We start from the raw sequence: 56,117 nt of genomic DNA on the forward strand, positions 1-56,117 counted from the left end.
GTGCGCGCGCCGTTCGGCGGGGCCGACGGGCCGGGCATCCCCGGGGCGGGGCGCCGGCGCGAGCGGATGAGGCGGCGTTCCTTCGGGCCGGGCAGGCGGGCGGCGCGCAGGGCCTCGGGCAGCGCGGGCGGGTCGATGCACGCCTTCGGGCGGGTGGCGCGGACGGTGAGCTGGTGACCGAGCAGGAAGAGCCCGGCGGCGAGGGCCCCGGTCTCGAGGCCGATCAGCGCGAGCAGCAGGAAGAGCCCCGCCGCGACGAGCCACGTGGTCCGCCGCTTCGACAGGGGCCAGGGCCGGGTGACCGGCATGCTGCGCCGCCGCTCGACGTCGAGCGCGCCGACGTGCAGGGCCGCGACCGCGAGGGCGAGGAGGACGGCGGCGATCCCCGCCACCACCGCGATCTCCGAGCCCGACGAGGGCGTCGGCAGCCCGGCGTCGTCGAGCGCCCCGACCAGTCCGGTGATCGTCGTCCGGCGCTGGGCGGCACCGAGCCCGGCGTTCGCGACGACGAGGGCCGCGACCAGCGTGACGACGCCCGAGACGACTGCCAGGCCGAGGACGGTGGCCACGGGGTTGCCGGCCTCGCGGTGCAGGTGGCGCACGGCCCGACGACGCTCGGGTCCGGTGAGGCGGGCCACGCGCCCGGTCACCACGCGGTCGACCAGCAGGGCCTGGCGCCGGCGGGTGGCGAGGGCCCGGTGCAGCGGCGACATGAGCAGCGCCACCACCACGCCGACCCCGAGCGGGGCCAGGAACAGCACGCCGAGCAGAGGGTCGAGCGTCACCGCGTCCCCCCTCCGCTCCCGGTCCCACCCTGTTGGTGGGTCCCCGACGTTACCGCCCCGACCGGTCGGGCGGCGGAGCCTCGGGCCCCGCCTGTCGTCCCGGGCGTCGTCGGGACAGGACCCGGCGGGGCGCCTCGGCGGGCAGCGCCCGCAACCGCTCCCACCGCCCGCGCACCGGGTGGCGCAGCACCACGTCGCCGAAGGAGTGCCGTCCGCGCACCGACACGTGCAGGTCGCCCCGCTCGCGCTGGTGGACCGTCTCGTCGCGCACCGACCCGGCGGAGATGCGCAGGTCGTCCACGTCGACCGAGGCGCCCTCGGGCACGACGACGGTGGGGGTGCACATCCCCGTGGCGAGCTCCACCGCCACGACGGCCGTGGCGCACTCGGCCTCGGAGAAGTCGAGCAGGACCCCGCCGACCCAGCTGTGCACCCGCACCGTCGGGGGCACCTTCCAGTAGCCGCGCCGACTGATCGACCCGCCGAGGCCCGCCTCGAGGTCGAGCACGTCGGCGCCGTGCGAGGAGTGCAGCACGAAGCCCGGCAGGTCGGAGAGCAGGCCGTCGAGCTGGTCGCGGTAGCGGGCGGCCTGGGCGATCGCGGCCCGGTCGGAGTACTCGACCGGCGTGAGCCGCCCCGCGACCATCGCGCGCGCCAGCATCGCCGCGACGTCCTCGCGCTCGGAGTCCGACGCCCGTTCCCGGGGGGCCTCCGACGGTTCCTGCGCGCGGTGCGGGGTCTGGCGCGCCATGGGTCGATCATAGGCCGGTGGACGATCGTCGGACTGCCCTCGGCGTCGTCATCGCGCTCGCGATCGCGGTCGTCCTCGGGGTCGTCGTGCTCGCCCGGCCGGGCCCCGGGACGGCGTCCGCGCCCGCCGCGGGGAACGAGCGGGCCGGCTCGCCGCTGACCGGCGAGCCGGGCGACGCGGGACGGGCGGTGCTCGCCGTGAAGGTCGACAACTCGCCCGAGGGCCGGCCGTGGACGGGCGTGGGCGACGCCGACGTCGTCTACGTCGAGCCCGTCGAGGGCGGCCTCACCCGCCTGCTCGCCGTCTTCGCGTCCCGCCTGCCCGCGACCGTGGGGCCGGTGCGCAGCTTCCGCGAGTCGGACCTCGACCTGCTCGCCGCCTACGGCAGACCGGCCTTCGCGTTCTCCGGCAACGCCCCCGAGCTCGACGAGCAGGTGCGCTCGGCGTCGGTGGTCCCGCTCTCGGCGGAGCGGGTGGCCGGGCCCTACCGGCGCGCGCCGGACCGCCCCGTGCCGCACAACCTCTACGGCGACCCGGCCGCCCTCGTCGACGCGGCTCCGGGGGTCGAGGGTCCACGGGACGTCGGGTTCCGCTTCGGGGACCTTCCCGACGACGGCTCGTCCCCGGCCCCGGAGGCGACGGAGCGGGTGGGCCGCACCGAGGTGCAGTTCCGGGCCGCCGACGGCCGCTGGGACGTCACGGTCGGCGGGGCGCCCGCACCCGACGCGCACCCGGCGACGATCGTCGTGCAGCGGGTGCCGGTGCGGACCTCCGCCATCCGCGACGCGGCCGGGTCGCCGTCGCCGACCGCGGTCACCGTCGGCTCCGGTCCGGTGGACGTGTTCCGCGACGGGCGGCGCCTGTCGGGCACCTGGTCGCGGAGCGCGTCCGGCGCGCCGACCGCGTTCACCTCGCCCGACGGCACCCCGCTGCCGTTCGCCGCCGGACCGGTCTGGGTGCTCTTGGTGCCCGCCTGAGCGGGGTACCCGCAGGTATGGCTACCGGAGACAAGATCGACAACAAGACCGACGAGCTCAAGGGCAAGGCCAAGGAGACCGTCGGGAAGGCGCAGGACGACCCGGACCTGCAGGCCGAGGGCAAGAAGGACCAGACCAAGGGCAACATCAAGCAGGCGGGCGAGAAGGTCAAGGACGCCTTCAAGTCCTGACCTCGCGTCCCGACGACGGGTCGGGTCCCGATCCGTCGTCGGGCGTCAGTACCCCCGCGAGTGCCGCTCGCCCGCGAAGCCGTAGACCGGCGTGCCGTCGGGGTCGCGGCGGGCGAGGCGGTGCACCGCGAAGACGTTGACGCCCGGGATCGTGCCGCCGTTGACGCCGTCGGTGGGGGTGCGCGGCCCCTTCTCGACGAGCACGAGGTACTCCTCGGGCGGCGGCGCCGACTCGGTGACCCGCAGGTCGTGGTCGCCGGCGCACGGGCCGTCCTGCAAACGGATCCTCATCGGCTCCTCCTCCTCGCCCGCGGACATCGTGGCATGACGCGGGTTCCCCGGTGGGCGAGCGCACAACGCTCGGACGTCCGAGCACCTTGACGCGGAACGCGCGGGCGGAGGACGCTTCGGGTCGTCGATCATGCCCCCCGTGATCGACGACTGCCCGGTCGGTGTCCCCCCGCCGACCGGGCCCTTTCTTGTCCGGGGCAGCACCGGTCCGCGTGGCGCACGACACCCCCGGTTCACCGATCCGCCACCCTCCCGACGCCATCGGGCGTGTGAACCGCCCGGCGTGGGGCATCCTCGTCGCGGACGGCGACCCGCCCGGCGGACACGAGAGGCGGAGACAGTGGACGACGGCGAGACCGACAGGCTCCGCGACCTCGTCCACCGGGCCCACGAGGCCCTCGCGGAGGTGACCCGGCTGCAGGCCCGGTGCCCTCAGGGCATGGACCGCTTCGACTGGTCGGCCGACGTGCTCGACGAACTCGCCCGGGTCGCGCTGCAGGTCGGCGACGTGGCGGCGGAGATGACCGGCGGCGAGGACGACGACCTCGAGCGCAGCTCCCGCGAACTCGCCACGGCGATCGTCCGGAAGCGCAACGACGCCCTGGTCCCGCTGCGGCTCCCGCACCGCCGGCTGGCCCCGCGCCCCTGACTACCCTGCCGGGCGTGGACACCATCGGCCGGTTGCTCGTGCGCTGCCCCGATCGCCAGGGCATCGTCGCTGCGGTCGCCTCGTTCCTCTCGGCCTCCGGGGCGAACATCCTCTCGCTCGACCAGCACGCCACGGCCCGCGAGGGCGGCACCTACTTCCAGCGGACCGAGTTCGCGCTGCCGTCGGGCCGGCTCGACGGGCTGCGCACGGCCTTCGGGTCCGACGTCGCCCGGACCTTCGGCATGGACTACACGGTCACCGACACCGCGACCCCCAAGCGCGTCGGGATCCTCGTCTCCAAGATCGACCACTGCCTGCTCGACCTGCTCTGGCGGGCGCAGCGCGGCGACCTCGACGTGTCGATCGAGGTGGTGGTCTCCAACCACCCCGACCTCGAGGCCGCGGTCGCCCCGTTCGGCGTCCCCTTCGTGCACGTGCCGGTCACGCCGGACACGAAGGCCGACGCCGAGGCGCGCCAGGCCGAGCTGCTCGCAGGCCGCGTCGACCTCGTCGTGCTCGCGCGCTACATGCAGATCGTGTCCGGGTCGCTGCTGCAGGCCGTGGGCTGCCCGATGATCAACATCCACCACTCGTTCCTGCCGGCCTTCGTCGGCGCGGTGCCCTACCGCCAGGCCAAGGAGCGCGGGGTGAAGCTGGTCGGGGCCACGGCGCACTACGTCACCGAGGAGCTCGACCAGGGCCCGATCATCGAGCAGGACGTGGTGCGCGTCAGTCACCGCAACACCGCCGCCGACCTCACCCGCCTCGGCGCGGACGTCGAGCGCTCGGTCCTGTCGCGGGCCGTGCGCTGGCACTGCGAGGACCGCGTGGTGCGCGACGGGAAGACGACGATCGTCTTCTAGGGAAGCTGGGCACCGCTCGTCGGGCGGGCCCCGATCCGTCGCGCGTCGTCGTCGCGAGCCGAGGTCACCCGCTCGTCGTCACCACCACGGGACCCGCCACGGGAGCGGCCGGGGACGGGTCGGCGAGCCAGAAGGCCCCGACGAGCGCGGCGATCAGGAGCAGGACGACGACGGCCGGGGCGTGGGAACCGGCGGTGGCGGGCGGGGTCGACACGGGGTCCTCCTGGAGCGGTGGGGTCGCCCGTGCATCGCGCACCACCCGCCCTGCGTTGCCCCGGGTCGCCCGATCGGGCGGTTCGGTCCTGTTTCAGGACTGCCTGGTACGGTCCTCGTCATGAGCGAGCACCCGGACCGGTTCGCGGAGGTCGCGGCCGCAGCGGACGTCCCCGGCCTCGTCGCGCTCGCGGCCCGCGGGGACGACGTGCGGGTGGAGGTCCACGGCGACGCCCGCCGCGACACGCAGTTCCGCATCGCCTCGATCACCAAGCCGGTGGTGGCGGCGGTCGTCGGGATGCTGCTCGACGAGGGGGCGCTGGCGCTCGACGAACCCGTCGACCGGCTGCTGCCCGAGCTCGCCGACCGCCGGGTGCTCCGCGCCCCCGACGCCGCGCTCGACGACACCGTGCCCGCCGTCCGCCCGATCTCCGTGCGGGACGTGCTGACCTACACCACCGGCTACGGCATGACGACGGAGATGTTCGCGGCCGACCCGCCGTGGCCGCTGGTGGACGCGATGACCTCCGGGCGCCTGAACATCATCGGGCCGCCCGAGCCCGACGTCCCGCCCGACCCCGACACCTGGGTCGCCGAGTTCGCCCGGCTCCCGCTGCTCGCCCAGCCCGGCGACCGCTGGCTCTACCACGCGTCGGGCCAGCTCCTCGGCGTCCTGGCCGCCCGCGCGGCGGGGACCACGCTGCCCGAGCTCCTGCACCGCCGGGTGTTCGAGCCGCTCGGGATGACCGACACCGGCTTCACCGGCGACCCGGCGCGCCTGGCCACTGCGTACTCCGGCGACGAGGTCTGGGACCCGCCCGCGGGCCGGTGGTCGCGGCCTCCCGCGTTTCCTGACGCCGCCGCCGGCCTCGTCTCCACGGCCGACGACCTCCTCGCGTTCGCCCGCTCGCTCTCCGGTCGCCCGCCCATGACCCGCGACCAGCTCTCCGCGGAGCAGCGGGCGACCGCCCAGGCGTCGGGGTTCCTGGGCGACGAGGCCCTGAGCTGGGGGTACGGCGTGTCGGTCACCGTCGACGGGCCCCGGGCGGGGTCGTTCGGCTGGGCCGGCGGGCTGGGCACCAGCTGGACCGTCGACCCGGTCCGCGACCTCGTGGTCGTCGTCCTGACCCAGAAGCTGTTCGCCGGGCCCACCGACCTCGGGCTGCACACCGCGCTGGTCGAGGCCGCCTACGCGCGCTGACGCGGTGGGAGGATCGGACCCGTGCAGAACGTCGACTGGTCCCCCGACGGCCCCGCCGTCGTGCTGCTCGACCAGCGGGCCCTGCCCGGCGAGACCTCGTGGCTGACCCTGCGCACGGTCGACGAGGTCGTCGACGCGATCCGGTCGCTCGCGGTTCGCGGCGCCCCGAGCCTCGGCATCGCCGGCGCCTACGGGGCGGCGCTCGCCTGCGCCCTCGATGTCCCGGAGCAGGCCGACCGGGTCGCCTCCGCCCGGCCCACCGCGGTGCCGCTCGCGCTCGGGGTGCGCCGCGTGATGACGCGCGTCGACGACGGGCCGGAGGCCGTCCTGGCCGAGGCCCACGCGGTGGCGCGCGAGGCCGTCGTCGTGAACGCCCGGGCCACCGAGCGGGCCGCCGACCTCCTGCAGGAGCTGCACCCCGGCCCGCTGCGGGCCCTGACCCTCTGCAACACCGGCGACCTCGCGTGCGGGCCGGGCGGCTCGGCCCTCGGTGCGCTCCTGCGCCTGCACGAGCGGGGCGCGCTCGCCGAGGTGCTGGCCTGCGAGACGCGCCCGCTGCTGCAGGGATCGCGGCTGACGGTCTGGGAGCTCGCCGCCGCGGGCGCCCCCCACCGGCTGTGCGTCGACTCCGCGGGGCCGGCCGCGATCGCCTCGGGCCTGGTCGACGCCGTGCTCGTGGGCGCCGACCGGATCGCGGCGAACGGCGACACCGCGAACAAGATCGGCACCTACTCCCTGGCCTGCGCGGCGGCCCGGTCCGGCGTCCCGTTCCTGGTGGTCGCCCCCGAGGAGACGATCGACCCGACGACGCCCTCGGGCGCCGACATCGTGGTCGAGGAGCGGGACGGCGACGAGGTCCGCACCCTCGGCGGGGTCCTGACGACGGTCGCGGGCACGCCCGTCTACAACCCGGCCTTCGACGTCACGCCCGCCGACCTGATCACCGCGATCGTCACCGAGAAGCAGGCCTGGCGCCCTGCCTGAGTGTCAGCACTGCGGCCATGCTGACACCCAACGTCACGATCGCCGCCGTCACGGGGAGACCAGGGCCTCCGACACCGTCCAGAGCCGCTCGGCGTTCCCCGGGTCGAGCGCGTAGGGCGCCACGCCGTGCCGGCCGTCGGACTCGCCGCGCCCCGCGAGCACCGGGGCCTCGTGGCAGTCCTCGAAGTATCGGCCACCGACTCCCTCGAGCAGCGGGGAGACCGCGCAGAGCACCGAGGTCGCCGCGCCCTGCTCGACGGTCTTCAGGCTCTCGCTCGCCCCCGCCGCCCGGCGGACCGCGAGCAGCGCCTCCATGTCCACGTGCCGCTGCAGCCCGGTGGCGATCCCGCCCGGCATCAGGGCATTGGCGGTGATCCCGTCGTCGGCCCAGCGGCGGGTGGCCTCGACGGCGAACAGCACGTTGGCGGTCTTGGACTGGGCGTAGGCGATCCAGGGGTCGTAGACGACGAAGTCGAAGGTGAGGTCGTCGAAGAGCACCGGCAGGCGCAGGTGTGCCGAGGACGACACCGCCACGACGCGGGCGCCCCCGGCCGCCGCGAGCGCCCGGTGCAGGCCGGTGGCCAACTGGAAGTGACCGAGGTGGTTCGTCGCGAACTGCGCCTCCTGGCCGTCGACGAGGATGCGCTCGGGCAGGGCCATCACCCCGGCGTTGTTCACCAGCAGGTGCAGCGGCCCCTCCCAGGCGTCGACGAAGGCGGCGACCGAGGCTCGGTCGGCGAGGTCGAGGGGCCGGACGTCGACGCGTCCTCCCCGGGCACGGAGGTCGTCGGCGACCTTCTCGCCGGCGTCGGTGTCCCGCACGGCGAGGGTGACCTCGGCGCCGTGGTCGGCGAGGGTCCGCGCGGTCTCGACGCCGATGCCGGACGAGGCGCCGGTGACGACGGCCCGCTTCCCGGTGAGGTCGGTCCCGGCGGCGACCTCGTCCGCGGTGGAGGACTCGTCGAAGGGGGTCTGGATGGTCATGGTCGTACTCCCTGGAAACGTAGGGTCCCTACGATTGCAGTTCGACCGTACCACCGAAACGTAGTCGCACTACGCTTGTGCCGTGCCCCGTGCCGACGCCCGCGCGAACCGGGCCGCCCTCCTCGCGAGTGCGGCCGGTCGGTTCGCGTCCGACGGCCCGGACGTCGCGCTGGAGAAGGTCGCCCGCGACGCCGGCGTCAGCATCGCGACGCTCTACCGGCACTTCCCGAACCGCGAGGCCCTCGTCGCGGCCACCTACGCGCGGGAGATCGCGGACCTTGCCGAGGTCGCCGACGACTCCTCGGGGTCGGTCGCGCTCGCGCGCTGGCTCCTGCGCTTCGTCGAGTTCGCGCGGACGAAGCGGGCGCTCGGCGACCTGCTGCACGCCCCCGGCGCGGACCACCCACCCGCCCGCACCGTGATGCTCGACGCCCTCGACCGCATCCTCGTCCGGGGCAGGGCCGACGGGTCACTGCGCGACGACCGCGACCCCGCGGACGTGCTCGCCCTGCTCGCGGGCCTCTGGACCCTTCCCGACGACGAGACCTGGCCGGTCCGCGCCGACCGGCTCGCGGGCTTCGTCCTGGACGGGCTGACGACGCGGAACTGACCGGTCAGCCGCGGAACGCCGCGGCCGCCGCGACCCCGGCGTCGGGGTCCCACTCCGGGACGTCCGCGACCGCGCGCAGCTGCTCCGGCGTGATCGCCGCGTCGGCCGCGATGAGGGCGTCGACGGCCTCGGGCCGGACCGGATGGGGCGCCTCGTTCTCGACGAACTCGACGATCATCTGCCGGCACCGCTCGTCGTCGACGAAGACCGGGTGCAGCGAGGCGAACCCGTCGGAGAGCTCGTAGGGCGCCCGCGACCAGCCGGAGCCGTCCCACCCGTAGACGAAGCCGACCCACATCTCGCGCGCCATGCCGTCGACGGCCGGCGGCTCCCACCAGGCCGGGGCGCCCGCGAGCAGGTCGGTCTCCTCCTCCTGGAAGTACGTGGCCGCCTCGCGGAAGTAGGTGTCGGAGTACTCGTGGTCGTTCCCGACGAGCACCGCGCGGCCGTCCCCGAGCAGGTGCAGGTCGGCCCAGTTGCCGCCGCCGTCGTCGTAGTGCCAGCGGCCGGGCTCGGCGTAGGCGCCGCGGCCCCAGCCCCGGGCGCCGAGGATCGCGGCGAACGCGGCCCAGCGGCCGCGCATCGTCGTCGGGGAGGGCAGGTCGACCGGGACGAGAGTCATGCGCGGCATCCTGGCGTCACCCGATCCGGTCGGCGCAGGGGGGAACTACCCGGTTCGGCACAATGCCGCCATGTCGGTCCTCCGGGATCCCCTCACGGTCGCGGTGCCGTTCTTCATCGCCTTCGTCGTGCTCGAGGCGGTGTCGTTCGCCGTGTTCGCCGACGACGACCTCCGCGGCTACGACGGCCGCGACACGGTCACCAGCGTCGTCAGCGGCATGGTGGCGCTGCTGGTCAACACCGTCGCGCGGGGCGTGGCGCTGCTCGGCTACGCCGTCCTGTACGAGCTCACCCCGCTGCGCCTCGACCCGTCGAGCCCGTGGACGTGGGTCGGTGTCCTGCTCGGCGTCGACCTGCTCTGGTACTGCTACCACCGCACCGCGCACCGGGTCCGCCTCGTGTGGGCCGCCCACCAGGCGCACCACAACAGCGAGTACTTCAACTTCTCCACCGCGGCGCGGCAGAAGTGGAACCCCTGGTTCGAGATGCTGTTCTGGGTGCCGCTCCCCCTTCTCGGCGTGCCGCCCTGGATGGTGTTCACGGCCTTCTCGATCACGCTCGTCTACCAGTTCTTCGTCCACACCGAGCGGATCGACCGACTCCCGCGGCCGGTCGAGTTCGTGTTGAACACGCCGTCGCACCACCGCGTGCACCACGCGAGCGACCCCGAGTACCTCGACCGCAACTACGGCGGGATGCTCATCGTCTGGGACCGGCTGTTCGGCACCTACGCCGAGGAGCGGCACCGCCCCCGCTACGGCCTCACCACGCCGCCGCCCACCCGGAACGTGGCCGGCCTGCAGTACCACGAGTTCGCCGCGATCTGGCGCGACGTCCGGGCGGCGACGACGTGGCGGGAACGCCTGGCGCACGTGTTCGCGCCGCCGGGCGGACCCGTCGTCGAGCAGGCCCCCGTCCGTCCCGCGGTCGTGGACCGCTGAGGGTCAGCCGCGGACGGACGTGAGCGCCTCGTCGATGATCGAGACCCCGCGGTCGATCTCCTCCTCGGTCGCCGTCAGCGGGGGTGCGATGCGGAACGTCCCACCCATGCCGGGCAGCTGGACGATGTTGACGTGCAGGCCGAGCCCGGCGCACCGGGCCGTCACGGCCGCCCCGAGCTGATCGGCATCGGCACCCCCGAGCTCGAGGCCAACCATCAGCCCGCGCCCCCGGACGTCGGCCACCACGTCGTGCGGCAGAGCCGCCAGCCCCTCGCGCAGCCGGGTCCCCAGCTCCTGCGCGCGGAGGTCGAGACGGTCGCGGCGCAGCACGTCGAGGACGGTCAGCCCGACGGCGGCCGGGAGCGGGTCGTTGACGTGGGTGGTGAAGAAGAGGAAGCCGCGCTCGTGGGCGCGCTCCTCGATCTCGGCGCTCGTCACGACGGCCGCCAGCGGCAGACCGGCGCCGAGGGTCTTGGAGAGCGTGAGGATGTCGGGGACGACGCCGTCGCGCTCGAAGGCGTACCAGTCGCCGGTGCGGCACAGCCCGGTCTGGGCCTCGTCGACCACCAGCAGCATGCCCCGCTCGTGGCACTTGTCGCGCAGGGCGGCGAGGTAGCCGGGCGGCAGGTCGATCACCCCGCCCGAGCTGAGGATCGGCTCGACGATGCAGGCGGCGAGCGCCCCGACCGACTGCGCGTCGACCATCTCGAACCCGAGGTCGAGCTGGCGGCGCCAGTCGAGGTCGCCGTCGGCGTCGACGATCGAGGGACGGAAGCGGTCGGGCACGGGCAGCGCGTAGTTCCCCGGCGCAGCGGGTCCGTAGCCGACCCGGCCGGCGCTGTAGGTCGCGTTCGCCGCCGCGAGGGTCATGCCGTGCCAGGACCGGGCGAACGACACCACCTCGTGCCCGCCGGTCACCAGCTTCGCCATCCGCAGCGCGGCCTCGTTGGCCTCCGCGCCGGTCGTCAGGAACACCGCCTTCTCCAGCGGCGCGGGCAGCGTGGCGACGAGCTCCGCGGCGAGGTCGAGGACCGGGCGGCTCAGCATCCCGCTGTGCAGGTGGTCGAGGGTCCCGACCTGCTCGCGGACCGTCGCGACGATCTCGGGGTGGGAGTGCCCGAGGATCGCGCTCATCTGGCCCGACGTGAAGTCGAGCAGCTCCCGGCCGTCCTCGGTGAACACCGAGCTGCCCGCCGCGCGGGCGATCACGTCCGGGGCGAAGGAGCCCCGGCCCGAGTACCGGATGAGCTGCTTCTCGTCGGCCACGCCTGCGCATGCTTCCCGACGACGGCCGGTGCGGGCCAGGGCTACCGCCGGGTCCGCCCTTGACCGTGCCGCGACGGCACGGTGTCCGCTGGTGCCATGACACCGCTGATCCCCGTCGAGGACCTCGTCTCCCCGCCCGAGCGCACCGGCGCGACCCTCTCGCCCGACGGCACGCGGATCTCCTTCCTCGCGCCGTGGAAGGAGCGGCTCAACGTGTGGGTCGCCGGGGTCGACGACCTCGACGGGGCCCGCTGCGTGACCGCCGACGACACCCGCAGCATCCTCGACCACCGCTGGGTCGACGACCGGTGGCTGATCTACTCGCAGGACAGCGCGGGGGACGAGCACTTCCACGTGTACCGCGTCGACCTCGCCGACCCGGACGCCCCGGTCGTCGACCTCACCCCGTTCCCCGGCGCCCGGGTCTTCGGCCACGACCTCCCGGTCACCCGCCCGGGCAAGCTCCTCGTGTCGATGAACCACCGGCGGCCCGACCGGATCGACCTGTGCGAGATCGACGTCGCCACCGGGGACCTGACCGTGCTCGTGCCCGGCGACGGGACCTTCGGCGCCACGATGGTCGGGCCCGACGACGACGTGTACGGCATCGGCCAGGACGACGAGGGCAACTGGACGGTCGAGCACCGCGCCCCCTCCGGCGACGTCCGGACGATCGCCGTCCTCGACGCCGCCGATCACCCCACCGGCCCGTTCCCGACGACGCTGACCCCCGACGGCACCGGGCTGTGGATCGCCCGGCACGGCCACACCGACCGGTTGCGGCTGGTGCACCTCGACCTCGCGAGCGGGGTCGAGACCGAGGTCGCGGGCCATCCGGAGCACGACCTGGATACCCGGGGCCAGGTCTTCCCGACGTTCCCGTCGCCGCTCGTCCGCGACCGCGGCGGCGAGCTGCTCGGGGTGCGCTACTCCCGCGAGCGCCAGGTGATCGTGCCGGTCGACGACCGGTTCGCGGCGGTGCTCGAGCGCCTCGGGGCCCTCTCGGACGGCGACCTCGGCGCGATCTCGACCGACACCGACCGCCGGCGCTGGCTGGTGTCGTTCGTCCACGACCGGGAGTGGGGCGCGACCTGGCTCTACGACCACGCCACCGGGGACGCCCGGCTGCTCTTCCGCTCCCACCCGCACCTCGACCCCGACGACCTCGCGCCGACCACCCCGGTGACCGTCCGCGCGCGCGACGGGCGCGACCTGCCGTCGTACCTGACGATGCCCCTCGACGCCGGCGACGGTGCGGTCCCGATGGTGCTGGTGCCCCACGGCGGGCCGTGGACCCGCGACGCCTGGGGGCACGACCCGGTCGCCCAGCTGTTCGCCAACCGCGGCTACGCGGTGCTGCAGGTCAACTTCCGCGGCTCGACCGGCTTCGGACGGGCGCACATGCAGGCCGCGATCGGTGAGTTCGCGGGCGCCATGCAGGACGACCTGGTCGACGCCGTGCAGTGGGCCGTCGCGCAGGGCCACGCCGACCCGGCGCGGGTGGCGATCTTCGGCGGCTCGTACGGGGGCTACGCCGTGCTGACCGGGGTCACGCGCGACCCGACCCTGTTCGCCGCGGCCGTCGACTACGTCGGCATCTCGAACCTCGCGACGTTCATGCTGGCGCTGCCCGAGGCGATCCGGCCGGCCCTGCACGACAACTGGCACGCCTACGTCGGCGACCCGGAGGACCCGGCCGCGTACGCGGACATGATCGAGCGCTCGCCGATCACCCACGCCGACCGGATCGTCACGCCGCTCATGGTGTTCCAGGGCGCGAACGACGTGCGGGTGCCGCAGTCGGAGTCCGACACGATCGTCGAGTCCCTGCGCCGCCGCGGCGTCGAGGTCGCCTACCGGGTCTACGCCGACGAGGGCCACATCTTCAGCCAGACCGAGAACCTCGTCGACATGTTCCGCGCGACCGAGCGCTTCCTCGCCGAGCACCTGGGCGGGCGCACCGCCTGACAGTCCGTCGGTCCCGAGGGAGTCGCCTCGCACCCGGCGAGGGCTCGGCGAGGGCTCGGCGAGGTGCATGACGACTCCCTCGCGGCCGCCCCCGCGACAGAGGACAGCGCGACCGGCGCGGCGCGTGGCGTTGCGCCCCGCACACGGCCGGCGAGGTCGACGCCGGGACGACCCGGCGTTGCGTGCCGCAACGCGGGCAGAGCCACGCGCGTCGTCGGCCGACCGTGTGCGTCGCGCAACGCTCCGGCCGGCCGGACCACCCCGACCTGGGGTGTCCCGGCGCGACCCCCAGACACAGAGAAGGGGCCACCGGACCCCGGTGACCCCTCTGACCCGCTCGTTCGTGTGTGCGCCCGAAGGGATTCGAACCCCTAACCTTCTGATCCGTAGTCAGATGCTCTATCCGTTGAGCTACGGGCGCAGGTACTTCAGTTGTACGGCAGGCTAGTCGCCCGCCGCAGCGGAGGCTCCGGGATTTGAACCCGGGATGGGGGGTTACCCCAAACCGCATTAGCAGTGCGGCGCCATAGACCAGACTAGGCGAAGCCTCCCGTGGCCCTGGGGCCCACCGGGAGAAGACATTACACGGGCCCCGCGACCGCTTTCACGGGCACCCCCACCCCCGGAGACACCTTCCCGGGAGCTTTCGGTTGCGCGCAATGTGACACGTGCACACCTCCGCATGGCCCCGCGGACCGCCCGGGTAGCCGACGGCCAGGCGATACGAGGAGGACACGCAGTGAAGGCCACTCTCATCTACGGCGCAGGCGACATCCGGGTCGAGGAGGTCCCCGACCCGAGGATCGAGAACCCGACCGAGGCGATCGTCCGGATCACGCACTCCTGCATCTGCGGCTCGGACCTCTGGCCCTACAAGAGCGCCGAGGCCGGCGACACGGGCTCGCGCATCGGCCACGAGTTCATCGGCGTGGTCGAGGAGACCGGGTCCGACATCAGCCGCCTGCAGAAGGGCGACCTCGTCGTCGCCCCGTTCTTCTACGCCGACGGCACGTGCGAGTACTGCCGGGCCGGCCTCACCACCGCGTGCCCCAACGGCAGCGCGTGGGGCGCCGAGACCGACGGCGGCCAGGGCGAGGCGGCCCGCGTGCCCTTCGCCGACAACTCCCTGATGAAGCTCGACGTCCCGCAGGACTCCGAGCTCATGCCGAGCCTGCTGACGCTGTCCGACGTGTTCGGCACCGGCCACCACGCCGCGGTCTCCGCGCGGGTCGAGCCGGGCAAGGACGTCGTCGTGGTCGGCGACGGCGCGGTGGGCCTGCTGGGCGTGCTGGCCGCGAAGCGCCTCGGCGCCGAGCGCATCGTCCTGATGGGTCACCACAAGGACCGCACCGACCTCGGTCGCGAGTTCGGCGCCACCGACGTGGTCGCGGAGCGCGGCGAGGAGGGCGAGCAGAAGGTGCGCGACATCCTCGGCACCGACGGCGCCCACTCGACCATCGAGGCCGTGGGCTACGACCAGTCGCTCTCGACCGCGCTGAACGTGACGAAGCCGGGCGGCTTCGTCGGGATCGTCGGCGTCCCGCAGAGCGGCACGATCCCGAACGCCGGGCGCAAGTTCTCGGCCAACATCACCGTGGCCGGCGGCGTCGCCCCGACGCAGGCCAACATGCACGAGCTCCTGCCCGACGTGATGGACGGGAAGATCCAGCCCGGCCGGGTCTTCGACCGGACCATCGGCCTCGACGAGGTGCCCGAGGGCTACCGCGCGATGAACGACCGTGAAGCCCTCAAGGTCCTCGTCCGGCCGTAGAGGTGCGCTCCGCGCTTGTGAGCAGTAATCCGTGCCCTGGCACGGAGTAGTGCTCACAGGTGCTCACCTCCGGAGCAACCTCAGCAGCGCGGGCGGCCTGCCCCCGTAGCCCTCGGCCTCGAAGGCCGCGACGGCGATCCGGGGCAGGTCGCGCACCGCGTCGAACACCAGGAACCGCGGCACCCACGTCGGCGCGAACCGGGCGTTGAACCGGTAGAGCGTCTCGATCTGCCACCAGCGCGACGCGATCCGCAGCAGGCGGGCCCAGAGCCGCGCGACGGGGCCCGCGCCGATCCGCTCCCCCCGCTCCAGGGCCGAGCGGAACACCGCGAAGTTCAGCGACACCCGGTCGACGTCCAGCGCCCGGCAGGCCGCGAGCAGGTCGGTGATCAGCAGCTCGTTGAGCCCGTTCTCGGTCACGGCGGGGTCGCGGATCATGAGGTCGAGCGAGAGCCCCTCGGTGCCCCAGGGCACGAACTGCAGCAGCCCGCGCGGCTGCCCGTCCTCGACGGCCACCACGACGACGGCCTCCGGGTCGGCCCGGGCGTCGCCCACGCGGGAGAGCGCCATGGAGAACCCGCGCTCGTCGGGCCCGCCGCGCCACTGCTCCACCTTGGCGCGCAGCTCGACGAGTTCGTCGGCGGGAACGTCGCGGACGCGGCGCACCGTCGTCTCGTAGCCCGCGCGCTTGATGCGGGACACGGCCTGGCGCACGGTGCGCATCGCGCGGCCCTGCAGGGAGAACGTGGCGACGTCGACGATCGCCTCATCCCCGAGCTCGAGCGCGTCGAGCCCGGCCTCCCGTGACCAGACGCGGGCCCCGGTCTCCGAGCAGCCGAGGACCGCGGGGACCCAGCCGTGGCGCCGGCACACCGTCACGAACCCCTCGATCGCGCCCGGCCACGCCTCGACGTCGCCGACCGGGTCGCCGGAGGCGAGGGCCACGCCCGCCACCACCCGGTAGGCGACGGCCGCCTTGCCCGACGAGGAGAACACCACGGCCTTGTCGCGGCGCAGCGCGAAGTAGCCGAGCGAGTCGGCGCGGCCGTGGCGCTCGAGCAGCCCGCGGATGCCGGCGTCCTCGTCGGGGGTGAGCTCCGGGCGCGGTTCGGCCGAGCGCAGCAGGAAGTATCCGCCCACCAGCACCGTGACGATGCCGAAGGTGAGGCCGACGGCGGAGGTGAGGTCGTCGTACCAGGGGAACCGGAACTCGACCGGCCCCTCGACGCCGATCAGCGACAGCAGCGAGTGCAGCAGCCGCTCCCCGACCGAGGGGCGCCCGACGAGGAACGACGGCCGCACCAGCAGCAGCATCGCGCTGACGATCACCCAGCCCGCGACGATCAGCTGCACCACCAGCCGAATGGCGACCCCCCGACCGACCGGGTCGGGGACCGCGTCGAACTCGCGGCGGGTCACGACCAGGCCGACCAGCAGGACGATCGCGACCACCAGCGGCGCGACCGGATGTCGCCCCAGCAGGTGCGACCCGACGATCACCACGCACAGCAGGACCGCCAGCTGCCAGGCCCGCCGCTTGCGTCGACGCAGGCCCGTGGCGAGCAGGATCAGCCCGACGCCGGCCGTGGCGAGGACGACCGTGCCGACGAGGGAGGCCTCCACCGGCAGGCCGAACCACGCCGCGGGCTCCAGCCGTTTCCGGGCGGACGGCGCGAAGATCGAGATGATGGAGAGCAGCCCGACGATCCGCGCGGACCAGACGACGACGCGGGCGATCCGCGTCCGTCGGCGCCGCTCGCGCCGGACGTGGCCCTCGTTCCGCTCGTCGGACGCCGCCGGCGCCGACCCCGTCTCCCTCGTCACCGCATGTGCGCGTCGAACCAGTTGAGCACCCGGCTGCGGGCCTCCACGCTCGTCCCCTCCTCGGCGGCCTCGTCCATCGGGTCGGACCTGATCGGGGTGTCGGAGTCGTCGAAGCGGTGCTCCGCGGCCGGGTAGACCACGACGTCGACCACCGCGCCCGAGGCGTGGGCGGCCTCGCGCAGCCGGTCGACGTCGGCGGAGTCGACCGGGTCGCCCGACTCGCCGTAGAGGCCGAGCCACGGGCACGTCAGCTCGCCGACCACGTCGAGCAGCGCCGGGAGCCCGTCGGCCAGGGGCCGCTGCACCCCGGCGGCGGCCACGGTCACCGCCGCGCCCAGCGTCCGCTGCGAGGCGACGACGAGGGCGGCGGTCGCCCCCAGGTCGAAGCCCAGGACGCCCATGCGGTCGGCGGACACGCCGTGGTGGGCCAGCCAGCCGAAGGAGGCGTCCGAGTCGGTCAGCACGGACTCGCCGGAGACCACGTCGGCCGAGCCGGTGCCGTGGAACAGGTCGGGGGCGACCGTCAGCCAGCCCTCGCCGGCCAGGCCGGCCACGATGGCCTCGGTGCGCTCGGTGACCCCGCGGGAGGAGTGCAGCACGACGATGCCGCCGCGGACCGGCGCACCCTCCGGCTCGCCGACGGTCACCGCGAGCTCGGTGTCGTCGACCAGCGGGATCATCTCCGTACGGGTCGTCATGGGCAGCAGCCTTCCATGCCGTGACGTCGGCGCACCGTACGGATCTGCCGGGCCGCACGCCGCATTACGGTGGGTGCGTGAGCAGCCCGACGCCCCTGCGTCCCGATCTGTCCGCTCTGCCCGCCTACGTCGCCGGTCGCACCGTCGCCGGGGCGGTCAAGCTCGCGAGCAACGAGGTCGCGCTCCCCCCGCACCCGCACGTGCAGCAGGCCGTCGCCGAGGCCGTGGCGCTCGGCAACCGCTATCCCGACATCACCGTCAGCGCCCTCTCCCACCGGCTCGCCGACCACCTCGGGGTGGCCCCGGAGCGCATCGCGGTGGGGTGCGGGTCGGTGGCGCTGTGCGGGCAGCTCGTGTCGGCGGTCTGCTCGCCGGGCGACGAGGTCGTGTTCGCGTGGCGCTCCTTCGAGGCCTACCCGATCGTCTCGGTGATCGGGCACGCGACGCCCGTGCCGGTCCCGAACACCGCGGCCCACGGGCACGACCTCGAGGCGATGCTGGCGGCGGTCACCGACCGCACGCGCCTGCTCTTCGTCTGCAACCCGAACAACCCCACCGGCACCGCGCTGCGTCGCGCCGAGCTGGTCGACTTCCTCGCGCGGGTCCCCGAGCACGTGCTGGTGGTGCTCGACGAGGCCTACCGCGAGTTCGTCTCCGACCCCGACGTGCCCGACGCCCTCACCCTGCTCGACGCGCACCCGCACGTCGTCGTCCTGCGCACCTTCTCCAAGGCCCACCGGCTCGCGGGGCTGCGCGTCGGCTACGCGGTGGGCCCGGCCGACCTGGTGGCGGCGCTGAGGAGCGTGTCGGTGCCGTTCTCGGTCTCGAGCCCCGCCCAGGCCGCCGCGATCGCCGCCCTCGACGTGCTCGGCGAGCTGGAGGCCGACGCCCGGGCGACCGCGGAGGAGGTGGGCCGGATGGCCGCGGCGCTGCGGTCGGCCGGCTACGAGGTGCCCGAGACGCAGGCCAACTTCGTCTGGCTCCCGCTGGGTGACCGGACGCAGGACTTCGTCGCGCACGCACTCGACCACAAGGTCGTCGTGCGGGGCTTTCACCCCGACGGCGTGCGCGTCTCCGCCGGCGCCCCCGAGGAGAACGACCTGTTCCTGGCGGCCGCGGCCGCCTTCTCCTGACGAACCTTCAACTGGCGACGCCTCGTGAGCACCCGGTGGGCCGGGCGCTCGACGAGGCGGGTCAGCAGCCAGCCGAGCAGGAAGGCCAGCGCGACGACGCCGAGGAGCCGCGCCCAGCCGGTCACGCCCAGGTAGTCCTGCGCGAGCCAGGCGAAGAAGTAGCCGATCTGCTGGTTCAACAGGTAGACGCCGTAGGAGACGCCCGCCGCCCAGCCGATGATCCGCGGCAGCGGGCCGACGCGCAGGAAGTCCCAGTCGGGGCCGAGCGTCGCGGCGGCCACCAGCAGGCAGGCGATCGCGAGGACGATCGCCGAGTCGACGTCGGGGGTGATGATCGCCTCGGCGAGCACGCCGGCCGCGGTGATCGCGGCGAGGTGGGTCAGTGAGATCCGGCGCCGGCTCGCCATCCACATCGCCAGGCCGATCGCGAAGAGCTGCCAGCGCCAGATGACGAAGCCGTCGACGACGACCGCGAGCCAGCCGGTCGCGAAGGTCGAGAGCAGCACCGGGGTGACCACCCCGGCCCACGCGAGCAGCGGCAGGGCGGCCGGGCGGCGCCAGAAGTCCCGGCCGAGGACCCCCACCGTGATCGCGACGAGCGAGAACACCCCGAGCTGCAGCGGCAGCGTCCAGTAGGAGTGGTCCATGTAGGTCACGGCCGGGTCGAAGCTCTGGACGAGCAGCAGGTTCCCGACGAGGTCGCGCACGCCGGGGCGCCAGTAGCCGTAGTCGGCGGCGAGGAGCGTGGCGCCGTAGGTGATCAGCACCGCGACGAGGTAGGCCGGCAGCAGGCGGGCCAGGCGCTGCCACCACCAGCGCCCCGGAGGGCGCCTGGCGACGGTGACGCAGACGAAGAAGGCCGAGACCACCATGAGCGTGTTCGCGCCCGCCTCGACGCCCCAGGTGAACGGGGGCGGCGCCAGCCACGGCATCACGCCCTGGGCGGTGTAGGTCGCGTGCTGCACCACCACCGACACCACCGCGAGCACGCGGATGACGTCCCAGGAGATGCGGCGCTCGCCCGACGAGGCCGGCTGCAGCAGGCGCCCACCGGGGGCGGCACTGCTCCGCGGCGGGGCGGCGGCCGGTCGCTCGTCGAGGATGGTCATCGCGGCCGGACGCTACGGAGGGCTTCTGAGTGGTCGCTGAGAGCTTCCTGCGTGGCGGGTGAGCAGCCGCCCCGGACGGGTGACGTCGGCCGCACCGGCATCGTCGTGAAAGCGGGACGAGTCGGGTACCAGGCTGCCGTGCGGACGATGCGGCTCTCCCCGGTCTCCGATCCGGCGGGCGACCTGGCCGAGATCGCCGGTCTCGACCTGAATTACGACCCCTCCACCACGAGCGGGCGCGGCTGGCACCACGACCGGCTGCGGCACCCCCTCGGGGTCGAGGAGCCGGGCGACCCCGAGCCCGACGGCCCCTGGGCCGTCGCGTGCGCCCTCGTACACGACTACGAGTTCGCCGACCGCCACATCATGTCGGCGCTGTTCCACGCGAACGCGCCGCTCGAGGGACGGAACATGCTGCTCGAGGGACGCTTCCTCGTGCTGCGCTTCCCGATGGGCGTGCGGGTCGACGCGGTGGTCGACGAGACGCGGGCCCGGGCCGACGGCACCTCCGAGCGGGTCTGGGGCTGGAGCTACCGGACGCTGGGGCGCCACCTGGAGCGCGGGCGACTCGTCTACGAGGTCGTGAAGAACACGACGACGGGCCGGGTCGAGTTCGTCATCACGGGCGTGTCGTCGCGGGCGAAGATCCCGAACCCGGTGATCGCGCTCGGGTTCGGCGTCTTCGGGCGGACCACCCAGTGGCGGTTCTACCGCGCGGCGGCCCGCAAGCTCGAGGAGCGCGTGCGCCACGTGCTCGAGGGCGGCGACCGCCCGGTCCCCGACCCCGTCGGCCCCGGCGACGTGGTCCGCGCCCCCTCGCGCTAGACCGGCACCGACTCCTCGTCGGGAACCCAGCGCAGGACGTCGCCGGGCTGGCAGTCCAGGACCGTGCAGATCGCGTCGAGCGTGGTGAACCGCACCGCCTTCGCGCGGCCGTTCTTGAGCACCGCGACGTTCGCCGGCGTGATGCCGACCGCCTCGGCGAACTCGGCGACCGACATCTTCCGCCGGGCGAGCAGCACGTCGAGGTCGACGACGATCGCCATCAGACGACCTCGTCGATCTCGCGCCGCAGCCGCGTCGCCGTGGCGAGCAGCCCCTTCATGACCACCATGAGCAGGACGAACGCCACCCCGGCCAGACCGATGCCGATCCCGATCCCGCCGAGGCCCGGGGCGTCGTCGACCTGGCCCGCGTGGACGCACAGCGCCCCCATCAGCAGCGCGGCCGCGAGCCCGCCCCCGGCGATGACGTCGACCCAGCGGAACGCGCTCTCGTCGAAGATCACGTCGCGCCGCACCCGCGACAGCAGCACCCAGATCGCGACGAGGGCGACCTCGGCGCAGGCGACCGCCGCGACGGCGACGACCGCGTAGGCCGCGGCCAGGGCCGGGACGCCCTGGGTCGCGACCACGACCAGGATCGTCGTCTGCGCAGCGAGGGCACCGAGGACCAGCACGACGAGCAGTGCCCGGAGGCAGGTGATGACCAGCGGTCTCATGTGTCGATAGTCGGTCGATTCCTATCGAAAGTCAATCGATACCACGACGGGTCAGCCTTCCGGGATCCACGAGCCGTGGAAGCCCGTCGGCACCCCGCGCGGCAGCGTCACCGCGGCGACGGTGCGAGTGACGTCGGTGGCGTCGAGGACCAGGAGTCGGGAGCCCGACCCGTCGGCCTGCGTGACGATCGTCAGCAGCCAGCCGTCGTCCTCGGCGCGCCCGGCCTGCTCCGACGGCACGAAGACCGCCTCGCCCGCCTTCACGTCGGGCCCCAGCTCGTGCGCCGCGGTCTCCCCGGTCTGCAGGTCCATCCGGACGACCGCGTTGGCCCGCGCCGTCGAGGTCACGGCGTACCGGTAGCGGGCCGAGCGCCCGACGCGCTCGGCGTCGAGCGTCGGGAACTCGACCGGCCGGTCGTGCAGCGGACCCTCGGTGACGGCGCCGGTGGCCGGGTCGAGGGTCCAGCGGTGCAGGCGTGCGACCCCGAGGTTCGCCGACTCCCCGGCCGGGTCGGCGCCCGAGGCCTTCGGCTTCTTCCCCGACCACGCCACCGCCATGTCGGCCGCGCCGTAGCGGGCGCCGTCGAGCACGATCCGCCCCGCCTCGTCCTCGTGGGCGGTGCCGACGTGGAAGACGTAGCAGGGGTCGATCTCGAACCAGCGGACCGTCGCCGCGGGATCGTCGTGACGCATGATCCCGAGGCGCGCGCCGTAGGACTCGTCCCAGGCGAACGGGAAGCCGGAGAACAGGCGGCGCTTCTGGAAGGTCAGCGGCAGGTCGAGCCAGACGACGTGGTTCTCCGTGATCGCCGCGTCGTGCATCAGCGTCGGCTTCGGCACCTTCACCGTGCGGCTCACGACGAGCTCGCCCGCGGCGGAGAGCCGGTGGTAGGTCAGGTAGGGCGGGACCGGCGAGTAGCCGTAGAAGTGCAGCTCCCCGGTCTCCGGGTCGGCCTTCGGGTGCGCCGTCATCGCGGTCTTGAGGCGCCCGCCGAAGTCGCACGGGCCCACCGTGTCGAGGTCGCGGTCGACCTCGTACGGCAGACCCTGCTCGACGAGGGCCAGCAGCTTGCCGCCGTGCTCGATGACGTGCGTGTTCGCGGGCACCGCGGTGAGGTCGACCCCACGCCAGGTGAGGAACTTCCGGCCGGCCAGCGCTCCGGTGCGCACCCAGCGGTTGCGGTACCAGGAGGCGCGCCCGGCCTGCAGGCGCACGCCGTGGAGCATCCCGTGCCCGCGGAACCAGTGGGCCGGGTCGGCGCCGGGCAGCGGGTTGGGCCCGTTGCGGACGTACCGACCGTCGAGCTCCGGGGGCAGCGTGCCCTCGACGGGGAGGTCGACCGCATCGATCTCGTCGGGTACCGGGGCGTAGTGCCCGGCGAGGTGGGTCGGGCGGGTGTCCTCGACGGCGCTCAGGGCGGTCCTCTCCCACGATCGACGGCTGCCTCCCCAGAGTGCGCCGCCCCCGGCGCTCCCGCCGTCTGGGGTGGTGGTCGGCCCTGCCCCCGGTTGGCAGCGATGGCACATCGCTGACACTGGACGGCAGGGATCCGCCACTGTCGATCGATGGTCTCGACCGGTCAGGGGTGGTCGTCCGGGTCGACGAACGCCCGGACCAGGCCGTGCGGGGCGTCGTCGCCGAACATCAGCCGGTAGAGGCGCTCCCCGTCCGCCGCGGCCTCCGCCCCGCGCGGGAACAGGGCCTGCTCGTACTCGGCGAGCGCGGCCTCGACGTCGTCGCCATGGCGCGTGAGGGCCAGGCCGAGCTCGGCGCCGTCCTGCATCGCGAGGTTCGCGCCCTCGCCGTTCGGCGGCGCGAGGTGCGCGGCGTCCCCGACCAGGGTCACGCCCGGCACCCGCTCCCACCGGTGCCCGACCGGCAGGGTGTTCAGCGGGCGCAGCACCGGCGCGGTGTCGCTGTCGGTGATCAACGACGTGAGCTCCGGGGCCCAGCCGTCGAACTCCGCCACGACCCGCGCAGTGACCTCGGCGCGGTCGGCGAAGTCGATCGCGGCGAACCACTCCTGCGACCGGGCGAGGGCGACGTAGGCGTGCAGCGTGCCGCCCGCCTCCCGGTGCGCCTGGATGCCCTTCCCCGGCGCGGGTGCCAGGAGCGAGCCACCCCCGACGACCGCCGCGGCCGCGGGATGCCGGGCGTCGCCGTCGTGGAGGTAGGTCTCGACGAAGGAGTGGCCGACGTAGGTGGGCGTGGCGTCGGAGAGCAGCGGCCGGACCCGGGACCACGCCCCGTCGGCGCCCACCAGCAGGTCGGTCTCGATCGTGCTGCCGTCCGTGAAGGCGACCTCGTGGCGGCCCTCGCCGAGGGCGCGCACCCCGCTGACCTTGTGCCCCCACCGGACCGTGCCCTCGGGGAGCGACTCGATCAGGAGCCGCCGCAGGTCGCCGCGCTGCACCTCGGGGCGCCCACCCCCGCCCTCGTCCGCCTCCTCGTAGAGGACGGTGCCGTCGGGCCCGACGATGCGCATCGCCTCGCGGCCCTCGAGGACGAGCGCGCGGAACTGCTCGGTCAGGCCGGCCGCCGCGAGCGCCGGCTGCCCGTTCTCCTCGTGGATGTCGAGCATGCCGCCCTGCGCCCGGGCGCCCGGTGAGGGTTCGGCCTCGTAGACCGTGGCCGGGACTCCGTGGACGTGCAGGACGCGGGCGAGGACGAGCCCTCCGAGCCCGGCTCCGACGATCGTGACGTGCATGGCGACTCCTCTGACTGGAATGACGTTCCACCACGATGGAACCGTGTTCCAGCCATGTCAAGATGAGGCATGGCACGCCGCACCGAGGCCCTCTCGCGCGAGCGCATCGTCGACGCCGCCGTCGAGCTGCTCGACACCGTCGGCGAGGGCGGTCTGACGTTCCGGGCGCTCACCGAGCGCCTCGCCACGGGCGCCGGGGCGATCTACTGGCACGTGGCGAACAAGGGCGAGCTGCTCACCGCGGCAACCGACGCCGTCGTCGGGACCGCCCTGGCAGCGGAACCCGACGGGGCATCACCACCCGACCGGGTCCGGGCCGTCGCCCTCGCCCTCTTCGACGCGGTCGACGACCACCCCTGGATCGCGGCGCAGCTCTCCAGAGGGTCCGGGCAGGTGACGACCCCGCGGATCCTCGAGAGCCTCGGCCGCCAGGTCCGGGCGATGGGCGTGCCGCGGTCCGAGTGGTTCTCGGTGTCGACGGCACTGGTGCAGTACGTCGTCGGCGCGGCGACCCAGAACGCCGTGAACGGGACGCTGCCGGGGCCGAGTACGTCGCGGGAGGAGCTGCTCGGCGCCGTGGCGGAGCGGTGGGAGGAGCTCGATCCCGAGGAGTGGCCGTTCACCCGGGCGATCGCCGGGCAGATGCGTGTCCACGACGACCGCGAGCAGTTCCTGGCCGGGCTCGACCTCGTCCTGACGGGCATCGCGGCGCTCCACCCGGGGACATGATCAGAACGTCAGTGGCGACACGCCCGAGCAGAGCTGCGACACGCCCCAGAAGTTCGGGTCGGGCTCGCTCAGACCCAGCTGGCGACCCCGCCGTGACCCGAGCACGTTCCCGACCTGTGCTGGGAGAAGCTCCAGGTCCCGTCCTTGCACTTCGCTGACGCGCCGGCGGGCTGCGCGGCCGCCGCGACGGGGCGCTGGACCTGGTTCCCGTCCACGTTGGTGTAGGTGCTGCCGAGGGCGTTGCCGCCACTGCTCGCGCCGGGCAGGCCCGCGGTCTTCCGAGGCGCTGCCGGGACGGCGTAGGCGGGTCGGGGCGTGGCAGCTCGGACGATCGGTCGTGCCACCGGAGCCGGTGGCAGGGCGGCGACCGCCCGCGGGGCGGGGACGGGGGCAGGAGCAGGAGCAGGGACGACCGGGCTCGAGGACGGGGTCGTCGCGGGAGTCGCGCTCGCGCTCAGAGGAGCAGACGCCGCCACCGTCGCCGCCGGGGGCGCGGCCGCCGGGACCGCGGAGACGAGAACGCCGAAGAGCAGGACGACGCCGGCCGCCGCGTAGCCGATTCCGCGGGCCGCCCCTCGGAGACGCCACGAGGACCAGGCGAAGATCGCGACGGGAAGCAGGAACATCCACCACAGCACGCGGACGACAGGGTGCCAGTGCAGCTGCCGCGCGTGCGTGGTCCCCAGCAGCCCGGGACGGTGCGTTCGAATGACCGTCGTCGGGGCGTCGTCGTGGTCGTTCCCTCGCGCCGCGTTCTGCGACATGTTCCTCCTCGGTCGGTACGCGAGGGAGAGCGCGTCGAGCAGGCTTGTTGTTACGGCAACCAACCATTCGGACCAGCAGGGCGTCCACGCGGCACGGATGATCGGCGCACACCGGAAGAAGACGGACGCCCGCGTTCTCCGTCGGGCGTTGACCGTCGATCAGCGCGAGTGTGAGGGACCGTTCGGTCCGCGCCCAGTTCCTCCACACGGAGGTCGATCATGGTCGGCCATGGCGGAAGCGGGGGGATTCGAACCCCCGGTCCGGTTAGGGACGTCCGCTTTCAAGGCGGGTGCAATCGGCCGCTCTGCCACGCTTCCGCCGGTCAGGCTAGGCGACGGAGGCGGCCCTCGTCAGGACAGCCCCAGCACCTGCGAGTGGCGCCATCCTGACGTCAGATGTCAGCCCTGTGCCATTGCTGGCCAGCCAGGGCACCGCCGGCTCTACGGACGGAGCTTCTCGTTCATCCGCTCGAAGACGTCGCCGAGCACGCGGCGCTCGTCGTCGTCGAGCAGGTCGACGAAGTGCTCGCGCACGCCGCGCAGGTGGTCGGGCGCCGCGCGCTCGAGGCGGGCGAAGCCCTCGGGGGTGAGGACGGCGAACACGCCGCGGCCGTCGGAGTCGCAGACCTCGCGGCGGACCAGGCCCTCGCCCTCGAGGCGCGCGACCTGGTGGGAGAGCCGCGACTTGGACGCGACGACCTCCTCGGCGAGCGAGGTCATCCGCTGACGGTGGTCGGTCTTCTCGGAGAGCCGGACGAGGATCTCGTAGTCGGCGAACGACAGGCCGTGCTGGTCGGACAGCTCACGGCCGAGCCGGCCGAGGAGGAGGGCCTGCGCGGCGATGAAGTTCCGCCAGGCACGCCACTCCTCGGCGTCGAGCCAGCGAGGCTCCTCCGAGGTGGACATCTGCCCATCGTATCGGTAAGCAAGCGCTTGTCATCGCGCCTTGTGCAGGCTGGGAGGTGGAGGTCTAGCGTCCGCCGTCGTGCATGCGATCTCCATCCGGGAGCCCGGTGGCCCCGACGTCCTGACCTGGACCGAGCAGCCCGACCCCGAGCCCGGCTCGGGCGAGGTCGTCCTCGACGTCGTCGCCGCGGGGGTGAACCGCGCCGACGTGATGCAGCGCCAGGGCAACTACCCGCCGCCGAAGGGCGCCTCGGAGCTGCCGGGCCTCGAGTGCTCGGGCCGGGTCAGCGAGGTGGGCCCCGGGGTGAGCGGCTGGAACGTCGGCGACGAGGCCTGCGCGCTGCTCGCGGGCGGCGGCTACGCGGAGAAGGTGGCCGTGCCGGCGGCGCAACTGCTGCCAGTGCCGGCCGGGGTGTCGCTCGCCGACGCGGGCGGGCTGCCCGAGGTGGCGTGCACGGTGTGGTCGAACCTCGTCCTCGCGGCCGGGCTGCGCTCCGGGGAGACGCTGCTGGTGCACGGCGGCAGCGGCGGGATCGGGACGCACGCGATCCAGGTGGGCAAGGCCCTCGGCGTCACCGTGATCGCCACGGCCGGGCACGACGACCGCCTGCAGGTCTGTCGCGACCTCGGCGCCGACGTCGCCCTCGACTACCACGGCGACCTCGTCGAGGCGGTCAAGGAGGCGACCGACGGACGCGGGGTCGACGTCATCCTCGACCACATCGGCGCGCGGAACCTCGACATGAACCTCGACTCGCTCGCCGACGGCGGCCGGATGATGGTCATCGGGCTCATGGGCGGCGCCAAGGGCGAGATCAACCTGGCCAAGATGCTGACCCGACGACTCTCGGTGGCGGCCACCTCGCTGCGGGGCCGCCCGACCGACGGGTCGCACGGCAAGGGCGCGATCGTCTCGGCGGTGCGGACCGACCTGTGGCCGCTGGTGGAGTCGGGCCGGGTGCGCCCGATCGTCCACGAGCGGGTCCCGATGCCGGAGGCCGCGCGGGCGCACCAGCTGATGGACGACGGCGGCGTCGTCGGGAAGGTCGTCCTCGAGGTGCCGTAGGCCCGTGAGCACTAGTCCGTGTCGGGGCACGGATCAGTGCGCACGAGCGCGCAGCGCACCTACAGGCGCGACAGCGCACCTATCAGCGCGTCCACGTCGGCCCGCGACGTGTAGTGGGCGAGCCCGACCTTGACGACCCCGCCGATCTCGGCCCCGCCGATCACCTCGAGCGCGCCCTGGTCGCCGGGGTCGATGAGGACGCAGACGCCCTGGTCGGCGACCCGCTCGGCCACCTCCTGCGCGGTCCGCCCGGCCAGGACGAACGCGACGGTGGGGATCCGGCGGGCGGGGTCGCCGAGCACGCTGACGCCGGGCAGGAACCGCAGCTCCGAGACGAGGTGCGCCATGAGGTCGTCGTGCTGGGCGCGCAGCGAGGACATCGAGGTGAGGATGCGGTCGCGCCGGGAGCCGGTGGCGCGGTCGTCGAGCTCGGCGAGGTGGTCGACCGAGGCGACGAGGCCGGCGAGCAGCGCGACGGGCGCGTCGCCGACCTCGAGGCGCTCGGGCCCGCGGGCGGCGGCGTCGAAGGAGACGGCGGGCAGGCGGTCGAGCAGCTCCGGGGTGCGGAACACCAGGGCCCCGACCGACGGACCGCCCCAGGCGCCGGCGGAGAGCACCATGACGTCGGCGCCCATGGTCTCGAGGTCGAGCGGCAGGTAGGGCGCGGCCGCGCTCGCGTCGACGACCATGAGCGGCTCGATCCCCGTGGCCGGGGCGGGCAGGGCGTGCACCTTGCGGGCGATCGCCGCGATCTCGGTGCGGGTGCCAAGGTGGCTGCACGCCGCGGTCACGGTGACGACGCGGGTGCGCGGGCCGAGGAGGTCGTCGTACTGCCAGCTCGGCAGCTCGCAGGTCTCGATGTCGACCTCGGCGGTGCGCAGCACCCCACCCACCCGCGAGCAGGCCCGGGCCCAGGGGGTGACGTTCGCGCGGTCGTCGAGCCGGGACACCACCACCTCGTCACCGAGGGCCCACGACGACGAGAGCGTGTCGGCCAGGCGCTCGAGCAGCCCGGCCGCCGACGCGCCGAGCACCACGCCCTTGGGCTCGGCACCGACGAGGTCGGCGATCGCGCGGCGCGCCGCGTCGACGATCGCGCCGCCGCGCTGGGAGGCCGGGAAGACCCCGCCGGGCGGGGAGACCGGGGCCCGGAGCGCGGAGGACACGGCGGTCGCCACCTGCTCGGGAACCTGCATGCCGGCCGGGGCGTCGAGGTGGACCCATCCGTCGCCGAGCGCGGGGACCTGGCCCCGTACCCGCGCGACGTCCACCGTCATGCTCCAGTACGGTACGTCGGCTCCGCCGTGTAGCCGAGGGTGGTCCGGAGAGTGCCCGAACGGCCGATCGGGGCATCCGCGAGGATGAGCCCCATGAGCGAGCAGCCCGAGCCGTCGGCCGGGGACCAGGTGATGATCGTCGGACCGGACGGCAAGCCGGTCGGGACCGTGCGGATGCCCGGCGAGACCGCCGCCGAGGAGCCCGACGAGGGCCGGGAGAACATCTCCGGCGCCGTCGAGGAGCCGGCGAAGGTGATGCGGATCGGCACGATGATCAAGCAGCTGCTGGAGGAGGTCCGGGCCACCGAGCTCGACGACGCCAGCCGCCGGCGGCTCAAGGAGATCCACGCGTCGAGCCTCGCCGAGCTCGAGTCGGCGCTCTCACCGGAGCTGCGCGAGGAGCTCGCCCGCATCATCGCCCCGTTCGACGGCGAGGACACCCCCACCGACGGCGAGCTGCGCATCGCCCAGGCCCAGCTCGTCGGCTGGCTGGAGGGCCTCTTCCACGGCATCCAGACCGCGCTGGTCGCCCAGCAGATGGCCGCCCGGGTGCAGCTCGAGCAGATGCGCCGCGGGCTCCCCGCGAGTGGTGGGGCGGCCGCGGGCGGCGCCGGGACCGGGGGGACGACCGGCCAGTACCTCTGAGGCGCCCGAGTACGCTCACGCCCCGTGGCCGTCCCTGCACTCGCGCGCCCTGGCGCCGACGAACCGTCGGACCGGGACGCCACGGCGGCCGAGAAGCTGCACGGGGCCTCGCCCCGGTCGTGGCGGCGGGCCTTCGCCGACATCAACGCGGCGATCGCGCAGCGCGAGCTGTGGGGCCACCTCGGCTGGCAGGACATCAAGCAGCGCTACCGGCGCTCGACGATCGGCCCGCTGTGGATCACCATCAGCATGGCCGTGACGGCGGCGGCGCTGGGCGGGCTGTACTCGCAGCTGTTCGGGCAGCCGATCGGCACGTTCATGCCGTACGTGACCGTCGGCTTCATGATCTGGTACTTCATCAGCGCCTGCGTGCTGGAGGGGACCGAGACCTTCATCGCCAACGAGGGCCTCATCCGGTTCCTGCCCGCCCCGCTGATGATCTACGTGTTCCGCACGGTGTGGCGCCAGATCCTCTTCTTCGCCCACAACGTCGTCGTCTACGTGATCGTGCTGGCGATCTTCTTCGGCCAGCTCGACGAGCCGTACCGGATGATCAATCGGCTGAGCGACGGCACGATGGGGGTCCTGCACCCCGGCCTGTCCTGGACGGCGCTGCTCGCGATCCCGGCCTTCGTCGTGATCGTCGCGAACGGGCTCTGGGTCACGCTGCTGTTCGGCATCATCGCCACCCGGTTCCGGGACATCCCGCCGGTGGTCTCGAGCTTCATGCAGCTCTTCTTCACCATGACGCCGATCATCTGGACGCCCGACCTGCTGCGCGGCGGCGAGCCCGGCAGCGCGAAGGCGATCGTCGAGCAGCTGGCGAAGCTGAACCCCTTCTACCACTTCATCGAGATCTTCCGGGCGCCGCTGGTGGGCCAGGTGCAGAGCTGGACGCACTGGGCCGTCGTCGGCGTGATCACCGTGGTGGGCTGGACGCTCGCCCTGATCGCGCTGCGCAACTACCGTTCCCGCGTCGCGTACTGGGTGTGAGCAACATGGTCTCGATCGACGTCCAGGACGCGAGCGTCGACTTCCCGATCTTCGACGCCAAGAACCGGTCGCTCAAGAAGTCCGTGCTCGGGCGCGCGGGCGGGCGGATCACCGAGTCGAAGGTGCCGGTGGTCGAGGCCCTGCGCGACATCTCGCTCTCGCTCTCCGAGGGCGACCGCGTCGGCCTCGTCGGGCACAACGGCGCGGGCAAGTCGACCCTGCTGCGCCTGCTCGCGGGCATCTACGAGCCGACCCGCGGCCGAGCGCGCATCCGAGGGCGGGTGGCCCCGGTCTTCGACCTCGCCGTCGGCATGGACCCGGAGATCTCCGGGCTCGAGAACATTCTCATCCGCGGGCTCTTCCTGGGGATGTCGCGGCGCGAGATGGAGCGGCGCGTCGACGAGATCGCCGAGTTCACCGAGCTCGGCGACTACCTCTCGATGCCGCTGCGCACCTACTCCACGGGCATGCGGGTCCGGCTCGCGCTGGGCGTCGTCACCTCGATCGACCCCGAGATCCTCATTCTCGACGAGGGCATCGGCGCGGTCGACGCCGCGTTCCTGGAGAAGGCGCGCGACCGGCTCCGCGACCTCGTCGGGCGCTCCGGGATCCTGGTGTTCGCCTCGCACTCCGACGAGTTCCTCGTCGAGCTCTGCGACACCGCGATCTGGATGGACACCGGGGTGATCCGCGAGCAGGGGTCGCTGCGCGACGTGGTCAGCCATTACAAGGGCCGCGACCTGTTCGAGACCCTGAGCCCGGAGACGCTCGAGCGCATCGGCGAGGGCCGGCCGGGCCCGGTGGGCACCCCGTGAGCGCCGAGCTCGTCTACGCGGTCGTCGTCACCCGGCACCGCCCGGAGCTGCTCGCCGACGGGCTCGCCGTGGTGGCCGGGCAGACCCGCCGGCCCGACCACGTCGTCGTCGTGGACAACGGACCCGACGAGAAGACCCGGGAGGTCGTCGGGAACCTGGACGTCCCGACGACCTACCTGCCCTCGCAGCACAACCTGGGCGGCGCCGGCGGCTACGCGCTGGGGATGCTGACCGCGCTGGCCGCGGGCGCCGACTGGCTCTGGCTCGCCGACGACGACGGCCGCCCCGCCGACGAGCACGTGCTCGCGACCCTCATGGAGGTCGCCGTGCGGCGCGGGCTCGCGGAGGTCTCGCCGGTGATCACCGACGCCGCCGACCCCGAGCGCCTCGCCTTCCCGCTGCGCCGCGGCATGACCTGGGTGCGCCGGCGCGCCGACCTCGACGGGTTCGGCGACGGCGAGCTGATGCCGGGCATCGCGCACCTGTTCAACGGCGCGCTGTTCCGCGCCGCGACCCTCGACGTGGTCGGGGTCCCCGACCTGCGCCTGTTCGTCCGCGGCGACGAGGTCGAACTGCACCGGCGCCTCATGCGCTCCGGGCTCCCCTACGGGACGTGCCTGACGACGGCCTACGTCCACCCCGACGGATCCGACGAGTTCAAACCGATGCTCGGCGGCCGTCTGCACGCCCAGGACCCGGGCGACGCGACCAAGCGGTACTACACCTACCGCAACCGCGGCTACCTGCTGGCCCAGCCCGGGCTCCGCAAGCTCGGTGCCATCGAGCACCTGCGCTTCGGCTGGTACTTCCTCGTGGAACGACGGGACCCGGCGGCGCTGCGCGAGTGGCTGCGCCTCGTCCGGCTCGGGCGACGCGAGAGGTTCCAGCGCGCGTGACCCCGGTCCTCTTTCAGGCCCTCGACCTGGAGGTGCTCACCACCATGGCAGGACGCACCACGTGCTGACCTCCGACACGGCCGCCGACCCGTCGGCCGCGCCCGTCACCTCCCCGAACGGGGTCCGCCCCGACCCGACGCCGGCCGAGGAGAAGCGCCTCCTGCGCCGCTGGCGCTGGACGGCGATGGTGCTCGGCGGGCTCGGCACGATCTTCGCGCTGCTCTTCCCGTTCCTGCCGGTGGTGCAGGACACCGCGACGATCCAGTGGCCGAGCCCCACCACGGGCACGCGCTCGGTCGACGCGCCGCTGGTGGCGTTCCGGCCCCAGTCGATGTCGGCGACGATCCCCTGCGCGGCGATCCGCAGCCTCGACGCCCGCGCCGGCCAGCGGGCCACGGTGTTCTCGACGACGCCGCCGCTCTCGCCGGGCGGCACGCAGGTCGGCATGCAGGTCTACGTCGACGCGGGCCAGCTCACCGTGACCGACCGCGGCCAGCAGGCCGCCCAGGAACCGGTCCCCGGCGGTCCCTGCAACATCACGATCACCTCCGACTACGCGCAGACGGTGATCAACCTCGGGGTCGGGGCCGACACGGTCCTCGGCGGGGACTTCCGGCCGCAGGTCGTCGGGATCTACTCCGACCTCGACCAGACGCGCGACCCCACCGGGGGCACCAGCGTCTCGATCACCCCCGACACGCGCTTCCAGACGACCGCGACGGTGCTGAAGACCGCGGCGGGCGTCCTCGCGATCCTGTGCTTCCTCGGCGCGGTGTGGGCGCTGCACGTGCTCGACACCCGGGCCGGGCGCCGGGCGCCCCGGCTCGCCCCACGGCGCTGGTGGGTGCCGAACGCCCGCGACGGCGTGGTGGTCGCCGGGCTCGCGGTGTGGGCCGTCATCGGCTCCCAGACCTCCGACGACGGCTACATCCTCGGGATCGCGCGGGGCCGGGAGAGCGCCGGCTACATCGGCAACTACTACCGCTGGTTCAACGTCCCCGAGGCGCCGTTCGGCTGGTTCTACGAGCTCTACGCGGCGTGGGTGCAGATCAGCGACACCGTCCTCTGGATGCGGCTGCCCTCGGTCTTCATGGGCATCGTCTCGTGGATGCTGATCTCGCGGGAGATGCTGCCGCGCCTGGGTCAGCAGGTCCGCCGCTCGGCGGCCGCCGGCTGGGCCGCCGCGATGGTCTTCCTGATGTTCTGGCTCCCGTTCAACAACGGGCTGCGCCCCGAGCCGGTGGCCGTCATCTCCGCGCTGCTGGCGTTCTGCTCGGTCGAGCGGGCCGTGGCGACCCGCCGCCTCGCGCCGGTCGCGCTCGGTCTGGTGGCCGCGGCATTCGCGCTGGCCGCCACGCCCACCGGCCTCATGGCCGTCGCCCCGTTCCTCGCCGCCGCCCGGCCCCTGTTCCGGCTCGTCCAGGAACGCGTGCGGCGCCTGGGCTGGCTGCCGGTGCTGCTCCCGATCCTGGCCGCGGGCCTCGTCGTGCTGGTGGCGATCTTCGCCGACCAGTCCTACGCCGCGGTGATGGAGGCCAACCGGGTCCGCTTCCTGCTGGGGCCGAACTACACCTGGTACCAGGAGGTCGTCCGCTACGAGTCGCTGTTCTCGGTCTCCGCGGACGGCTCGCTCGAGCGCCGGGCCCCGGTGCTGCTGCTCATCCTCGGTCTCGCGGTCTGCCTCGTGGTGCTGCTGCGCCGCGACCGCATCCGCGGGGCCGCGCTCGGCCCGTCGCAGCGGCTCATCGGGACGACGCTGCTGGGCTTCCTCGTGCTGGCCCTCACCCCGACCAAGTGGACGCACCACTTCGGGGCCTTCGCGGCCCTGGGCTCGGGCATGGCCGCGCTCACGGCGCTGGCCACCTCGTCGGACGTGCTGCGCTCCCGGCGCAACCGCTCGCTCTTCCTCGCCGCCGTGTTCGCCACCCTCGCGCTCGCGTTCACCGGGCCCAACACGTGGTGGTACACGAACAACTGGGGCGTGCCCTGGAACGACAAGCCGCCCTCGTACAACGGCTACCAGGCCTCGACCCTCCTGCTCGTCGTGGCGGGGGTCTTCCTCGTCGTCGCGGCCTTCGAGCACCTGCGGGGCATCCCGGAGGAACGCAAGGGCGTCCCGGTCGAGCAGCAGTCGTCGTTCACCCGCTGGCGCGCCCCGGTGCAGGAGCGGATCGCGAAGGTGCGCGGCTCACGCTCGGGCAGCGCGGTCGAGCGCCGGGCGCGGGCCCTGCGGGTCGGCTCGGCACCGATCGCCGTGATCTGCGGGGCGCTCGTGCTGTTCCAGATGGCGTCGATGGGCAAGGCGATCGACAAGCAGTGGGACAGCTTCTCCCTCGGCGGCGACGTGCTGCGTAACGCGTTCTCCTCGTCGTGCGGCCTCGCCGACCACGTCCGGGTCGAGGGCAGCCCGCTGGCCGGGGTCCTGCCCGCGGCCACCGCGGTGACCGGCGTCGTGCCCTCGGCCCGCGGCGTGCTCCCCGTGATCGCGCCGCAGATCCCGCTCGCCCCCGGCCAGCAGCCGGCGCCGCTGCCGCCGGACACCGTCCCGGCCTCCAGCCCGCTCGCCCAGCTGGTCGACCCGAACCCGGTGAACGAGGGCTTCCACGCCGAGGACGCGGTCCCGCCGACCGGCGGCGGCACGGGCGTCTCGGGCTACGAGTACACGCTGCGCAACGACCTCTCCGACCAGGTGCTGGGGACCTTCGACCGCGAGGGCCGCGGGACCGGGACGCTCCGCACCCCCTGGCAGTCGGTCGACGACCCCCTGCGCACCGGCTCGACCCCGCTGGTCATCAGCGTGGCCGGCCGGCTCGACGGCGGGAACAGCCTGTTCCTGCAGTACGCCAAGCGCTTCCCCGACGGCCGCGTCCAGATCCTCGGGCAGGACCAGCTCACCGGCGGCAGCGGGAACGAGCCGCCGTGGCGGGAGATCAAGGTCAACCTGTCGACCACCGCGGGCGCCGACGCCGACGAGGTCCGCCTCATCGCCCAGGACCGCTCCATCGGCGACGACGGCTGGATCGCCGTCGCCCCCATGCGCGGCCCGAAGCTGGTGCCGTTCACCGAGGCGGTCGGTACGCAGCCGGGCTACCTCGAGTGGCCGGTGCAGTTCGCCTCGCCGTGCCTGCGGCCCTTCGACCTCGCCGACGGGATCGCCGAGGTGCCCACCTACCGGCTCATCGCCGACGCCTCGCAGTTCCGGATCGGGGGCCAGACCTGGTCCCAGCCCTCGGCCGGCGGCCCCATGGGCTGGATCGAGGTGCTGGAGAAGCAGCAGGACGTCCCGGCGTACCTCGAGGGCGAGGCGACCCTCGACTGGGGCCGCATCGAGGCGCTCGAGCCCTACGCGCCGAACACCGTCGCCCCCGACGTGATCCACGGTCAGAAGACGATGTGGGGCACGGAGAGCGACGGCGAGATCGGTGACCCGCCGCCGGGGATCCCGTCGCCCGAGAGGTGAGCACATGTGAGCACTGATCCGTGTCCCGGCACGGATTAGTGCTCACAGGCCTTCGGCACCTGGATCCATCCGACCCCCGGCCACGTCCGAGTCGGCATGGAGAACTCGGATGACTGGCAGCGCCTGCTGGAGGCGCAGGAGAACGTCTTCTCGCGGCGTCAGGCCCTCGAGCACGGGCTGACCGACGAGCGCATCGAGGCGGACGTCGCCGCCCGGCGATCGCGGCCGCTCCTGCACGGGGTGTACGCCGCCGTGACGGGAGACCCGACACCGAGCATGTGGCGCCGGGCCGCCCTGCTCTTCGTCCGCGGACCCGCGGTCCTCAGCCACACCAGTGCCGCGGACCTGTGGAGACTCCCCGGGGCCCGCGACGACGGCCGTGTCCACGTGACCGTGCCCTACGGGTCCTCGGCGCGGGGGTGCGAGCGCGTCACCGTCCACCGCAGCCGGGCGTTCGACCACATCGTCCAGGCGAACTGCGATCCGCCGCTCACGACGAAGGTCCAGACCCTGATCGACATCGCGGTCGACGCGCCGACGGCGAGGCAGGGCATGCGGCGGCTCACCGCCGGCGCGGCCGTGGCGAAGATGGCCGGCACGACGATCCTCGAGGCCCTGGAGTCCCGGCCGCCCCGTCGGTACGGCAAGGCGCTGGGCGCCGCGGCCCGCCGACTGGTCGAGGGCGTCGAGTCGGTCCTCGAGGACGAGTACGCGACCGAGGTCGAACTGGCGCACGGACTGCCCGTCGGGGTGCGCCAGGTCGCCCGCATCGTCGACGGTCGCCGCCGGGCGGAGGACATCGAGTACCGGATGCCCGGCGGAACCTTGACCGTCCGCATCGACGGTTGGCGCTACCACGCGAACCAGCGGACGGCCCACGCCGACCGCGCCCGGGACAACGCCGCCGAACTGGAGGGCCGCTCTCGGCTGACGTTCGGGCACGAGGAGATCCACGGTGATCCGTGCACGGTCGCCCGCACGGTCGCGACCCGGCTGACCCAGCTGGAGTGGGACGGGGCGCTCCACGCCTGTGAGCACTGATCCGTGTCCAGGCACGGACTAGTGCTCACCTGTGCTCACCGGAAGAGGACCCACCGCATCACGACGAAGTTGATCGTCGTCGCGCACGCCTGGGCGACGAACCACGACAGCACCGAGGCGATCAGCGGCGGGTTGACGTTCGGCGCGTCCATGAGGTGCAGCACCAGCGAGGCGACGGCCACGTTCACCGCGAACGTCGAGCCGTAGAGCAGCAGGAACCCGAGGAACTTCCCGCCGCCGCCCTTCGAGGCCGCGAAGGTGAAGCGCCGGTTGAGGACGTAGGCGGTGGTGGTCCCGAGGATGAACGAGATCCCCTTGGCCAGCGGCGCCCAGGTCCCGAGCAGCAGGAGCAGCTGGTAGACCCCGAGGTCGACGCAGGCGGCCACCGCCCCGATGCCGACGAACCGGACGAGCTGGGCGCGCAGACCCAGCGCCACCGGCGCGGCGGGGCTGGTCGCCGCGGTGGCGGCCGTGTGCGGCCCGGTCTCCTCGACACTCACGCTCACCGATGGTAGGAGCCGCCCCCCACCGCTCCGTCACCGCACCGTCGATACCGTTCCTGCTCATGGCCGTCGTCGAGGACACCCCCGTGCGCGTGGGGAACGATCCCCGGAGGACGTCCCGTCGCTCCCACGTCCGGTCGGGGTGGTTCCTGGCCGCGCTGGCGGCCGTGACCGTGCTGCTCGGGATCGCGATCCCGTTCGCCCCGGTCAACGCCGACGACCCGGTGGTCTCCTGGCCGAAGGCCGGCGAGCCCGCCACCTCGACGACGATCCCCCTGGCTCCCTACCGCCCGCTCGCGATGACCGCGGACGTCCCGTGCCGGGCGCTGCGCGGCGGTGGCGACGCCCTGCGCACGCAACCGGTGTCGGCCGGGACCCCCGGCCGCGGGTTCACGGCGAGCAACTCCGGCGGCCGGGTCACGGTCACCAGTGACGGCGCGACCCTGGTCGACGAGGTCCTGCCCCTGACCGACTGCGTCTACCGGTTCAGCGCCGACGGCACGACGACCACGCTGGCCCGCGACGGCGTCGTCCTCTTCTCCGGCCCGGGGCAGGCCCCGCAGGTCGCCGAGCTCGCGACCACGGCCCCCGGCACCCCGGGGCTCGCGGCGACGATCCATCCCGACGACCGCTACTCCTCGGTGCCCTCGGCGCTGAAGCTGACGCTGCTCATCCTTCACGTCCTCGCCCTCGCGGCCACCCTCGTGCTGGCGATGCGCCGCTGGTGGGGCCGGTCGGGCACCGGGTTCGTCCGGCCGCGGTTCCACGGCGCCGACGTGGCGGTGGGGCTGATCAGCGCCGGGTGGGTGCTGCTCTCGCCGTTGCAGAACGACGACTCCTGGTACCTGCTGATGGCCCGCAACGCCGGGCCCACGGGCTTCGTCGGGAACCAGATCTACATGTTCGGGGCGACGGAGAACCCGTTCGTCGGCAGCCAGTACCTCATGGCGATCTGGGGGAACCTCGGCAACGCGCTCGGCATGCCCGGGTGGGGGCTGCTGTGGATGCGCGTCCTGCCCCTGCTGCTGGGCCTGCTGACGTGGTTCCTGCTCCGGGCCGTGCTCGCGACGGCGCTGGGCCGTATCGAGCGCCGCGCGTGGGTGCCGTGGACCCTGCTCGGCGCGCACCTGGCGTGGTTCCTGCCCTACGGGATGGCGCTGCGCCCCGAGGTGTTCATCGTCCCGATCTTCGCCGGGGTGCTGCTGCTCGCCGAGATCGCGCGGCGGCGCGAGGCCGTCGGGCCGCTGATCCCGGCGACCGCGCTGGCCGCGCTGTCGGTGACGGTCTCGCCGTCGGGCCTCGTGGCGGCGGCGCCGGTCGTCGTCGCCCTGCCCTGGCTCTACCGCTGGCTGGCGGCGGCGTCGTGGCGGACGCGCCTCGGCGTGGTGGGGGCGGTGATCGCGGCGGGGACGATCGCGATCCCGGTCGGGTTCGGCGACGCGACCCTCGGCGACGTCCTCGAGGCCACCGAGCTGCACTCCTGGTACTACGTGACGTTCCCCTGGTACGAGGAGTGGGCGCACTACCGGACGCTGATCGAGACCGGGACGTGGGGCCGGCGGCTCCCGGTGCTGCTCACCCTCGTACTGCTGGTGATCGTCTCGATCGGCTCGGGGCGGCGCGGCCCCCTCGGCGGCCCGATCCGCTCGTACACGCTCTCCACGGCCGTCACCACCGCGGTCGCGCTGTTCCTGCTGGCCCTCGGCCCGACGAAGTGGGTGAACCACTTCGGGGCGATCGCCGCGCCGGGCACGCTGCTGCTCGCCCTCGCGATGCTGCAGACCCCGCTGCCCCGGCGCCCCGGCGCGCTGGTCACCGGGGCGGGCGTCGCGCTGCTGACGGGCGCGACGGTGCTCGGGTTCGCCGGCTCCAACGTCTGGAAGCCCTACTCCGACCGCGGCCAGCCCTTCGGCAAGCACCTCGACCCCGACATGTCGATGCTCGACATGGAGGGCCTCGCCCCGCACATCGGGCCGTTCTTCCTGCGCCAGTTCTGGTGGTGGGTGGGGCTCGCCGTACTCGCCGGGCTGTTCGCGGCGTGGCGGCGGCGTCGCGGTCGGACGACCTTCGGCGTGACCCCCGACCGGGCCGTCCTGGTCCCGGCGGTCGTCGTGCTGGCGGGCCTGATGGTCGCGGTGATGCTCTACGCGCCCGTGGTCCAGGCCCCGGGCTGGTCGGTGGCGGGGTCCCAGGTGCAGGCCCTCGCCGGGAAGCCGTGCCAGCTCGCGAACTCCGTCTCGGTGATGGGCGCGGTGCGCGACGACCTCGGGGGCCCGGTGACCCCCGCCGTCGCGACCGGCGACTACGCGCTCACCGAGCCCGGCAACGGCTCCGTCGACCCGGCGCCCGTCCCGCCGCCCGGGCCCGCGCCCTCCGGCGCCGGCCCGACGATGTGGCACGACGCCGTCTCCACCGACCCCGCCACCCCCGACCGCGGCACGGGCCTCGGCACGCTGACGACCGGCTGGTACCCGGTGCCGGCCCAGAAGCCCGGAGACGCCGCGACGGCCACGAACGTCGTCGTACCGGTGGCGGGCAACGACCCGAACGCCCAGCGCGTGGTCGTCGAGTTCGGCTACGGGGCGCCGGCGGCGCCGTCCCGGACGGTCGCGACGACGGTGAACCCGGCGGCCGGGCTCACGGCGCGCCAGTGGCAGGAGGTGCCCGTCCTGCTGCCCGGCGAGCGGCCGAGCGCGGTGCGGCTCGTGGTCGAGGACCAGATCGCGGGCGCCGATTCCGCCCTCGCGGTCGCCCCGCCGCACCTGGCGGCGATGCAGCCGGTCCAGTCGATCACCGGTCCCGACGACGGCAGTGGCCCGCCGGTCTTCGCCGACCAGCTCTCCGCGGTGCTGTGGCCGTGCGTGAACCAGGTGGCCGTGGCGCACGGGATCGCACCCACTCCCACGGCCCGGCTCTCGGCCGCGGAGAACACGCCCGAGTTCATCCTGACCAACCCGACCTACGAGTCGTGGGGCGGGACGATGGTGCAGTCGGAGCGGACGTGGGCGACGGTGCGCATCTTCTCGGGGGTCACCCCGGGCGGCCCGCCGACCCTGCAGTGGGGCAACGTCGACCGGATCGTCTACGACCACCCGACCGACAACTACGACCTCACCGTCGGCTCCGTCAGTCGCGGCGGTCTGACCCGGTTCCCGACGCTCGCGAAGGAGGCCTACTCGGGGCGTGAGTACCTCGGGTAGGTGGGTCGCGCTCGTCGCGGGCCTCGTCTCGGTCCTCGCGGCCCTGGCGTTCCCGTTCGCGCCGGTGACGAGGCCGATGGTCACGTACTCCTGGCCCGCGTCGGCGTCCCCGGCGCCCGCGGCGATCCCGATGCTGCCCTACCAGCCGGAGTCGCTCACGGTGTCGGTGAGCGGCGACGCCGCCCGGGCGGTCCCGCCCGGCACGGTGCTGCTCTCCACCGCCCCCCTGGTGGCCGACCCGCTCGCCGAGCCGCTCCAGGGCCTCGTCGTGCGGGCCTCCTCCGGTGGCGCGGTGACGGTGACTTCGGGCGGGCGCGAGTTCGAGCCCGCGGCGCTGCCTCCGGGGTCGACGCTGACGGTGTCGTCGTCGATCCCGGCGACCGAGGTGGCGGTGGACTCGCGCGTCGTCGAGCGGGTCGACGGGGACGTGCGGCCGGCCGTCGCGGGGGTGTTCACGGCGGCGCCGACCTCGGCCGGGCTGGCCTTCTCGGCGGTCGGCGACACCCGGTTCCAGACGTCGCCGACCGGCTGGAAGATCGCGCTCGGTGTGGTCGCCGTGCTGGCGTTCCTGGTGGCTCTGGGGGCGTTAGTGGCCGGCCGCCGGGGTGTCAGCGATGGCACCTCGCTGACACTGGATGTCAGCGATGTGCCATCGCTGACACCGGCCCGACGACGCCTGGCCGACCTCGGCGTCGTCGGCGGCCTGCTGCTCTGGCAGGTGATCGGCCCGCTCACCGTCGACGACGGCTACATCGCGGGCATCGTCCGCTCGCTCGACCAGAACGGGCAGGTCGGCACCGTCTTCCGGTGGCTCAACTCCCCGGAGACGCCGTTCGGCTGGTTCTACGACGTCCTCGCCCTCGTCGCGGCCGTCGACCCCGCCCCGTTCTGGCTGCGCCTGCCCGCGACCGTCCTGGGCGTCGTCGGGTGGTTCCTGCTCACGCGCGGCGTCCTCCCCCGCCTGGCCGTGCCGTCGGTCCCCCTGCTCGCCGGGCTCGTCTACCTCGCATGGTGGCTGCCCTACGACCTCGGCGTCCGCCCCGAGCCGTGGGTGCTCGTCGGGTCGGCCCTCGTGTTCGTCCTCGTCGAGCGGGCGGTCGAGCGGCGCTCGCCCGTCCCGCTCGTCGTGGCCCTGCTGGTCGCCGGGGTCACGCTCGCGGTGACGCCGACCGGCCTGATGGCGTTCGTCCCGCTGCTCGTCGCCGTGTCCTCGCTGGTGCGGCTGCTCGACCGGACCACGGCCATCGTCGGGATCGCCGCCCTGGGCCTGACCCTCGTGCTCGTCTACCTCGACCAGACCTGGGCGTCGGTGCTCGACTCGGTCGGCATCCGCACCCTCGTCGGCGGCGACCGCCCCTGGACCGACGAGTACGTCCGCTACGCCTCGCTGCTCGAGGTCGGGAACGCGGAGGGCAACCTCGGGCGGCGCGCTCCGGTGATGCTGCTGGTCCTCGCCCTGGCCGCGCTCGCGTTCTCCGCGCGCGACCGGTTGACCGGGACCTCCCGCCGCGTCGTGCTCGTCACCCTGCTCTCGCTCGTGACGCTCGCCTTCACCCCCACCAAGTGGACCCACCACTTCGGGGCCTTCGCGGTGCTCGGCACGGCGACAACGCTGATCGCGCTGGACGCCTGGCGGCGCGGCCTTCCCGACGATGCCCGGGGCGCGTACCGGCGGGCGTCGGTGGGCGTTGCGGTGGCGGCCGGGGTGTCGGGGCTGACGCTCGCGGGCTACAACCAGTGGCACTGGATCTCCAGCTACGCGATCACCTGGTCGACCCTCTCGCCACAGCTCGGCGGCGTCCGGTTCGCGGACGCGGTGCTCGTGGCCGGGGCCATCGTCGCGGTCGTCCTGGCGGTGCTCGCGCTGCGTCGTACTGCCCACGATCCTGACGTTCAGCGTCAGCATGGCCGCACTGCTGACACCACCCGGATCGCGCCGGCGCTCGCGATCGGGGTCGTCGCCCTCGTCGTCGCGATCGAGGTCCTGAGCTTCGCCCGCACCGCCGTGCAGCGCCGCGACTCCTACACGCTCGCCTCCGACTCCGTGAGCAGCCTGACCGGCCGCTCCTGCGGGATCGCCGACGACCTCCGCGTCGAGCGCGACCCCCTCGCCGGGCTCCTGCGCGCCGAGGGCGCCAGGGAGGTCCCGACGACGAGCCCTGCCGGGCCGACCATGGCCGGCGCCGCTCTCCCCGCATGGAGCGGGCCCGGTGTGACGACCGCCTGGTACGCCCTGCCCGGCCCCGACACCGCCTCCCACCCGCCGGGCGAGGAACCCGGGCCGCCCGGGCCGGTCGTCGTGACCCTCACCGGCCCGGAGGTCGCCGGGGACGTCGTCGCCGAGTTCCGCGACCCCGCCGGGCAGGTCACCCGCGTCCCGCTCGACGAGGGCGCCACCCAGTTCTCGGAGTCGGCGTCGGTCGACGCGCCGCGCTCCCGCGACCTGCGCCTCGACCCGGGCCTGTCGACCTCGCAGACCGCCGTCCGCCTCGTCAGCAGCCCGGACACCCTCGCGGGCCAGGGGTTCTCGGTCCCGCGCATCGCGCAGCTGGTGCCCTGGGCCGATGTGCTGCCGCCCGGGACGCCCGCCGCGGTCGACTGGCCGGGCGCGTTCCTCTTCCCCTGCATCCCGTTCAGCCCGCTGCGCGACGGGATCGCCGACCTCCCGGGGTGGCGCGTCTCCACCGACGCCCGCAGCGAGGCGCAGTCGGGCTACATCAGCTACACCGCCTCGCAGGGCGGGCCCTGGACGACGGCCCGCGCCCTGGTCCGCCAGGTCCGCTACCCCGTCTACCTGCCCGGCCTCCCGCTGACCGACATCGCGAGCCTGGAGCGCTGGGTCCCGACGATGCCCCTGGTGGCACCGACGATCATCCGTGGCGAGGTGGAGCAGAGCGGGCTCGCCACGCCGGGGCCCCTGTCGATCGGGGAGAGCTAGCAGGGCCTGCAGCCCGCTCGGGGACGCGCGCTAGCCTCGATGTCGATGCCACGCGACGTGAAGACCCTGGTCGGCTGGGCTCGTACCGCCCCGAGCCGGGCCACCGTGCTGTCCGGCGACGAAGTCACCTCCGACTCGTCGCTCGCCGAGGCGGTCGTGTCCGCGGGTCCGCGCGGCGTGATCCCGCGGGGTCTGGGCCGCTCCTACGGCGACCCCGCGCTGAACGCCGGCGGCCTCGTCGTCGACATGACCGCGCGGCACGGCATCCACGCGATCGACGCCGACACCGGCATCGTCGACCTCGACGCCGGCGTCTCGCTCGACACGCTGATGAAGGTCGCGCTGCCCTTCGGGCTGTGGGTCCCGGTGCTGCCCGGCACCCGGCAGGTGACCATCGGCGGCGCGATCGCGAGCGACATCCACGGCAAGAACCACCACACGCACGGCAGCTTCGGCAACCACGTGGCGTCGATGGAGCTGCTGACCGGCACCGGCGAGATCCGGCACCTCGAGCCCGAGGGCCCCGAGTCGGACCTGTTCTGGGCCACGGTCGGCGGCATCGGCCTGACCGGGATCATCCTGCGGGCGCGGGTCCGCATGACGAAGACCGAGACCGCCTACTTCGTCGCCGACACCGAGCGCACCGCGAACCTCGACGAGACCATCGAGCGGTTCTCCGACGGCTCCGACGAGGCCTACGACTACTCCTCGGCCTGGTTCGACTCGATCTCCACCGGCTCGAAGCTCGGCCGCGCCGCCCTCGGGCGCGGGTCGCTGGCGAAGCTCGACGAGCTCCCCGCCAAGCTGCAGCGCGACCCGCTGCGCTTCGACGCGCCGACGCTGCTCGACCTGCCCGACGTCTTCCCCAACGGGCTGGCGAACCGGGCGACGTTCGCCGCGATCGGCGAGCTCTACTACCGCAAGACCAAGAACAAGCGCGGGCAGATCCAGAACCTCACGGCCTTCTACCACCCGCTCGACCTGTTCGGGGACTGGAACCGCGCCTACGGGTCGAAGGGCTTCCTGCAGTACCAGTTCATCGTCCCGCTCGAGGCCGAGGGCGAGTTCCGCTCGATCATCGCCGACATCGCCGCGTCGGGGCACGTCTCGTTCCTCAACGTCTTCAAGAAGTTCGGCGAGGGCAACCGGGCGCCGCTGTCGTTCCCGATGCCGGGCTGGAACATCTGCGTCGACTTCCCGATCGTCGACGGCCTCGGCCGCTTCTGCCGCGGTCTCGACGAGCGCGTGCTCGCCATGGGCGGCCGCCTCTACACCGCGAAGGACTCCCGCACCGACCCCCGCACGTTCGCCGCGATGTACCCGCGGCTCGACGAGTGGCGCAAGGTGCGCGACGCCGCCGACCCGGACGGCGTGTTCGCCTCCGACATGTCGCGCCGGCTCGCCCTCACCAGCTGACACCTACCGACAGGAACCCCCGCATGATCGACGCCGTCGGCCACCCGTCCTCCCTGCTCCTGCTCGGGGGGACCTCCGAGATCGGGCTCGCGATCGCCGAGCGCTACCTCGCCGACGGGCCGGTCCGGATCGTCCTGGCCGGGCGCCAGTCGCCGCGCCTCGCCGACGCCGCCGCCCGCCTCGACCGGGCGGGGGCGACCACCGAGACCGTCGAGTTCGACGCGAAGGACGCCGCGGTGCACACCGAGGCCGTCCGCAAGGCGTTCGCCGGGGGCGACATCGACGTCGCGATCGTGGCGTTCGGTCTGCTCGGCGACCAGGAGAAGGCCTGGCAGGACATCGACGTCGCCGTCGAGCTCGCCGAGGTCAACTACGTGGCGACCGTGTCGGTGGGGGTCGCGCTGGCCGCGGAGTTCCGGCGCCAGGGCCACGGCCGGATCGTCGCGATCTCGAGCGTCGCGGGCGAGCGTGCCCGCCGCTCGAACTTCGTCTACGGCTCCACCAAGGCCGGGATGGACGCCTTCTACACGGGCCTGACCGAGGCCCTGCGTCCCGACTCGATCGGCGTGACGATCGTCCGCCCCGGCTTCGTGCACTCGAAGATGACCGCCGGGATGGACCCCGCGCCGCTGTCGACCACCCCGGAGAAGGTCGCCGAGGTCGTGGTCGACGCCGTGACGAAGGGCAGGGAGCTCGTGTGGGCGCCCGCCCCGCTGCGCGCCGTCATGTCGGTGCTGCGCCACATCCCGCGCCCGGTGTTCCGCCGCCTGCCGGTGTGAGTACTCGTGAGCACTTCGAGGGGCTATAGCCCCTCGAAGTGCTCACGAGCGCTGCCCGTACCCCGCGAACCGGCGCGTGACGTCGGCCAGCTGGTCGTCGGTGAGCTCCCGCGGCGTCCCGACCGCCGCCGCCCGCAGCCACACGTCGCAGAGCCACTCGAGGTGGCGGGCGCCGGTGTCGGCGGCGGCGAGGGTGTCGCCGAGGACCAGCGTGCCGTGGTGGCGCATCACCGCCGCGGACCGGTCGGTGAGCGCGGCCGAGACGTTCGCGGCCAGCTCGTCGGTGCCGAACGGGGCGTACTCGGCCACCGCGATCCGGCCGCCGAGCACCGCGGTCTGGTAGTGCACGAGCGGGACGTCGTCGCGCAGCAGCGACAGCGCGACCGCCGCCGCGGAGTGGGTGTGCACCACCGCCCGCGCCCCGTGGCGGCGGTAGCAGAGCAGGTGCAGCGGCAGCTCGCTGGTGGGCCGCAGCTCCCCCTCGACCACCGCGCCGTCGAGGTCCACGACGACGACGTCGGCCGGGGTCATCGCCGCGTAGTCGACGCCGGTGGGCGTCACCGCGATCAGGTCCCCCTCCCGCGCCGAGAGGTTCCCCGCGGTCCCGACGACGAGGCCGTCGGCCACCAGCGCCCGCGCGCGTTCGACGATCTCGGTGCGGATGGCGTCCACCGCGCCAGTGTGAACACCTGTGAGCACTAGTCCGTGTCCAGACACGGAGTAGTGCTCACGAGCGCGTCAGCGCACCCCGGGCGGGCTCCTCGATCCAGCGGTGGGCGTAGTGCGCCAGCACCACCGAGGCGACCAGCACGTGGGGCACCGCCAGCGCCGCGAGCGAGGTGTCGGGGGCGAGCGCCGGGAAGCGGGTCATCGCCACCACCGTGATCTCGATCAGCGGGAAGTGCACGAGGTAGACCGCGTAGGAGATGCGGCCGCCGTGCTGCAGCTTGGGGTGCGCGAGCCAGTCGACGACGCGGCCCCGCGCCACGCACAGCGCTCCCAGGAGCACCGGGAACATCGGCACCGCGAACCAGAGCCGGTCGGCCGCGGGCACGGCGGCGGAGGCGGGCGCGGACGCCGCCCAGTAGGCCACCAGCACGGTCTCCGCGAGCACGACCAGCACCAGCCGGCCCGCCCAGAGCTCCACCTGCGGGGTGCGCGGCAGCCGGTCGACCACGAGCCAGGTCAGCATCCCGGCCGTGAAGCCGCCGCCGATCCGCAGCGCCCACACCCACGCGCCCGACTCGCCCGAGCCCGCCGTCAGGACCGGCACCAGGGCCACCGGGGAGGCCGCCGCCACCGCGAGGACCGCCAGCACCGGCAGCGGCCAGGAGCGGACGCGCCAGGCACCGAGCACGAGCAGCGGGAAGCACAGGTAGGCCAGCCACTCCGCGCTCACCGACCACGCGGGGAGCACGAACGAGATGCCCTCGATGCTTGAGGAGGTCCACAGCTGGGTCATCGTCAGCTGCCGGAGCCACCCGAGCGGCCCCAGCTCGGGCTGCGGGCTCTGCCAGGTGACGACGCCGTCGGAGCCGAACACCAGGCGCGCCGCGCACCAGAGGCCGAACACCACGGTGACCACCGCGTAGAGCGGCCACACCCGCGCGATCCGGGCCCGCAGGAACCGTGCCGTCCCCCGCACGGTGGGCCGCTCGCCCATCCGACCGAGGTAGGAGCGGGTGAGCACCAGCCCGGAGAGCACGAAGAACAGGTCGACCCCGAGCGGGCCGGCCGCGACGAGCGGCGCGATCGGCTCGGTCCACCGCGCGAACACGTTCCCGGGGACGTACGAGGCGTGCAGCAACAGCACCCAGACGGCCGCGACGAAGCGCAGTCCCGTCAGCTGGGCGATGTCGGCGCGCGGCCGGGACTCGGTCCCCCGCTCCGACGCCGGGACGGTGCGCAGCGGCACCGAGGGTGCGACGGCGGGGGTCGGTGCAGTGCCCCGGATGCGCGGGAGGGGCAGGACGGTGCCCGCTCCCTGCGGCTCCGCCGGTACCGCCACCAGCGGGGTCGTGCGCAGCTGGGAGACGCCCGCACCGGACGGGGGCGTACCGCGCGTGCTCAGCGCCGTCAGCGTTCCCACCGTGTGCCTCCCCGACCGCCGTCACCTCGAGCCCCCCGCCGAGGGGCTCGACCTGAGGAACGGCACCCGAGCGCCGAATCCTGATACGCCATTCAGTGGATCGAGCGAGAACCATCCGGATGCGGTCAGCGACTCGGGTCATCTCGCCACCCAGGGTCACCGTCCGGCCGTCCCCGCCGCCCGTCCCACCCGACCGAGCGGTGGCGACCCCTCCCCGGTGGAGTGGGACGCGGACCGTGACGGCCGGATCGGCCCTGGTCACGCACCGTCGCCCCCCACGACCCGACGGTCGGCCCGGGCAGGCGCCCGCCTACCGTGGCCCGGACCGCGTGACGAGGGGGAACGAGTCGTGACCAGGGGCCCGACGATCGCCGATGCGGACGCCGAGCGGGATCCGGCACGCCACGACGTCGCCGCCGATCACCCACACGGGGAACCCGTCCAGCCCCACTGGAGGCGCCCCGACCCCGGCCTGGTCGGCGTCGCCCTGCTCGCCCTCGTGGCCGCGGGCGCGGTGCTCGTCGTCAACGCCGCCCACAACCAGGGCCGCATCGTCCCCCCGCTCGACGACGTCTACATCCACCTGCAGTACGCCCGCCAGATCGGCCTCGGCGAGTTCCTCCGCTACCAGGAGGGCGCGCCGCGCACGACCGGCGCGAGCAGCCTGCTCTACGTCCTGCTGCTCGGCGCCGCCTCGGTCGTCGTGCCCTCGGGGCTGCTGCTCTACGCCGCGGTGGCGTTCGGCGTCGTCTGCTTCGTCGCGACCGTGGTCCTGGTCGCGCTGCTCGGCCGCGAGCTCGCCTCCCGGACCACCGGGCTCGTCGCCGCGGGGCTCACCGCGCTGTGCGGACCGCTGCTGTGGGGCGTGACCAGCGGGATGGAGGTCGGCCTGGCCGCCGCCCTCGCCGCCGCGACGCTGTACGCGTTCGTCCGCGAGCAGCCGACCGCGCGGTTCCGGCTCACCCCGCTGCTCGCGGTCCCGCTGGTCCTCACCCGCCCCGAGGGGCTCGTCCTGGTGGTCGCGATCGTCGTCGGCGCCGCGGTGACCCTCTACCGCCGGCGCCCCGCGGGCATCGTCGGGGACGCCGTGCTGCTCGCGCTGCCGCTGCTGGCCGCCCTCGCGCAGACGCTGCTCTACCGGCTGCTGACCGGGTCGGCGGAGAACTCCGGCGTCACCGCCAAGTCGTGGTTCTCCCGGCCGCTCGGGTCACCGCTCGAGGTCGCCGACCGGATCGCCGACACCGCGCGGACCCTGCTCGAGCTGATCGGCGGGGTCTCCTCGGTGCAGGTGGCCGGGCCGGGCGTGGCCCTGCTGGCCGCGCTGGGGCTGGCCTGGCTGGCGTTCGCGGCCGGACGACGGGTCGTGGCGGGCGTCGTGGCCCTCGGCCTCGCCGGGGTGCTGCTCGCCGTGTCGACGCTGCAGACCGCGCTCTGGCACGACGGTCGCTACCTGCAACCGTTCCTGCCCGTGGTGCTGCTGCTCGCGGTGCTGGGCGTGTGCGCGGTGGCGCGCGCCGCCCGCGACGCCCGCACCGGACGGGTGCTCGGCGTCGGCCTCGTCGGCGTGCTGACGGCGTTCGCGCTGGTGTCCACCCCGACCTGGGCGCTGCGCCAGGGCGAGCAGGCCGCGGGGATCCGGGAGTCGGCGGTGTCGGTGGCGCAGTGGATCCGCGGCAACACCCCGCCCGACGCGGTGGTCGCGGTCAACGACGTCGGGGCGGTCGCGTGGTTCTCCGACCGCCGCGTGGTCGACCTCGTCGGGCTCACCACGCCCGGGTTCGCGCGGCCGGCGCTGGACGGCTCGGGCGCGCTGTACGAGGTGCTCGCCCACCTGCCCCCCGAGCAGCGCCCCACCCACTTCTCCATCTTCGACGAGACCGCGCTGCTGCCGGTCGGCGAGCTGCAGGGCGCCCAGCTCCTCGGCGACGAGCCGCTGACGTCCTTCGACCTTAAGAGCCCCGTCCGCGACGGCGGGCCCTTCGGCGGCATCTGCCAGACCGCGGGCGGCTGCTCGGTGATCAGCGTGTGGCGGGCCGACTGGTCACACGTCGGCAGCGGCGACCTGCCCGACTACGCGGTGCCCGGCCGGATCGTCGACCGGGTGAACGTCGGGGACCTCGCCGACGAGGCCGCCCACGGCTACGGCGTCGACCGCGCGCTCGTCGGGGTGTCCGACCGGTCCGAGGTGCGTACCCAGCGCGAGACCGGGCGGGTGGTCGTCGACAGCGGGCGCCACGTCGTCGGGGGCGAGCACTTCGTGCTGCGCGGGCTGACCCCGGGCCGCCCGGTGACGCTCACCGGCCGGGTGGACGCCCGCGAGCCGGTGCGCGACCGCAACACCTCCGCCGGCGTCGTGTCGGTCGCCGCCGACGGGCGCGGGGTGGGCGACTGGGAGTTCGGCACGGTCGTCCCGGGGTTCCCGCCCGGGAGCGAGCACGCGTGGGCGCAGTCGTCGTTCACGATCCCGGCCGAGGCGGTGACGGCACCCGAGCTGACGGTCACGCTCGGGCCGCAGCGGCCGTTCCTCGCGCCGTACCCCGACTACCGGTCGTTCTCCTACTGGGCGTCGCAATAAGGGGGGCGGAGCCCTCGTGAGCACTAATCCGTGTCCGGACACGGAATAGTGCTCACAAGCCTCGGCACCCCTAGCGGTCCTGGTGCGGTATCCGGCCCGCGGTACCGCCGTCGTCCCGACGACCGCCGCGGCCCTGCTCGCGCAGCAGGTCGCGGATCTCGGTGAGGAGCTCGACGTCGGTGGGCTCGGACGGTCCCGTCTCCTCCCCGCGCCGGCGCCGCTCGGTGATGACCTTGAGCGGCACGACGACGAGGAAGTAGATGACCGCCGCGGTGAGGACGAAGGTGACGACGGAGTTGATGAACGAGGCGTAGTCGAACACCACGCCGCGGACCACGAAGGTGCCCGCCAGGTCGCCGCCGCCGGTGACCACCTGGATCAGCGGCTTGAGGAACGCGTTGGTGAAGGCGGTGACCACGGCCGTGAACGCCGCTCCGATCACCACCGCCACGGCGAGGTCGACGACGTTGCCCCGGAGCAGGAAGTCCTTGAAGCCCTTCAGCACCGTCGTCCTCCGTCGTGATCGTCCCCGGCACCGCGGCGCGACCGTAACCGTGTCCGGATGCGGCGACGCGCCCGCCACGCCGGTCGGGGGAGGCCGGTGCGGCGGGCGCGTCGTCGTTCGGGCCGCGACGGCGCGGCCCGGGGCCCGGGGCCCGGGGGTCAGTTACGCGCGGAGATCGGGTTGCTGCACGACTTCGCGATGCCGGCGCTGTTGCCCTTCTTCGCCCCGGACAGCAGCGGGACGCTCGCCGCGTTGTCCTGCACCGGGACCTGGACGCCCAGCGCGTTGACCGGCACGTCGTTGTTGCAGACGTTCACCGGCGTGTTGGGCGCGAAGTCGCTGGAGTTGACCAGGCCCTTCTGCACCGTGGCGCCGTCGAAGTCGCTCTCGTGCGCGAACGCCGCGCCCGACGTCGCCGCCAGCCCGGCGCCGATCAGCGTCGTCGCCAGCACGGCCCTGCGGAAAACTCCCACGGTCATGTCCTCTCGGGTCTCACTCACTGGCGACCGGTCGATCGCCTGACCGCATGTGATCAGACGTGTACGGAAAGTGTTCACGTCGGGGTTCTCGACGCCGCCACTCGTCCGGGAACGGATGGAACTCGACTTTCCGGACGTCTTCGCCCCGCTGATGATCACTCCGTGACCGCCCGGTGGGCCACCACCCGGCGATGCCGCTCCGGGGATCACGCACGGCGAGCAACACGTTTCCCGGACATCTTCGCGGCTGCGCCGGACGGGTACCGGACCGCGCCGAGTGGTCCCGTCGTGTCGCGCGCGGGATCCGATTCGTGCCGGTGGACTAGCGTCCGGTCCGTGTCCACCGAGTCGGCGACGCCGCTCTCCCCGACGCCCACGCCGCGCACCACCGCGGCCCTCGTCTCCTGGTCCGCCTGGGACTGGGGGTCCGCGGCGTTCAACGCCGTCATCACGACCTTCGTCTTCACCGTCTACCTCACCAGTGGGGTCGCCGCGGACGAGGCCAGCGGCTCCGCCGCCCTCGCCACGACGATCGCGGTGGCCGGGGTGCTCGTCGCCCTGACCGCGCCGGTCTACGGGCAGCGCAGCGACGCCACGGGCGCGGAGCAGGGCCGCCAGCGCCGCCTCGGGCTGCTCACGGCGGTGATCGTCGCCGCGAGCGCCCTGATGTTCTTCGTGCAGGCGGCCCCGGAGTACCTGTTGCTCGGCCTGGTGCTGCTCGGCGTCGGGACGTTCGCCTACGAGCTCGCGCAGGTCGAGTACAACGCGATGATCTACCGCCTCGCGCCGCCCGGGCGCACGGGCTGGGTCTCCGGGATCGGCTGGTCGGCGGGCTACCTGGGCGGGATCGTCCTGCTGATCGGCTGCCTGGTGCTGTTCATCGAGCCGATCGGCGTCATCACCTTCGACACCCCGGGCATGGGGCCGCGGGTGATCGCCCTGGTGTCGGCGGCCTGGTTCGCCCTCTTCGCGATCCCGGTGCTGTTCATGCGCTTCCCGTTCCCGGCACCTCCCGGTGACGCGGAGGCCGCGCAGGTGAGCTGGCTCGGGTCGTACGGGCTGCTGGTCCGCCGGATCGTCGCCCTGGCCCGCACCGACCGGAACCTCCTCGGCTTCCTCGTCGCCAGCGCGATCTACCGCGACGGGCTCACGGCCGTGTTCACCTTCGGCGGCGTCCTCGCGGCGGGCACCTTCGGGCTCAGCGCCTCCGAGGTCATCTTCTTCGCGATCGCCGCCAACGTGGTGTCGGCCGTCGGCGCGATCGTCGGGGGCCGCCTCGACGACCGCATCGGCCCCAAGCCGGTGATCGTCACCTCGCTCGCGGCGCTCGTCGTCGTCGCCGGGGGGCTGCTGTTCGCCGAGGGCAAGACCGCGTTCTGGATCGGCGGGCTCTTCCTGTGCCTGTTCGTCGGGCCGGCCCAGGCGTGCTCGCGCAGCTACCTCGCCCGGCTCGTCCCGCCCGGCCGGGAGGGCGAGCTGTTCGGGCTCTACGCGACGACCGGCCGCGCGGTCAGCTTCCTCGCCCCGGCCCTCTTCGGGCTGTTCATCACGCTGTTCGGCGAGCAGCGGTGGGGGATCCTCGGGATCGGGATCGTCCTGCTGCTCGGGCTGGGCGCGCTGATCCCGGTCCGCGGGGTGCCCGGGCGGGTCGGGGCGGGCGCCGCGGCGACGGTCTGAGCCGTCCCGACGAGGCCCGTCCCCGGCCCGGGTCGTCAGCGATGGCACATCGCTGACACCGGACGTCAGTCAGGCGCCATCCTCGATCGGCGGCCCGCCCGGGCCGGTGTCAGCGGTGGCACATCGCTGACATCGAGCGTCAGCGAGGCGCCACGCTCGACCGGCTACTTCACGCGCGCCGCGAGGAAGCGGATGAGCCGCGACAGGAGCTCGCCGACGAACACCCAGAAGACGGCGGCCACGAGCGAGTTCACGATGAGTGCCACCGTCGGGTTCGACGGCACGAAGAGGTTCCGGAACCCGAGGATCACGGTGTCGGCCACGCCGCCGATGAACTGCGCGACCCCGTTCGCCGGGTTCACCCCGACGAGGATCAGCACGACGTTCACGATCAGCACGAGCGCGAACAGCAGCGCGAGGGTCCGCACGACGGTCGCGATCACGTTGCCGGTGCGCCAGGCGAGCTCGCCGACGTCGAGCGAGCGCTTGGGCTTCTGCTCGGGCTCGGCCCACGACGTGTCGGCCTTGCCCCGCTGCTGCTGGGCCGGGGCGTCCTTCTGCTGGGTCTGCTGCTTCTCGGTCTTCTGCTCGCTCGCGGCCGACTCGTGCTTCTCGGTCTTCTGCTCGCTCGGAGCCGACTCCTGCTTCTGCGTCGGCTGCTCGTCGGACGACTGCTTCTCGGAGGACTGCTGCCCGTCCGACTGCTTGTCGTCCGACTGCTTCTCCGACGACTGCTGCCCGTCCGAGGAGCTCTGCTCACCCGACGACTGCCCGTCCCCCGAGGCCTGCCCGTCCCCCGACGACTGCTCCCCCGACGAGGCCTGCTCGTCCTCCGAGGACCGGTGCTTCCCCGACGCCTCGTCGCCGGCCTGCTGCTCGCTGTCGGCCTGCTGCTCCTCGGTCCCCTGTTGCGCCATGCGCAGATGATGGCACCCCTTCCTCCGCGTGAGCGCCCGGCCCGGCCGTCCGCCGCAGCGAAATCGGTTGAGCCGGAGCAGTCCTCCCGCGCACGGTGGGCGGACCGTCGCCGAGGAGGGAGCAGCACCGTGATCAGCATCGTCCGCCCGACGATGCCCCGTGCCCCCTTCGCGGCCGAGCTGGCCGCCTGGCTCGAGGCGGGCATCGTCGGGACGGGGACACCGGCGGTCGGGGAAGCCGCGGTGGTCGTCGTGCCGGAGTACCTCCGTGCCGCGCCACGCGTGGTACTCGCGGCCCTGGCCGCCCGCGACTGGCGGGGCACCCCGGTGGCCGTGGCGGCCTACGGCGGACGCGACCGCGGGCGACGAGCCGTCGAGGACACCCGCGAGGTCCTCACCGCGGCCGGGGCGCGACCGACCCCGGTGTCGCTGGGAATCGACGTCTCGGCCGTGCGCCGCCACGGGTTCGACGAGGCCGACGTGGTGCTGCGCGACCTCGTGCTGGACGAGCTCAGAAGCGGGAGAAGACCTGCTCGTTCCAGGCCTCGCGGCTGATGAGCTCGCCCATCCCCTCGCGGTAGCGCCGGCGCAGCGCGGGCCAGAAGCGCTGGACCTCGCGGTGCAGGGCGAGCGAGGTGCGCAGCAGCCGCCAGAACTCCTCGCGGTCGCGGCGGCGGAACGTGACGCCGGTGCCGTCGGAGGTGGAGACGGTGACGCCGTCGAGCCGGGAGAGCAGGAACCACGTCCCGTGCTCGGCGGGCACGTTGCGCTGCGGGCGCGCGCCGGCGGCGGGATCGGTGGGCCGCAACTGGTGGCGCAGGGCCCCGGCGAGCGCCTTGACCTGGGCCACCTTCCCGAGCGGCGGCTCGGGCCAGAGCTGCGCGGCGAGGGCGCCGATCGCCGGCTCGGGCAGGTCGCGGGCGCTGGGGTGCACGGTGCCGTCGGGGAAGCTCGCCCGCGTGGCCCGCACCTCGCCGAGCGCCGTGGGCAGCGAGCCGAACAGCGCCTTGGGCCCGGTGAGGAAGTCGCGCATCGCCATCTGGTGCAACGCGATCGCGGAGTACTCGAGCAGGAACAGGTGGCGCAGGGTGCGCTTGAGCGAGTCGACCAGCATCGGCCTCGGGTCGTCCTGGCCGTGCAGGGCGGCGACGACGAGCCGGTTGCGGGCGTGGAAGTACGCCTGCCAGTCGGAGCTGTCGTCCTTCTCGACGAAGCTCATGTGCCAGATCGCGACGCCGGGCACGGTCGCGGTGGGGAAGCCGTGGGCGCCGGCGCGCAGGCCGTACTCGCAGTCGTCCCACTTGATGAACAGCGGCAGCGGCTGCCCGACCTCCTCGGCGACGACGCGGGGGATCAGGCACATCCACCAGGCGTTGTAGTCGACGTCGGTGCGCCGGTGCATCCACAGCGTCTCGCGCAGGGAGTCGACCGCGAAGTCGTGGTCGTCCTCGGTGTTGGGCGCGAGCTGCCAGAAGAAGGTCCGCCGGTCGACGACCTCGCCCATCACGTGCAGGTGCGAGCGCGCCTGCAGGGAGAGCATCTGGCCCCCGACGAGCATCGGGGAGCGGGCGAAGCGGGCGAAGGCCAGGGCGCGGAGCACCGAGTCGGGCTCGAGGACCACGTCGTCGTCCATGAACAGGACGTGCTCGCAGTCGGTGTTCTCCAGGGCCTCGTACATGATCCGGCTGTATCCGCCGGACCCACCGAGGTTCGGCTGGTCGATGATCCGCAGCCGGTCGCCCAGCAGGGCCGCGGCCTCGTCGAACCCCTCCTGCGACCGGACCTTCGAGGTGCCCTGGTCGGGGATGATCACGGCGGTCAGCACGTCGCGCACCAGCGGGTCCTCGCCGAGGGCGCGCAGGGTGTTCACGCAGTCGGACGGGCGGTTGAACGTCGGCATCCCGACGGTCACCGCGGCCCGGCCGGGCGCCGGTCGGTCGGCGTGCCAGCCGCCCTCCACGAGGTCGAGGGGCTCACTGGCACTCGAGAGGTCGAACCAGATCCAGCCGCCGTCCTCGAAGGGGCGCAGCGACACCGGGACGTCGAGGGTCGCGTCGCCACTCACGGCCTCGCCGTGGACGTGGACCGGGACGCCGCGGGCGGTGGAGCGGTAGACGTCGACCCGGCCGGCGCCGTGCAGGCGCAGACGCAGGTGCACCGCGTCGAGGACCGACCAGCGCCGCCAGTAGGAGGCCGGGAAGGCGTTGAAGTAGGCCGCGAAGGAGGTCTCGGTGTGCTCCGGGACGCGCACCGACGTCCGCGAGAGCACCTCGGCCCGACGACCGCCGCCACCGGTGAGGTGCAGGACGAACTCCTCGGACTCCCGGTCGACCGTGCCGGGGCGCTCCGCGGTGGGCGCGGCCGAGCGGAGCGACGTCGCGGTGCCCTCGTCGAGGTAGAGCGAGCGC

51 protein-coding genes and 3 tRNA genes (1 of these 54 running past the window's edge) are annotated in these 56,117 nt (G+C 73.7%); 27 read left to right on the forward strand and 27 right to left on the reverse strand.

The window, feature by feature from the left end:
- Both ACFPBZ_RS10520 and ACFPBZ_RS10525 read right to left on the reverse strand, forming a co-directional pair.
- The coding region (locus ACFPBZ_RS10520) for a hypothetical protein (RefSeq protein WP_378035997.1) at positions 1 to 785 on the reverse strand (785 nt) is incomplete at its 3' end.
- Positions 786 to 834: 49 nt separating this feature from the next.
- Positions 835 to 1,536: a DUF1707 SHOCT-like domain-containing protein gene (locus tag ACFPBZ_RS10525; protein ID WP_378035998.1), complete on the reverse strand. Its 702-nt coding sequence runs from the start codon at positions 1,534 to 1,536 to the stop codon at positions 835 to 837.
- A gap of 17 nt (positions 1,537 to 1,553) precedes the next feature.
- Between ACFPBZ_RS10525 and ACFPBZ_RS10530 the strand changes: the two genes are divergently transcribed.
- Entirely contained in the window at positions 1,554 to 2,513 is a 960-nt protein-coding gene (locus ACFPBZ_RS10530) for a DUF3048 domain-containing protein (protein ID WP_378035999.1), read from the forward strand.
- A gap of 17 nt (positions 2,514 to 2,530) precedes the next feature.
- Positions 2,531 to 2,704, forward strand: coding sequence for a CsbD family protein (locus tag ACFPBZ_RS10535; RefSeq protein ID WP_378036000.1), 174 nt, complete (start codon positions 2,531 to 2,533; stop codon positions 2,702 to 2,704).
- A 45-nt stretch (positions 2,705 to 2,749) separates the two neighbouring features.
- On the opposite strand, the gene ACFPBZ_RS10540 is transcribed toward ACFPBZ_RS10535, so the two are convergent.
- The gene (locus ACFPBZ_RS10540; RefSeq protein WP_378036001.1) at positions 2,750 to 2,995 is read right to left on the reverse strand and encodes a hypothetical protein; all 246 of its coding nucleotides are present in this window, start codon (positions 2,993 to 2,995) and stop codon (positions 2,750 to 2,752) included.
- Positions 2,996 to 3,335: 340 nt separating this feature from the next.
- Here ACFPBZ_RS10540 and ACFPBZ_RS10545 point away from each other — a divergent pair, with 340 nt between their 5' ends.
- A complete protein-coding gene (locus tag ACFPBZ_RS10545; protein ID WP_378036002.1) occupies positions 3,336 to 3,644 on the forward strand; it encodes a hypothetical protein in 309 nt (102 codons plus the stop codon).
- 14 nt (positions 3,645 to 3,658) lie between these two features.
- Positions 3,659 to 4,507 (forward strand): formyltetrahydrofolate deformylase, encoded by an 849-nt coding sequence (purU, locus tag ACFPBZ_RS10550; protein ID WP_378036003.1) that lies wholly within the window; start codon positions 3,659 to 3,661, stop codon positions 4,505 to 4,507.
- Positions 4,508 to 4,571: 64 nt separating this feature from the next.
- On the opposite strand, the gene ACFPBZ_RS10555 is transcribed toward purU, so the two are convergent.
- Complete coding sequence (locus ACFPBZ_RS10555) at positions 4,572 to 4,721, reverse strand: hypothetical protein (RefSeq protein ID WP_378036004.1); 150 nt, start codon at positions 4,719 to 4,721, stop codon at positions 4,572 to 4,574.
- A 120-nt stretch (positions 4,722 to 4,841) separates the two neighbouring features.
- Between ACFPBZ_RS10555 and ACFPBZ_RS10560 the strand changes: the two genes are divergently transcribed.
- Together ACFPBZ_RS10560 and mtnA are read left to right on the forward strand one after the other, a co-directional pair.
- Positions 4,842 to 5,921 carry a serine hydrolase domain-containing protein gene (locus ACFPBZ_RS10560; protein ID WP_378036005.1) on the forward strand — a complete coding sequence of 360 codons (1,080 nt, stop codon included), beginning with the start codon at positions 4,842 to 4,844 and terminating at the stop codon, positions 5,919 to 5,921.
- Positions 5,922 to 5,942: 21 nt separating this feature from the next.
- Entirely contained in the window at positions 5,943 to 6,905 is a 963-nt protein-coding gene (gene mtnA, locus ACFPBZ_RS10565; RefSeq protein WP_378036006.1) for an S-methyl-5-thioribose-1-phosphate isomerase, read from the forward strand.
- Positions 6,906 to 6,953: 48 nt separating this feature from the next.
- Here the strand turns inward: mtnA and ACFPBZ_RS10570 are convergent, their stop codons facing one another.
- Complete coding sequence (locus tag ACFPBZ_RS10570) at positions 6,954 to 7,889, reverse strand: SDR family NAD(P)-dependent oxidoreductase (protein ID WP_378036007.1); 936 nt, start codon at positions 7,887 to 7,889, stop codon at positions 6,954 to 6,956.
- An 82-nt stretch (positions 7,890 to 7,971) separates the two neighbouring features.
- Between ACFPBZ_RS10570 and ACFPBZ_RS10575 the strand changes: the two genes are divergently transcribed.
- Positions 7,972 to 8,499, forward strand: a complete 528-nt coding sequence (locus ACFPBZ_RS10575) for a TetR/AcrR family transcriptional regulator (protein WP_378036008.1) — start codon at positions 7,972 to 7,974, stop codon at positions 8,497 to 8,499.
- A 4-nt stretch (positions 8,500 to 8,503) separates the two neighbouring features.
- On the opposite strand, the gene ACFPBZ_RS10580 is transcribed toward ACFPBZ_RS10575, so the two are convergent.
- Positions 8,504 to 9,121 (reverse strand): proteophosphoglycan 5, encoded by a 618-nt coding sequence (locus ACFPBZ_RS10580; RefSeq protein WP_378036009.1) that lies wholly within the window; start codon positions 9,119 to 9,121, stop codon positions 8,504 to 8,506.
- Between the two features lie 70 nt (positions 9,122 to 9,191).
- Here ACFPBZ_RS10580 and ACFPBZ_RS10585 point away from each other — a divergent pair, with 70 nt between their 5' ends.
- Positions 9,192 to 10,061 (forward strand): sterol desaturase family protein, encoded by an 870-nt coding sequence (locus ACFPBZ_RS10585; protein ID WP_378036010.1) that lies wholly within the window; start codon positions 9,192 to 9,194, stop codon positions 10,059 to 10,061.
- A 3-nt stretch (positions 10,062 to 10,064) separates the two neighbouring features.
- On the opposite strand, the gene ACFPBZ_RS10590 is transcribed toward ACFPBZ_RS10585, so the two are convergent.
- Positions 10,065 to 11,327: an aspartate aminotransferase family protein gene (locus ACFPBZ_RS10590; protein ID WP_378036011.1), complete on the reverse strand. Its 1,263-nt coding sequence runs from the start codon at positions 11,325 to 11,327 to the stop codon at positions 10,065 to 10,067.
- Between the two features lie 96 nt (positions 11,328 to 11,423).
- Here ACFPBZ_RS10590 and ACFPBZ_RS10595 point away from each other — a divergent pair, with 96 nt between their 5' ends.
- Positions 11,424 to 13,295: a S9 family peptidase gene (locus ACFPBZ_RS10595; RefSeq protein ID WP_378036012.1), complete on the forward strand. Its 1,872-nt coding sequence runs from the start codon at positions 11,424 to 11,426 to the stop codon at positions 13,293 to 13,295.
- Between the two features lie 348 nt (positions 13,296 to 13,643).
- Here ACFPBZ_RS10595 and ACFPBZ_RS10600 read toward each other — a convergent pair.
- Positions 13,644 to 13,716 (reverse strand) — tRNA-Arg (locus ACFPBZ_RS10600).
- Between the two features lie 40 nt (positions 13,717 to 13,756).
- Positions 13,757 to 13,846 (reverse strand) — tRNA-Ser (locus tag ACFPBZ_RS10605).
- Between the two features lie 188 nt (positions 13,847 to 14,034).
- Between ACFPBZ_RS10605 and ACFPBZ_RS10610 the strand changes: the two genes are divergently transcribed.
- Positions 14,035 to 15,066 carry an alcohol dehydrogenase catalytic domain-containing protein gene (locus ACFPBZ_RS10610; protein ID WP_378036013.1) on the forward strand — a complete coding sequence of 344 codons (1,032 nt, stop codon included), beginning with the start codon at positions 14,035 to 14,037 and terminating at the stop codon, positions 15,064 to 15,066.
- 63 nt (positions 15,067 to 15,129) lie between these two features.
- Here ACFPBZ_RS10610 and ACFPBZ_RS10615 read toward each other — a convergent pair whose 3' ends face one another.
- Together ACFPBZ_RS10615 and ACFPBZ_RS10620 are read right to left on the reverse strand one after the other, a co-directional pair.
- Positions 15,130 to 16,803, reverse strand: coding sequence for a phosphatidylglycerol lysyltransferase domain-containing protein (locus ACFPBZ_RS10615; RefSeq protein WP_378036162.1), 1,674 nt, complete (start codon positions 16,801 to 16,803; stop codon positions 15,130 to 15,132).
- Positions 16,804 to 16,886: 83 nt separating this feature from the next.
- Entirely contained in the window at positions 16,887 to 17,588 is a 702-nt protein-coding gene (locus tag ACFPBZ_RS10620; protein WP_378036014.1) for a dienelactone hydrolase family protein, read from the reverse strand.
- A gap of 77 nt (positions 17,589 to 17,665) precedes the next feature.
- Between ACFPBZ_RS10620 and hisC the strand changes: the two genes are divergently transcribed.
- Complete coding sequence (gene hisC / locus ACFPBZ_RS10625; protein ID WP_378036015.1) at positions 17,666 to 18,721, forward strand: histidinol-phosphate transaminase; 1,056 nt, start codon at positions 17,666 to 17,668, stop codon at positions 18,719 to 18,721.
- Here the strand turns inward: hisC and ACFPBZ_RS10630 are convergent.
- A complete protein-coding gene (locus ACFPBZ_RS10630) occupies positions 18,640 to 19,830 on the reverse strand; it encodes an acyltransferase family protein (RefSeq protein WP_378036016.1) in 1,191 nt (396 codons plus the stop codon). The genes hisC and ACFPBZ_RS10630 overlap by 82 nt on opposite strands.
- A 147-nt stretch (positions 19,831 to 19,977) precedes the next feature.
- Here ACFPBZ_RS10630 and ACFPBZ_RS10635 point away from each other — a divergent pair, with 147 nt between their 5' ends.
- Positions 19,978 to 20,655: a DUF1990 family protein gene (locus tag ACFPBZ_RS10635; protein ID WP_378036163.1), complete on the forward strand. Its 678-nt coding sequence runs from the start codon at positions 19,978 to 19,980 to the stop codon at positions 20,653 to 20,655.
- On the opposite strand, the gene ACFPBZ_RS10640 is transcribed toward ACFPBZ_RS10635, so the two are convergent.
- Genes ACFPBZ_RS10640 through ACFPBZ_RS10655 form a run of 4 tightly spaced genes read right to left on the reverse strand, consistent with a single transcriptional unit; the run spans position 20,652 to position 24,039 of the window.
- Entirely contained in the window at positions 20,652 to 20,876 is a 225-nt protein-coding gene (locus ACFPBZ_RS10640) for a helix-turn-helix domain-containing protein (RefSeq protein WP_378036017.1), read from the reverse strand. The two genes, ACFPBZ_RS10635 and ACFPBZ_RS10640, sit on opposite strands and share 4 nt — an antisense overlap.
- Positions 20,876 to 21,331: a DUF2975 domain-containing protein gene (locus tag ACFPBZ_RS10645; protein ID WP_378036018.1), complete on the reverse strand. Its 456-nt coding sequence runs from the start codon at positions 21,329 to 21,331 to the stop codon at positions 20,876 to 20,878. Before ACFPBZ_RS10645 ends, ACFPBZ_RS10640 begins: the two co-directional genes overlap by 1 nt.
- 51 nt (positions 21,332 to 21,382) lie before the next feature.
- Complete coding sequence (locus tag ACFPBZ_RS10650; RefSeq protein WP_378036019.1) at positions 21,383 to 22,858, reverse strand: carotenoid oxygenase family protein; 1,476 nt, start codon at positions 22,856 to 22,858, stop codon at positions 21,383 to 21,385.
- Between the two features lie 53 nt (positions 22,859 to 22,911).
- Positions 22,912 to 24,039 carry an FAD-dependent oxidoreductase gene (locus ACFPBZ_RS10655; protein ID WP_378036020.1) on the reverse strand — a complete coding sequence of 376 codons (1,128 nt, stop codon included), beginning with the start codon at positions 24,037 to 24,039 and terminating at the stop codon, positions 22,912 to 22,914.
- 69 nt (positions 24,040 to 24,108) lie between these two features.
- On the opposite strand from ACFPBZ_RS10655, the gene ACFPBZ_RS10660 reads away from it, so the two are divergent.
- On the forward strand, positions 24,109 to 24,768 hold the full coding sequence (locus ACFPBZ_RS10660) for a TetR/AcrR family transcriptional regulator (RefSeq protein ID WP_378036021.1): 660 nt from the start codon (positions 24,109 to 24,111) through the stop codon (positions 24,766 to 24,768).
- Positions 24,769 to 24,836: 68 nt separating this feature from the next.
- On the opposite strand, the gene ACFPBZ_RS10665 is transcribed toward ACFPBZ_RS10660, so the two are convergent.
- The 3 genes from ACFPBZ_RS10665 to ACFPBZ_RS10675 form a co-directional block, all read right to left on the reverse strand.
- Entirely contained in the window at positions 24,837 to 25,532 is a 696-nt protein-coding gene (locus ACFPBZ_RS10665) for a DUF3761 domain-containing protein (protein ID WP_378036022.1), read from the reverse strand.
- Positions 25,533 to 25,762: 230 nt separating this feature from the next.
- A tRNA-Ser gene (locus ACFPBZ_RS10670) sits at positions 25,763 to 25,850 on the reverse strand.
- Positions 25,851 to 25,973: 123 nt separating this feature from the next.
- Positions 25,974 to 26,438, reverse strand: a complete 465-nt coding sequence (locus ACFPBZ_RS10675; RefSeq protein ID WP_378036023.1) for a MarR family winged helix-turn-helix transcriptional regulator — start codon at positions 26,436 to 26,438, stop codon at positions 25,974 to 25,976.
- A gap of 79 nt (positions 26,439 to 26,517) precedes the next feature.
- Between ACFPBZ_RS10675 and ACFPBZ_RS10680 the strand changes: the two genes are divergently transcribed.
- Positions 26,518 to 27,504 carry an NAD(P)H-quinone oxidoreductase gene (locus ACFPBZ_RS10680; RefSeq protein ID WP_378036024.1) on the forward strand — a complete coding sequence of 329 codons (987 nt, stop codon included), beginning with the start codon at positions 26,518 to 26,520 and terminating at the stop codon, positions 27,502 to 27,504.
- Positions 27,505 to 27,563: 59 nt separating this feature from the next.
- Here the strand turns inward: ACFPBZ_RS10680 and ACFPBZ_RS10685 are convergent, their stop codons facing one another.
- Entirely contained in the window at positions 27,564 to 28,781 is a 1,218-nt protein-coding gene (locus ACFPBZ_RS10685) for a cysteine desulfurase-like protein (protein ID WP_378036025.1), read from the reverse strand.
- Between the two features lie 93 nt (positions 28,782 to 28,874).
- Here ACFPBZ_RS10685 and ACFPBZ_RS10690 point away from each other — a divergent pair, with 93 nt between their 5' ends.
- The 6 genes from ACFPBZ_RS10690 (at position 28,875) to ACFPBZ_RS10715 (ending at position 36,631) form a co-directional block, all read left to right on the forward strand.
- On the forward strand, positions 28,875 to 29,426 hold the full coding sequence (locus tag ACFPBZ_RS10690; protein WP_378036026.1) for a bacterial proteasome activator family protein: 552 nt from the start codon (positions 28,875 to 28,877) through the stop codon (positions 29,424 to 29,426).
- 24 nt (positions 29,427 to 29,450) lie between these two features.
- Positions 29,451 to 30,419, forward strand: a complete 969-nt coding sequence (gene wzm, locus ACFPBZ_RS10695; protein ID WP_378036027.1) for a galactan export ABC transporter permease subunit Wzm/RfbD — start codon at positions 29,451 to 29,453, stop codon at positions 30,417 to 30,419.
- 5 nt (positions 30,420 to 30,424) lie between these two features.
- The gene (wzt, locus tag ACFPBZ_RS10700) at positions 30,425 to 31,234 is read left to right on the forward strand and encodes a galactan export ABC transporter ATP-binding subunit Wzt/RfbE (protein ID WP_378036164.1); all 810 of its coding nucleotides are present in this window, start codon (positions 30,425 to 30,427) and stop codon (positions 31,232 to 31,234) included.
- On the forward strand, positions 31,231 to 32,130 hold the full coding sequence (gene glfT1 / locus ACFPBZ_RS10705; RefSeq protein WP_378036028.1) for a galactofuranosyltransferase GlfT1: 900 nt from the start codon (positions 31,231 to 31,233) through the stop codon (positions 32,128 to 32,130). The genes wzt and glfT1 overlap by 4 nt, the downstream gene beginning before the upstream one ends.
- Before the next feature lie 61 nt (positions 32,131 to 32,191).
- On the forward strand, positions 32,192 to 35,590 hold the full coding sequence (locus ACFPBZ_RS10710) for an arabinosyltransferase domain-containing protein (protein WP_378036029.1): 3,399 nt from the start codon (positions 32,192 to 32,194) through the stop codon (positions 35,588 to 35,590).
- Positions 35,591 to 35,686: 96 nt separating this feature from the next.
- Entirely contained in the window at positions 35,687 to 36,631 is a 945-nt protein-coding gene (locus tag ACFPBZ_RS10715; protein ID WP_378036030.1) for a hypothetical protein, read from the forward strand.
- Positions 36,632 to 36,666: 35 nt separating this feature from the next.
- Here ACFPBZ_RS10715 and ACFPBZ_RS10720 read toward each other — a convergent pair whose 3' ends face one another.
- Positions 36,667 to 37,131, reverse strand: a complete 465-nt coding sequence (locus ACFPBZ_RS10720; RefSeq protein ID WP_378036031.1) for a GtrA family protein — start codon at positions 37,129 to 37,131, stop codon at positions 36,667 to 36,669.
- A gap of 65 nt (positions 37,132 to 37,196) precedes the next feature.
- Between ACFPBZ_RS10720 and ACFPBZ_RS10725 the strand changes: the two genes are divergently transcribed.
- Genes ACFPBZ_RS10725 through ACFPBZ_RS10740 form a run of 4 tightly spaced genes read left to right on the forward strand, consistent with a single transcriptional unit; the run spans position 37,197 to position 45,467 of the window.
- A complete protein-coding gene (locus ACFPBZ_RS10725) occupies positions 37,197 to 40,334 on the forward strand; it encodes an arabinosyltransferase domain-containing protein (RefSeq protein ID WP_378036032.1) in 3,138 nt (1,045 codons plus the stop codon).
- The gene (locus tag ACFPBZ_RS10730) at positions 40,318 to 43,272 is read left to right on the forward strand and encodes an arabinosyltransferase domain-containing protein (RefSeq protein ID WP_378036033.1); all 2,955 of its coding nucleotides are present in this window, start codon (positions 40,318 to 40,320) and stop codon (positions 43,270 to 43,272) included. Before ACFPBZ_RS10725 ends, ACFPBZ_RS10730 begins: the two co-directional genes overlap by 17 nt.
- 45 nt (positions 43,273 to 43,317) lie before the next feature.
- On the forward strand, positions 43,318 to 44,688 hold the full coding sequence (locus ACFPBZ_RS10735; protein ID WP_378036034.1) for an FAD-binding protein: 1,371 nt from the start codon (positions 43,318 to 43,320) through the stop codon (positions 44,686 to 44,688).
- Positions 44,689 to 44,711: 23 nt separating this feature from the next.
- The gene (locus ACFPBZ_RS10740; protein ID WP_378036035.1) at positions 44,712 to 45,467 is read left to right on the forward strand and encodes a decaprenylphospho-beta-D-erythro-pentofuranosid-2-ulose 2-reductase; all 756 of its coding nucleotides are present in this window, start codon (positions 44,712 to 44,714) and stop codon (positions 45,465 to 45,467) included.
- Positions 45,468 to 45,509: 42 nt separating this feature from the next.
- Here the strand turns inward: ACFPBZ_RS10740 and ACFPBZ_RS10745 are convergent, their stop codons facing one another.
- Together ACFPBZ_RS10745 and ACFPBZ_RS10750 are read right to left on the reverse strand one after the other, a co-directional pair.
- Complete coding sequence (locus ACFPBZ_RS10745) at positions 45,510 to 46,139, reverse strand: class II aldolase/adducin family protein (RefSeq protein WP_378036036.1); 630 nt, start codon at positions 46,137 to 46,139, stop codon at positions 45,510 to 45,512.
- Between the two features lie 55 nt (positions 46,140 to 46,194).
- A complete protein-coding gene (locus ACFPBZ_RS10750) occupies positions 46,195 to 47,556 on the reverse strand; it encodes an acyltransferase family protein (RefSeq protein WP_378036037.1) in 1,362 nt (453 codons plus the stop codon).
- 349 nt (positions 47,557 to 47,905) lie between these two features.
- Here ACFPBZ_RS10750 and ACFPBZ_RS10755 point away from each other — a divergent pair, with 349 nt between their 5' ends.
- Complete coding sequence (locus ACFPBZ_RS10755; protein ID WP_378036038.1) at positions 47,906 to 50,131, forward strand: hypothetical protein; 2,226 nt, start codon at positions 47,906 to 47,908, stop codon at positions 50,129 to 50,131.
- Between the two features lie 70 nt (positions 50,132 to 50,201).
- Here the strand turns inward: ACFPBZ_RS10755 and mscL are convergent, their stop codons facing one another.
- Together mscL and ACFPBZ_RS10765 are read right to left on the reverse strand one after the other, a co-directional pair.
- Positions 50,202 to 50,636: a large conductance mechanosensitive channel protein MscL gene (gene mscL / locus ACFPBZ_RS10760; protein WP_378036039.1), complete on the reverse strand. Its 435-nt coding sequence runs from the start codon at positions 50,634 to 50,636 to the stop codon at positions 50,202 to 50,204.
- A gap of 158 nt (positions 50,637 to 50,794) precedes the next feature.
- Complete coding sequence (locus ACFPBZ_RS10765) at positions 50,795 to 51,115, reverse strand: hypothetical protein (protein ID WP_378036040.1); 321 nt, start codon at positions 51,113 to 51,115, stop codon at positions 50,795 to 50,797.
- 336 nt (positions 51,116 to 51,451) lie between these two features.
- On the opposite strand from ACFPBZ_RS10765, the gene ACFPBZ_RS10770 reads away from it, so the two are divergent.
- Positions 51,452 to 52,792 (forward strand): MFS transporter, encoded by a 1,341-nt coding sequence (locus ACFPBZ_RS10770; protein ID WP_378036041.1) that lies wholly within the window; start codon positions 51,452 to 51,454, stop codon positions 52,790 to 52,792.
- A gap of 164 nt (positions 52,793 to 52,956) precedes the next feature.
- Here the strand turns inward: ACFPBZ_RS10770 and ACFPBZ_RS10775 are convergent, their stop codons facing one another.
- A complete protein-coding gene (locus tag ACFPBZ_RS10775) occupies positions 52,957 to 53,709 on the reverse strand; it encodes an inorganic phosphate transporter (protein ID WP_378036042.1) in 753 nt (250 codons plus the stop codon).
- Between the two features lie 129 nt (positions 53,710 to 53,838).
- On the opposite strand from ACFPBZ_RS10775, the gene ACFPBZ_RS10780 reads away from it, so the two are divergent.
- Positions 53,839 to 54,264, forward strand: coding sequence for a hypothetical protein (locus ACFPBZ_RS10780; RefSeq protein WP_378036043.1), 426 nt, complete (start codon positions 53,839 to 53,841; stop codon positions 54,262 to 54,264).
- Here ACFPBZ_RS10780 and ACFPBZ_RS10785 read toward each other — a convergent pair.
- On the reverse strand, positions 54,221 to 56,117 hold the 3' portion of the coding sequence (locus ACFPBZ_RS10785) for a glycosyltransferase (RefSeq protein ID WP_378036044.1). 104 nt of this gene lie beyond the right edge of the window; 1,897 of the gene's 2,001 nt are visible here — the last part of the coding sequence; its start codon lies off the right edge, out of view; it ends in the stop codon at positions 54,221 to 54,223. The genes ACFPBZ_RS10780 and ACFPBZ_RS10785 overlap by 44 nt on opposite strands.

The organism is Actinomycetospora atypica (assembly GCF_042653685.1).
Lineage (GTDB): Bacteria > Actinomycetota > Actinomycetes > Mycobacteriales > Pseudonocardiaceae > Actinomycetospora > Actinomycetospora atypica.

Coding starts and splice junctions, on each gene's coding strand:
- ACFPBZ_RS10665 (WP_378036022.1), bottom strand. CDS start 25,532: ATGTCGCAGAACGCGGCGCGAGGGAACGACCACGACGACGCCCCGACG.
- ACFPBZ_RS10580 (WP_378036009.1), bottom strand. CDS start 9,121: ATGACTCTCGTCCCGGTCGACCTGCCCTCCCCGACGACGATGCGCGGC.
- ACFPBZ_RS10650 (WP_378036019.1), bottom strand. CDS start 22,858: ATGTGCCATCGCTGCCAACCGGGGGCAGGGCCGACCACCACCCCAGAC.
- ACFPBZ_RS10595 (WP_378036012.1), top strand. CDS start 11,424: ATGACACCGCTGATCCCCGTCGAGGACCTCGTCTCCCCGCCCGAGCGC.
- ACFPBZ_RS10655 (WP_378036020.1), bottom strand. CDS start 24,039: ATGCACGTCACGATCGTCGGAGCCGGGCTCGGAGGGCTCGTCCTCGCC.
- ACFPBZ_RS10630 (WP_378036016.1), bottom strand. CDS start 19,830: ATGACCATCCTCGACGAGCGACCGGCCGCCGCCCCGCCGCGGAGCAGT.
- ACFPBZ_RS10775 (WP_378036042.1), bottom strand. CDS start 53,709: ATGGCGCAACAGGGGACCGAGGAGCAGCAGGCCGACAGCGAGCAGCAG.
- ACFPBZ_RS10560 (WP_378036005.1), top strand. CDS start 4,842: ATGAGCGAGCACCCGGACCGGTTCGCGGAGGTCGCGGCCGCAGCGGAC.
- ACFPBZ_RS10570 (WP_378036007.1), bottom strand. CDS start 7,889: ATGACCATCCAGACCCCCTTCGACGAGTCCTCCACCGCGGACGAGGTC.
- ACFPBZ_RS10715 (WP_378036030.1), top strand. CDS start 35,687: ATGGAGAACTCGGATGACTGGCAGCGCCTGCTGGAGGCGCAGGAGAAC.
- ACFPBZ_RS10635 (WP_378036163.1), top strand. CDS start 19,978: ATGCGGCTCTCCCCGGTCTCCGATCCGGCGGGCGACCTGGCCGAGATC.
- ACFPBZ_RS10690 (WP_378036026.1), top strand. CDS start 28,875: ATGAGCGAGCAGCCCGAGCCGTCGGCCGGGGACCAGGTGATGATCGTC.
- ACFPBZ_RS10765 (WP_378036040.1), bottom strand. CDS start 51,115: ATGACCGTGGGAGTTTTCCGCAGGGCCGTGCTGGCGACGACGCTGATC.
- ACFPBZ_RS10645 (WP_378036018.1), bottom strand. CDS start 21,331: ATGAGACCGCTGGTCATCACCTGCCTCCGGGCACTGCTCGTCGTGCTG.
- ACFPBZ_RS10740 (WP_378036035.1), top strand. CDS start 44,712: ATGATCGACGCCGTCGGCCACCCGTCCTCCCTGCTCCTGCTCGGGGGG.
- ACFPBZ_RS10660 (WP_378036021.1), top strand. CDS start 24,109: ATGGCACGCCGCACCGAGGCCCTCTCGCGCGAGCGCATCGTCGACGCC.
- ACFPBZ_RS10640 (WP_378036017.1), bottom strand. CDS start 20,876: ATGGCGATCGTCGTCGACCTCGACGTGCTGCTCGCCCGGCGGAAGATG.
- ACFPBZ_RS10535 (WP_378036000.1), top strand. CDS start 2,531: ATGGCTACCGGAGACAAGATCGACAACAAGACCGACGAGCTCAAGGGC.
- ACFPBZ_RS10735 (WP_378036034.1), top strand. CDS start 43,318: ATGCCACGCGACGTGAAGACCCTGGTCGGCTGGGCTCGTACCGCCCCG.
- wzt (WP_378036164.1), top strand. CDS start 30,425: ATGGTCTCGATCGACGTCCAGGACGCGAGCGTCGACTTCCCGATCTTC.
- ACFPBZ_RS10540 (WP_378036001.1), bottom strand. CDS start 2,995: ATGAGGATCCGTTTGCAGGACGGCCCGTGCGCCGGCGACCACGACCTG.
- ACFPBZ_RS10685 (WP_378036025.1), bottom strand. CDS start 28,781: ATGACGGTGGACGTCGCGCGGGTACGGGGCCAGGTCCCCGCGCTCGGC.
- ACFPBZ_RS10675 (WP_378036023.1), bottom strand. CDS start 26,438: ATGTCCACCTCGGAGGAGCCTCGCTGGCTCGACGCCGAGGAGTGGCGT.
- ACFPBZ_RS10725 (WP_378036032.1), top strand. CDS start 37,197: ATGGCCGTCGTCGAGGACACCCCCGTGCGCGTGGGGAACGATCCCCGG.
- ACFPBZ_RS10525 (WP_378035998.1), bottom strand. CDS start 1,536: ATGGCGCGCCAGACCCCGCACCGCGCGCAGGAACCGTCGGAGGCCCCC.
- ACFPBZ_RS10620 (WP_378036014.1), bottom strand. CDS start 17,588: ATGACGACCCGTACGGAGATGATCCCGCTGGTCGACGACACCGAGCTC.
- ACFPBZ_RS10585 (WP_378036010.1), top strand. CDS start 9,192: ATGTCGGTCCTCCGGGATCCCCTCACGGTCGCGGTGCCGTTCTTCATC.